Source organism: Cryobacterium sp. M23 (assembly GCF_002929655.1).
Classification (GTDB): domain Bacteria; phylum Actinomycetota; class Actinomycetes; order Actinomycetales; family Microbacteriaceae; genus Cryobacterium; species Cryobacterium sandaracinum.
In genome coordinates this window covers 1-56,292 of record NZ_PJJV01000080.1, presented here as the reverse complement: position 1 = coordinate 56,292, position 56,292 = coordinate 1, and the positions used below count along the sequence as shown (strand labels likewise).

The 56,292-nt window shown below is 63.2% G+C and carries 53 protein-coding genes and 4 pseudogenes (1 of these 57 only partly in view); 37 read left to right on the top strand and 20 right to left on the bottom strand.

Annotated features, from left to right (window positions below; translation table 11 throughout):
• Both CXY82_RS14145 and CXY82_RS14140 read right to left on the bottom strand, forming a co-directional pair.
• A protein-coding gene (locus CXY82_RS14145; RefSeq protein WP_104171486.1) for a PTS glucose transporter subunit IIA crosses the window boundary here: on the bottom strand, positions 1-73 show its 5' end (the start). 428 nt of this gene lie to the left of the window's left edge; only the first 73 of its 501 coding nucleotides appear in the window; the start codon lies at positions 71-73; its stop codon lies off the left edge, out of view.
• A complete protein-coding gene (locus CXY82_RS14140; RefSeq protein WP_255408595.1) occupies positions 70-342 on the bottom strand; it encodes a glucose PTS transporter subunit EIIB in 273 nt (90 codons plus the stop codon). The genes CXY82_RS14145 and CXY82_RS14140 overlap by 4 nt, the downstream gene beginning before the upstream one ends.
• 170 nt (positions 343-512) lie before the next feature.
• Between CXY82_RS14140 and CXY82_RS18395 the strand changes: the two genes are divergently transcribed.
• The 5 genes from CXY82_RS18395 to CXY82_RS14115 all read left to right on the top strand — a co-directional run bounded on the left by CXY82_RS18395 (position 513) and on the right by CXY82_RS14115 (position 4,998).
• Positions 513-1,262, top strand: coding sequence for a GntR family transcriptional regulator (locus tag CXY82_RS18395; RefSeq protein ID WP_104171485.1), 750 nt, complete (start codon positions 513-515; stop codon positions 1,260-1,262).
• 57 nt (positions 1,263-1,319) lie between these two features.
• Positions 1,320-2,564 carry a PTS transporter subunit EIIC gene (locus CXY82_RS14130; RefSeq protein ID WP_104171484.1) on the top strand — a complete coding sequence of 415 codons (1,245 nt, stop codon included), beginning with the start codon at positions 1,320-1,322 and terminating at the stop codon, positions 2,562-2,564.
• A gap of 31 nt (positions 2,565-2,595) precedes the next feature.
• Positions 2,596-3,381 carry a glucosamine-6-phosphate deaminase gene (locus CXY82_RS14125; RefSeq protein WP_104171483.1) on the top strand — a complete coding sequence of 262 codons (786 nt, stop codon included), beginning with the start codon at positions 2,596-2,598 and terminating at the stop codon, positions 3,379-3,381.
• A gap of 66 nt (positions 3,382-3,447) precedes the next feature.
• Complete coding sequence (gene nagA, locus CXY82_RS14120; RefSeq protein WP_233199355.1) at positions 3,448-4,602, top strand: N-acetylglucosamine-6-phosphate deacetylase; 1,155 nt, start codon at positions 3,448-3,450, stop codon at positions 4,600-4,602.
• Between the two features lie 132 nt (positions 4,603-4,734).
• The gene (locus CXY82_RS14115) at positions 4,735-4,998 is read left to right on the top strand and encodes a hypothetical protein (RefSeq protein ID WP_104171482.1); all 264 of its coding nucleotides are present in this window, start codon (positions 4,735-4,737) and stop codon (positions 4,996-4,998) included.
• A 79-nt stretch (positions 4,999-5,077) separates the two neighbouring features.
• Here CXY82_RS14115 and CXY82_RS14110 read toward each other — a convergent pair whose 3' ends face one another.
• Positions 5,078-6,091, bottom strand: a complete 1,014-nt coding sequence (locus CXY82_RS14110) for an NYN domain-containing protein (RefSeq protein WP_104171481.1) — start codon at positions 6,089-6,091, stop codon at positions 5,078-5,080.
• A 249-nt stretch (positions 6,092-6,340) separates the two neighbouring features.
• Here CXY82_RS14110 and CXY82_RS14105 point away from each other — a divergent pair, with 249 nt between their 5' ends.
• On the top strand, positions 6,341-7,642 hold the full coding sequence (locus CXY82_RS14105) for an HNH endonuclease signature motif containing protein (protein ID WP_158252200.1): 1,302 nt from the start codon (positions 6,341-6,343) through the stop codon (positions 7,640-7,642).
• A 231-nt stretch (positions 7,643-7,873) separates the two neighbouring features.
• Here the strand turns inward: CXY82_RS14105 and CXY82_RS18115 are convergent.
• Positions 7,874-8,658: pseudogene (locus CXY82_RS18115) on the bottom strand (N-formylglutamate amidohydrolase).
• A 224-nt stretch (positions 8,659-8,882) separates the two neighbouring features.
• Between CXY82_RS18115 and CXY82_RS14090 the strand changes: the two are divergent.
• The 3 genes from CXY82_RS14090 to CXY82_RS17405 all read left to right on the top strand — a co-directional run bounded on the left by CXY82_RS14090 (position 8,883) and on the right by CXY82_RS17405 (position 10,876).
• A complete protein-coding gene (locus tag CXY82_RS14090; protein ID WP_104171477.1) occupies positions 8,883-9,536 on the top strand; it encodes a hypothetical protein in 654 nt (217 codons plus the stop codon).
• Between the two features lie 369 nt (positions 9,537-9,905).
• Complete coding sequence (locus CXY82_RS14085) at positions 9,906-10,358, top strand: hypothetical protein (RefSeq protein ID WP_104099486.1); 453 nt, start codon at positions 9,906-9,908, stop codon at positions 10,356-10,358.
• Between the two features lie 377 nt (positions 10,359-10,735).
• The gene (locus tag CXY82_RS17405; protein ID WP_158252199.1) at positions 10,736-10,876 is read left to right on the top strand and encodes a hypothetical protein; all 141 of its coding nucleotides are present in this window, start codon (positions 10,736-10,738) and stop codon (positions 10,874-10,876) included.
• Positions 10,877-10,925: 49 nt separating this feature from the next.
• Here the strand turns inward: CXY82_RS17405 and cycA are convergent, their stop codons facing one another.
• Positions 10,926-12,392, bottom strand: coding sequence for a D-serine/D-alanine/glycine transporter (gene cycA / locus CXY82_RS14080; protein WP_104171476.1), 1,467 nt, complete (start codon positions 12,390-12,392; stop codon positions 10,926-10,928).
• A gap of 127 nt (positions 12,393-12,519) precedes the next feature.
• The gene (gene ald / locus CXY82_RS14075) at positions 12,520-13,656 is read right to left on the bottom strand and encodes an alanine dehydrogenase (RefSeq protein ID WP_104171475.1); all 1,137 of its coding nucleotides are present in this window, start codon (positions 13,654-13,656) and stop codon (positions 12,520-12,522) included.
• Between the two features lie 295 nt (positions 13,657-13,951).
• Between ald and CXY82_RS14070 the strand changes: the two genes are divergently transcribed.
• The gene (locus tag CXY82_RS14070) at positions 13,952-15,160 is read left to right on the top strand and encodes a CdaR family transcriptional regulator (RefSeq protein WP_104171474.1); all 1,209 of its coding nucleotides are present in this window, start codon (positions 13,952-13,954) and stop codon (positions 15,158-15,160) included.
• A 20-nt stretch (positions 15,161-15,180) separates the two neighbouring features.
• On the opposite strand, the gene alr is transcribed toward CXY82_RS14070, so the two are convergent.
• Complete coding sequence (gene alr, locus CXY82_RS14065) at positions 15,181-16,347, bottom strand: alanine racemase (RefSeq protein ID WP_233199354.1); 1,167 nt, start codon at positions 16,345-16,347, stop codon at positions 15,181-15,183.
• 40 nt (positions 16,348-16,387) lie between these two features.
• Here alr and CXY82_RS18690 point away from each other — a divergent pair, with 40 nt between their 5' ends.
• Positions 16,388-16,471, top strand: coding sequence for a topoisomerase DNA-binding C4 zinc finger domain-containing protein (locus CXY82_RS18690; protein WP_104171472.1), 84 nt, complete (start codon positions 16,388-16,390; stop codon positions 16,469-16,471).
• Between the two features lie 127 nt (positions 16,472-16,598).
• On the top strand, positions 16,599-17,102 hold the full coding sequence (locus tag CXY82_RS14055; RefSeq protein WP_104171471.1) for a cupin domain-containing protein: 504 nt from the start codon (positions 16,599-16,601) through the stop codon (positions 17,100-17,102).
• A 93-nt stretch (positions 17,103-17,195) separates the two neighbouring features.
• On the opposite strand, the gene CXY82_RS14050 is transcribed toward CXY82_RS14055, so the two are convergent.
• The gene (locus tag CXY82_RS14050) at positions 17,196-17,822 is read right to left on the bottom strand and encodes an NUDIX domain-containing protein (protein ID WP_104171470.1); all 627 of its coding nucleotides are present in this window, start codon (positions 17,820-17,822) and stop codon (positions 17,196-17,198) included.
• 79 nt (positions 17,823-17,901) lie between these two features.
• Here CXY82_RS14050 and CXY82_RS14045 point away from each other — a divergent pair, with 79 nt between their 5' ends.
• The 6 genes from CXY82_RS14045 to CXY82_RS14025 all read left to right on the top strand — a co-directional run bounded on the left by CXY82_RS14045 (position 17,902) and on the right by CXY82_RS14025 (position 20,662).
• Positions 17,902-18,117: a hypothetical protein gene (locus CXY82_RS14045; RefSeq protein ID WP_104171469.1), complete on the top strand. Its 216-nt coding sequence runs from the start codon at positions 17,902-17,904 to the stop codon at positions 18,115-18,117.
• Positions 18,114-18,611: a dual specificity protein phosphatase family protein gene (locus CXY82_RS14040; RefSeq protein WP_146069142.1), complete on the top strand. Its 498-nt coding sequence runs from the start codon at positions 18,114-18,116 to the stop codon at positions 18,609-18,611. Before CXY82_RS14045 ends, CXY82_RS14040 begins: the two co-directional genes overlap by 4 nt.
• 82 nt (positions 18,612-18,693) lie before the next feature.
• Positions 18,694-19,479, top strand: a complete 786-nt coding sequence (locus CXY82_RS14035; protein ID WP_104171468.1) for a hypothetical protein — start codon at positions 18,694-18,696, stop codon at positions 19,477-19,479.
• Between the two features lie 26 nt (positions 19,480-19,505).
• Positions 19,506-19,763, top strand: coding sequence for a hypothetical protein (locus CXY82_RS17665; RefSeq protein ID WP_199180977.1), 258 nt, complete (start codon positions 19,506-19,508; stop codon positions 19,761-19,763).
• 9 nt (positions 19,764-19,772) lie between these two features.
• Positions 19,773-20,045, top strand: a complete 273-nt coding sequence (locus tag CXY82_RS17660; protein ID WP_304481775.1) for a hypothetical protein — start codon at positions 19,773-19,775, stop codon at positions 20,043-20,045.
• 65 nt (positions 20,046-20,110) lie between these two features.
• A complete protein-coding gene (locus tag CXY82_RS14025) occupies positions 20,111-20,662 on the top strand; it encodes a hypothetical protein (RefSeq protein WP_104171467.1) in 552 nt (183 codons plus the stop codon).
• A 104-nt stretch (positions 20,663-20,766) separates the two neighbouring features.
• On the opposite strand, the gene CXY82_RS14020 is transcribed toward CXY82_RS14025, so the two are convergent.
• Positions 20,767-22,332 (bottom strand): SIR2 family protein, encoded by a 1,566-nt coding sequence (locus tag CXY82_RS14020; RefSeq protein WP_146069141.1) that lies wholly within the window; start codon positions 22,330-22,332, stop codon positions 20,767-20,769.
• A gap of 189 nt (positions 22,333-22,521) precedes the next feature.
• Between CXY82_RS14020 and CXY82_RS14015 the strand changes: the two genes are divergently transcribed.
• Positions 22,522-23,463, top strand: coding sequence for a GIY-YIG nuclease family protein (locus CXY82_RS14015; protein WP_104171465.1), 942 nt, complete (start codon positions 22,522-22,524; stop codon positions 23,461-23,463).
• 428 nt (positions 23,464-23,891) lie between these two features.
• On the opposite strand, the gene CXY82_RS14010 is transcribed toward CXY82_RS14015, so the two are convergent.
• Entirely contained in the window at positions 23,892-24,302 is a 411-nt protein-coding gene (locus CXY82_RS14010; protein ID WP_104171464.1) for a very short patch repair endonuclease, read from the bottom strand.
• Positions 24,303-24,418: 116 nt separating this feature from the next.
• Here CXY82_RS14010 and CXY82_RS14005 point away from each other — a divergent pair, with 116 nt between their 5' ends.
• The 5 genes from CXY82_RS14005 to drmB all read left to right on the top strand — a co-directional run bounded on the left by CXY82_RS14005 (position 24,419) and on the right by drmB (position 36,701).
• Positions 24,419-25,504: an HNH endonuclease gene (locus CXY82_RS14005; protein ID WP_104171463.1), complete on the top strand. Its 1,086-nt coding sequence runs from the start codon at positions 24,419-24,421 to the stop codon at positions 25,502-25,504.
• Positions 25,501-30,183, top strand: coding sequence for a DEAD/DEAH box helicase (locus CXY82_RS14000; RefSeq protein ID WP_104171462.1), 4,683 nt, complete (start codon positions 25,501-25,503; stop codon positions 30,181-30,183). The genes CXY82_RS14005 and CXY82_RS14000 overlap by 4 nt, the downstream gene beginning before the upstream one ends.
• 2 nt (positions 30,184-30,185) lie before the next feature.
• A complete protein-coding gene (locus CXY82_RS13995; RefSeq protein ID WP_158252198.1) occupies positions 30,186-31,763 on the top strand; it encodes an NERD domain-containing protein in 1,578 nt (525 codons plus the stop codon).
• A 172-nt stretch (positions 31,764-31,935) separates the two neighbouring features.
• Positions 31,936-34,893 (top strand): helicase-related protein, encoded by a 2,958-nt coding sequence (locus tag CXY82_RS13990; protein ID WP_146069140.1) that lies wholly within the window; start codon positions 31,936-31,938, stop codon positions 34,891-34,893.
• Complete coding sequence (gene drmB, locus CXY82_RS13985; protein ID WP_104171459.1) at positions 34,890-36,701, top strand: DUF1998 domain-containing protein; 1,812 nt, start codon at positions 34,890-34,892, stop codon at positions 36,699-36,701. Before CXY82_RS13990 ends, drmB begins: the two co-directional genes overlap by 4 nt.
• Before the next feature lie 80 nt (positions 36,702-36,781).
• On the opposite strand, the gene CXY82_RS13980 is transcribed toward drmB, so the two are convergent.
• The gene (locus CXY82_RS13980; RefSeq protein ID WP_104171458.1) at positions 36,782-37,852 is read right to left on the bottom strand and encodes a DNA cytosine methyltransferase; all 1,071 of its coding nucleotides are present in this window, start codon (positions 37,850-37,852) and stop codon (positions 36,782-36,784) included.
• Between the two features lie 492 nt (positions 37,853-38,344).
• Between CXY82_RS13980 and CXY82_RS13975 the strand changes: the two are divergent.
• Positions 38,345-39,380: pseudogene (locus tag CXY82_RS13975) on the top strand (NADPH:quinone reductase).
• A 52-nt stretch (positions 39,381-39,432) separates the two neighbouring features.
• Here the strand turns inward: CXY82_RS13975 and deoC (CXY82_RS13970) are convergent.
• From deoC (CXY82_RS13970) to deoD, 3 genes are read right to left on the bottom strand one after another with little or no spacing between them, the layout of a single operon-like run.
• Positions 39,433-40,137, bottom strand: coding sequence for a deoxyribose-phosphate aldolase (gene deoC, locus CXY82_RS13970; RefSeq protein WP_104171457.1), 705 nt, complete (start codon positions 40,135-40,137; stop codon positions 39,433-39,435).
• Positions 40,138-40,146: 9 nt separating this feature from the next.
• Positions 40,147-41,553 (bottom strand): MFS transporter, encoded by a 1,407-nt coding sequence (locus tag CXY82_RS13965; RefSeq protein WP_104171456.1) that lies wholly within the window; start codon positions 41,551-41,553, stop codon positions 40,147-40,149.
• The gene (gene deoD / locus CXY82_RS13960; RefSeq protein WP_104171455.1) at positions 41,553-42,257 is read right to left on the bottom strand and encodes a purine-nucleoside phosphorylase; all 705 of its coding nucleotides are present in this window, start codon (positions 42,255-42,257) and stop codon (positions 41,553-41,555) included. The genes CXY82_RS13965 and deoD overlap by 1 nt, the downstream gene beginning before the upstream one ends.
• Positions 42,258-42,403: 146 nt before the next feature.
• Here deoD and CXY82_RS13955 point away from each other — a divergent pair, with 146 nt between their 5' ends.
• Positions 42,404-43,195: a GntR family transcriptional regulator gene (locus tag CXY82_RS13955; protein ID WP_104171454.1), complete on the top strand. Its 792-nt coding sequence runs from the start codon at positions 42,404-42,406 to the stop codon at positions 43,193-43,195.
• 164 nt (positions 43,196-43,359) lie between these two features.
• Here CXY82_RS13955 and deoC (CXY82_RS13950) read toward each other — a convergent pair whose 3' ends face one another.
• Both deoC (CXY82_RS13950) and CXY82_RS13945 read right to left on the bottom strand, forming a co-directional pair.
• The gene (gene deoC / locus CXY82_RS13950; RefSeq protein ID WP_104171547.1) at positions 43,360-43,899 is read right to left on the bottom strand and encodes a deoxyribose-phosphate aldolase; all 540 of its coding nucleotides are present in this window, start codon (positions 43,897-43,899) and stop codon (positions 43,360-43,362) included.
• 409 nt (positions 43,900-44,308) lie between these two features.
• Entirely contained in the window at positions 44,309-44,905 is a 597-nt protein-coding gene (locus tag CXY82_RS13945) for a hypothetical protein (protein ID WP_146069139.1), read from the bottom strand.
• Positions 44,906-45,086: 181 nt separating this feature from the next.
• Here CXY82_RS13945 and CXY82_RS13940 point away from each other — a divergent pair.
• Positions 45,087-45,308 (top strand): annotated as a pseudogene (locus CXY82_RS13940) (IS1380 family transposase); the annotation flags it as partial.
• Positions 45,309-45,589: 281 nt separating this feature from the next.
• Here CXY82_RS13940 and CXY82_RS13935 read toward each other — a convergent pair.
• Positions 45,590-46,021 (bottom strand): Lrp/AsnC family transcriptional regulator, encoded by a 432-nt coding sequence (locus CXY82_RS13935; RefSeq protein ID WP_104171452.1) that lies wholly within the window; start codon positions 46,019-46,021, stop codon positions 45,590-45,592.
• Positions 46,022-46,159: 138 nt separating this feature from the next.
• Here CXY82_RS13935 and CXY82_RS17125 point away from each other — a divergent pair, with 138 nt between their 5' ends.
• From CXY82_RS17125 to arcC, 6 genes are all read left to right on the top strand, one after another.
• Positions 46,160-46,306 (top strand): hypothetical protein, encoded by a 147-nt coding sequence (locus tag CXY82_RS17125; protein ID WP_146069138.1) that lies wholly within the window; start codon positions 46,160-46,162, stop codon positions 46,304-46,306.
• A gap of 45 nt (positions 46,307-46,351) precedes the next feature.
• A complete protein-coding gene (locus CXY82_RS17400) occupies positions 46,352-46,489 on the top strand; it encodes a hypothetical protein (protein WP_158252196.1) in 138 nt (45 codons plus the stop codon).
• A 252-nt stretch (positions 46,490-46,741) separates the two neighbouring features.
• On the top strand, positions 46,742-48,160 hold the full coding sequence (locus CXY82_RS13930; RefSeq protein ID WP_104171451.1) for an amino acid permease: 1,419 nt from the start codon (positions 46,742-46,744) through the stop codon (positions 48,158-48,160).
• A gap of 33 nt (positions 48,161-48,193) precedes the next feature.
• Positions 48,194-49,423 carry an arginine deiminase gene (locus tag CXY82_RS13925; RefSeq protein WP_104171450.1) on the top strand — a complete coding sequence of 410 codons (1,230 nt, stop codon included), beginning with the start codon at positions 48,194-48,196 and terminating at the stop codon, positions 49,421-49,423.
• The gene (gene argF, locus CXY82_RS13920) at positions 49,420-50,421 is read left to right on the top strand and encodes an ornithine carbamoyltransferase (RefSeq protein ID WP_104171449.1); all 1,002 of its coding nucleotides are present in this window, start codon (positions 49,420-49,422) and stop codon (positions 50,419-50,421) included. The genes CXY82_RS13925 and argF overlap by 4 nt, the downstream gene beginning before the upstream one ends.
• The gene (gene arcC, locus CXY82_RS13915) at positions 50,421-51,353 is read left to right on the top strand and encodes a carbamate kinase (RefSeq protein ID WP_104171448.1); all 933 of its coding nucleotides are present in this window, start codon (positions 50,421-50,423) and stop codon (positions 51,351-51,353) included. Before argF ends, arcC begins: the two co-directional genes overlap by 1 nt.
• 208 nt (positions 51,354-51,561) lie before the next feature.
• Here the strand turns inward: arcC and CXY82_RS13910 are convergent, their stop codons facing one another.
• Positions 51,562-51,789, bottom strand: coding sequence for an antibiotic biosynthesis monooxygenase (locus CXY82_RS13910; protein ID WP_104171447.1), 228 nt, complete (start codon positions 51,787-51,789; stop codon positions 51,562-51,564).
• Positions 51,790-51,911: 122 nt separating this feature from the next.
• On the opposite strand from CXY82_RS13910, the pseudogene CXY82_RS13905 reads away from it, so the two are divergent.
• The 4 genes and pseudogenes from CXY82_RS13905 to CXY82_RS13885 form a co-directional block, all read left to right on the top strand.
• Positions 51,912-52,385: pseudogene (locus CXY82_RS13905) on the top strand (transposase); the annotation flags it as partial.
• Between the two features lie 863 nt (positions 52,386-53,248).
• The gene (locus CXY82_RS13895; protein WP_104171445.1) at positions 53,249-53,470 is read left to right on the top strand and encodes a DUF6290 family protein; all 222 of its coding nucleotides are present in this window, start codon (positions 53,249-53,251) and stop codon (positions 53,468-53,470) included.
• Complete coding sequence (locus CXY82_RS13890) at positions 53,467-53,805, top strand: type II toxin-antitoxin system RelE/ParE family toxin (RefSeq protein WP_104171444.1); 339 nt, start codon at positions 53,467-53,469, stop codon at positions 53,803-53,805. Before CXY82_RS13895 ends, CXY82_RS13890 begins: the two co-directional genes overlap by 4 nt.
• A gap of 6 nt (positions 53,806-53,811) precedes the next feature.
• Positions 53,812-54,606 (top strand): ABC transporter ATP-binding protein, encoded by a 795-nt coding sequence (locus tag CXY82_RS13885; protein WP_370443710.1) that lies wholly within the window; start codon positions 53,812-53,814, stop codon positions 54,604-54,606.
• On the opposite strand, the gene CXY82_RS18335 is transcribed toward CXY82_RS13885, so the two are convergent.
• Both CXY82_RS18335 and CXY82_RS13880 read right to left on the bottom strand, forming a co-directional pair.
• Positions 54,603-54,734, bottom strand: a complete 132-nt coding sequence (locus tag CXY82_RS18335; RefSeq protein WP_255408594.1) for a hypothetical protein — start codon at positions 54,732-54,734, stop codon at positions 54,603-54,605. The genes CXY82_RS13885 and CXY82_RS18335 overlap by 4 nt on opposite strands.
• 463 nt (positions 54,735-55,197) lie before the next feature.
• On the bottom strand, positions 55,198-56,076 hold the full coding sequence (locus tag CXY82_RS13880; RefSeq protein ID WP_158252195.1) for an alpha/beta fold hydrolase: 879 nt from the start codon (positions 56,074-56,076) through the stop codon (positions 55,198-55,200).
• Positions 56,077-56,292 lie beyond the last annotated feature (216 nt).

Below are 56,292 nucleotides of genomic sequence, written 5' to 3'. Positions count from 1 at the left end.
CGCGGCCGGGCACAGGGGAAAGGACGATCACGGGGGCGACCACGGAGGCGCTCACGGGTGCGGCCGGGCTCATAGCAGGTCCTCGATGTCCTCGGCCAGGTTGTCGGCTTCGGGGCCCACGACGACCTGCACAATGGTGCCGGAACGGAAGACACCGTGCGCTCCGGCGGCCTTGAGCGCCGCCTCGTTCACGGCCGCGGGGTCGGTCACCTCGGTGCGCAGGCGAGTGATGCACGCCTCGATTTCGACGATGTTGGTTTTTCCGCCGAGGGCGGCCAGGATCTGCGCGGCTTTGCTAGTCATCTTCTGTTCCTTCTGTGGTGGGCACTGCGACGGGCTCATCGACTGCGATTCGATCGAAGACCCGGGCCGCACTCGGTGTTGACAAGTGGGGTCCCTGCCTTCATGATCTAACTATTGGATCGTACCAGTACGGACCACTCAGCGGAAGTGGTACTACACCACTCGGGCTCGACGCCGACCGAACCGATCAACAAGTGAAAGGCAACGCCATGAGCCAGACCCAGGAGGAGAGCTCAATGCTCGCAGCCGGGCCGGTGTCCAAGCAAACGCAGCTGCGCTCGATCCTGCAGGATCTGGTCGAGGAGACCCTGGCTCCACACGCCGCGATTCCGCCCGAGCGCAAGCTGATGGCGAAATACGGCGTCAGCCGGTCGACCGTGCGGGAGGCCATCCGTCAGCTGGTCGAGGAGGGTCTGCTCTACCGCATCCAGGGCAAGGGCACCTTCGTGGCGGGCGAGCGCGTGCAGAGCGATCTGCATCTGGCCTCCTTCACCGAGGACATGCGCCGCCGCGGTCTTGTTCCGGCAACACTCCTACTGGCCACCGCGCTGATCGAGGCACCGCTCGATGTGCGGGCGGCACTCGGTCTGGGCGCGGGCGCCCGGGTGCAGGTCGTCGAACGGCTCCGGCTGGCCGGCGGCACCCCGATGGCCCTCGAACGCGGCTACTATCCGGCGGAGCTGCTGCCGAATCTTGGCGAGCAAGACCTCACCCGCTCCCTGTACGCGACGTTCGCGACCGAATACGGCCTGCGCATCGACAACGCCGAGCAGGCGGTCTGGGCGGATGCCGCCGGTCCCCGACTCGCGGAGACGCTGGGCGTCACCGCGGGGGCGCCGCTCATCGTCTTCCGTCGCACCTCGTCGGCGGGGTCAGCCGCCATCGAGTACGTCACGTCCTGGTACCGCGGTGATCGCTACCAGATTCACATGACCCTGAATCTCCGGCACCAGCTCTGATCTCCGGCCCGGCATGAGGCCGGGCCCCACACACCACACCCATCACAGGAGGAATTCATGTCCAGCATCACCGAAGACGCCGGGACGCGACGAAAAATACCGGGCCTGGGCCAGGCTCAGCGAGTCGGCCGCAGCCTTATGTTGCCCATCGCGGCGTTGCCTGCCGCCGGGCTGCTTCTCCGCATCGGTCAGCCTGACCTGCTCGGCGCCATTCCGGGCTTCGAAACGGGCGGAGCCGTCATCGCGTCGGCGGGCGGGGCGCTGTTCGGGGCCCTCCCGTTGCTCTTCGCGGTCGGCGTCGCGATCGGCTTCGCGAAGAAGTCCGACGGCTCGACCGCCCTCGCGGCCGTGGTCGGCTATCTCGTCTTCTCCAAGGTCGGTGAGGCGATGTCGCCTCTCGTACTGGGGCTGCCGGCCAAGGGTGACCCCCAGGTGCTCGTCGATTACAGCGTGCTCGGCGGCATCCTGATGGGTATCGTCTCTGCGGTGCTCTGGCAGAAATATCACCGCATCTCCTTGCCCAGCTACCTCGCCTTCTTCGGTGGCCGACGCTTCGTCCCGATCATCACCGCCGTGGTGGCGCTCGCACTCGGTGTTCTGCTCAGCTTCGTCTACCCGGCCTTCGCCGGCGGATTGACTGCCTTCGGCGATGTCGTCACCTCCAACGACATCTGGGGCGGCTTCCTGTACGGCACCACCAACCGGCTGCTCATCCCCGTGGGGCTGCACCACATCCTCAATTCCGTGGTGTGGTTTGTGATCGGCGACTACAACGGCGCCAGCGGCGACATCGCGCGGTTCTTCGCCGGCGACCCCACCGCCGGAACCTTCATGACCGGGTTCTTCCCGATCATGATGTTCGCCCTGCCCGCTGGAGCCCTGGCCATCTGGCATGAGGCGAAGCCGTCCCAAAAGAAGATCGTCGGCGGCATCATGCTCTCCGGTGCCCTCACCGCCATGCTCACCGGCGTCACCGAGCCCCTCGAGTTCTCGTTCATGTTCGTGGCGTTCCCCCTCTTCGTCATCCACGCGTTCCTCACCGGAACGTCGATGGCCCTGGTGAACGCACTGGGCATCCGCGACGGTTTCAGCTTCAGCGCGGGTCTGTTCGATTACGTGCTCAACTTCGGCCTCGCCGAGAAACCGCTCCTGCTCATCCCGATCGGGCTAGCGTATGGCGCGATCTATTACTTCCTGTTCCGCTTCGTGATCCGCAAGTGGAATCTGAAGACCCCCGGCCGCGGCGACGACGAGGTGCCCGACGCCAGTGCGCCGGACTCCGCCTCCTCGACGTCGGTCTAGTCCACACAATCCGGAATCTGGAGTACGAAAAATGGCTGAAGTAGTTTTTGTTGACAGTAAGGCAGCGGCGGGAACGCTCGCGGCGGCATCCATTCGCGCACTGATCACCCAGAAGCCCGACGCGGTGCTGGGTCTGGCCACCGGCTCGACCCCGCTCTCGGTCTATGCGGCGCTCGCCGCCTCCCTGGCGGAGAACCCGATGGACGTCTCCCGGGTGCGCGGCTTCGCACTGGACGAATACGTCGGCCTGCCCGCCGACCACCCGGAAAGCTACCGCTCCGTGATCACCCGCGACGCCGTCGTGCCGATCGGCCTCACGCCCGGGAACATCCAGGTGCCGAACGGCGACCTGGCCACGATCGAGACCGCGGGCGTCGACTACGAGGCAGCCATTCGCGCCGCCGGCGGCATCGACGTGCAGATTCTCGGCATCGGCCGCACCGGGCACGTCGGGTTCAACGAGCCGGGGTCGTCGTTCGCGTCGATCACGCGCATCAAGACCCTCGCCGAGAAGACCCGCGTCGACAACGCGCGGTTCTTCGCATCCCCCGACGACGTGCCGATCCACTGCATGACGCAGGGTCTGGGCACCATTCTGCGGGCCCGGCACCTCATTCTGCTGGCCTTCGGCGAGGAGAAAGCGGATGCCATCGCCGCCGCCGTCGAGGGACCGATCACGTCGAGCAAGCCGGGATCCGTCATCCAGCTGCACCCGCATGTGACGGTCATCGTCGACGAGGCCGCCGCCTCCCGGCTGGAGAACCTCGCCTACTACAAGTACGCCTGGGCCAATAAGCACGCCTGGCAGGGGATCTGACGCAGCACTCCCTGACTCGACCCTGACCCCCGTTCCTGCAACTCGCTGACTCCTGGAGACACCCTCATGACCCCGCCCGCACCCACCCCGGTCGACTCGATGCTCCTCGCTGCCCGGGCCGTGATCGCACCCGATGCGGTGCACACGCCGGGGTGGGTGGACATCCGTGCGGGGCTGATCGTGGCCTGCGGCGCGGGGGAGCCGCCCCGCCCTCCTGACCACGTCTTCGAGCAGAGCACCCTGGCGCCCGGCTACGTCGACATCCACACGCACGGCGGCGGCGGCAGCAGCTTCAACGACGCCGACACCGACGCAGCCGTGGCGCGGATCACCGCGACCCACCGGGCCCACGGCACGACCACGATGATGGCCAGTCTCGTCACCGGTCCCCTCGACGAAGTCGAGCGCACCGTGGCAGCCCTGGCCGGGCTGGTCGAACGGGGAGTGCTGGCCGGAATCCATCTGGAGGGCCCGTGGCTGAGTCCGGCTCACCGCGGGGCCCACGACGAGAGCTTGTTGCGCGAGCCTGATACTGAGACCGTCGACCGGTTGATGCGGGCGGGGCGAGGCACCGTGCGCATGGTCACCATCGCGCCTGAACTGGAAGGCGGGCTAGCGGCCGTGACGCAGATCGCGGGCCACGGGGCCGTGGCCGCGATCGGGCACACCGACGCGAACTACGACCTGACGCGGCAGGCGATCGCGGCGGGGGCCACGGCAGGAACGCACGTATTCAACGCGATGCGGCAGATTCACCAGCGTGAGCCCGGCCCGGCTCTCGCCTTGCTTGAAGACCCGAACGTCTTCGCCGAGCTCATCGCCGACGGCGTGCACCTGCACCCGGCCGTCGTGCGGTTCATCATCGAAAGCCCGTCGCGGCCCGTCTTCGTCACGGATGCCATGGCCGCCGCCGGCGCGGACGAAGGCGCCTACAAGCTCGGCGGCCTCGACGTGAGCGTCGCTGACGGCGTGGCGCGCCTGGCCGACGGCACGATCGCCGGCAGCGTGCTCACCCTGAGCGAAGCCGTGGGCTACGCCGTGCACACCGCCGGAGTGCCATTGGCCGTCGCGGTGCGGGCGGCCACCCAGAACCCGGCCGACATGATCGGCCTCCCGGACCGCGGTCGGCTCGCCGCCGGCCTCCGCGCCGACCTGATCGTGCTCGACGCGGGCCTGTGTGTCACGGCGACGATGCAGGCCGGGGTGTGGTGCGCGGAGTAGCACCCGCTCCCCGCTAGTGCCCCGCCCGCTCCCGCCCGCTCCCTCCCGTCCGGTCCCGCCCGCCCCCGTCCGCTCCCGCTGCCGTTCCTTCGCCAAGCCCCGAACGAATTCGACGGAGATTCTCATGAAAAAGTGCCTGGGAGGCCCATTTTCGGGCGTTTCAGGCAAAATCTCCGTCGAATTGGTTCGCGCAGGCTGTCCGAGAACCGAGCGGGATTCGAGGGCATCGAGCTCATCGCCGCGTTCGACCGGGACTCCAGCACGGCGGAACGCGACGAGGTGCTCCGCCTGGCCGGACTTCGCTGCCCGGTCTCGGACAACCTGGGCAACGCAACGCCCGTCATCGTGCGGCTCGCTGCCCCGGCCGAGCTGGCGGCAACGTTCGCCCCCGTGTAGCGACGGATGCTGTGGGCTGGGCGGGTAGGCATCCGTTTCAGCCTGCTCGACCGGCGGGCCACCCTAGATCAGCCGGCCGCTACCGCACCTTCAGCAGGATCGGGGCGGTGGGGCTCGCCTGCTGGAACTCGACCGTCTGATGCCTGGACTTGAGGAAGTCCGAGAACTGATTGAAGCCCAGCGCGCGTTCCTGAAACGTCGGGTCCAACCGTCGCATCGTGCTCTTCAGCGTGGCGGCATGCTGCCACTCCAGGTGGTTCGCGGCGAGGTGTTCCATCGCCCGCAGCAGCAGCGCCGTCGCCGCTTTCTTGGCCCTGGGGCTGAGATCGAGATCGACTGGCGGCACAGCGGGGCCGGCGGATGGCGCGGTCTGCCGAGGCGTCGCATCCGTCAGCGTCTGAGCCTTGCTCGTGGCGACGATCTTGGCGACCGGGGGCTTCTTCGGCGCCGTTTTCTGGGTTGCGGGTTGGGATTGGGCGACGGATGCCGTCACCACCGACGGCACCGGAGTGACGGGCGTCACGCGCATGACCCCGGGCAGCGAATCGTAGTCCGCGAACGTGTCGCAGGCCGCGGCCAGCGCGCTGCTCGTTGAGCCGGACACCCCGATGCCGATCACGACCCGGCCCAGCTGCTTGCAGCGCTGCACGAGCGGGATGTAGTCGGAGTCGCCGGCGACGATCACGATGTGGGTGAGATCGTCCAGGCGGAACAGGTGTTCCATCACGTCGATGGTCAGAGCGATGTCGGCACCGTTCTTCAGCGTCGACACGGCCGGGAACAGTTGGGTGAGGTTGACGGCACGATCGACCAGTTGCCTCCGGTAGCGCGCATTGACCGGCGCCGACCAATCGGCGTAGGCGCGGCTGACCGCGATCGGCCCGATGGCCGCCGCGTAGTCCAGGATCGCCCCGACGTCGACCAGGGCCTGCTGGATGTGCGTGGCGACCTCGGTCGCGGGCTGAATCGACACGCGGTTGCGCACCTTGTCCCGGCCGAAGGCGCCGTCGCCGTGCAACTGGTTGTACCGCGAGATGACGATGTTGTCGAAGTCGAGATAGACGCCGACTCGCGGATGCGATTGCTCAGACATGCGGATGCTCCTCCAGGGTTGATCTCCAAGACGAGCGTCGTGCAAGTCCCCCGGTTACAGCATCGCGGATGGGGGAGCGGGCCAGTGACTTCCGGTGCCGCACAGGACCCCCAGAACGGGAGGTCGGGCTGCCCCTCGGCCCTCACCGCACACCCCCGACCACTCCTCCACAAAACCACTTTGACCAGCTTATTCACACTCCCGTGCCACGGCCGTTGAATGTCAGTGGCACCCCGTAACGTGACTGCTATGACCACCTCAGTCAGCACCTCGCAGGCCCAGCTCGGCTCGCGTTTCGACGCGATAGCCGCCGTCGACCGCAGCCTCGCGCGGGGCTTCGCACAGCGGGCCGACCTGATCGATGACGCCCGCAGGTTCAGCGAAGCCACGGCCGCGAGCGCTCCCCGCAACACGAGCTCCCGGTGGGAACCCGACGAGATCGCCCGGTGCGAATTCTCGAGCGAACTGGCTTGCACCCTGCGTATTCCTGCACCCACTGCCGAGGGTCTGATCGCCGAGTCCCGGGCCCTGGCCGAAAACCTCCCCGGCACCCGGGCGGCGCTGCAAGCCGGCGAGATCAGCTACCGGCACGCCCAGGTGATCATCGGGCAGGCCGTCTCGGTGCCCGCCGCGGCGCTGCCCGATTTCGAGGAGGCGCTGCTGCCGGCCGCGCGCGCTCTGACGGCGGCCAAGCTCAAGCACAAGGCCCGCGTGCTCCGCGAGCGCCTGCACCCGGAGTCCATCACCGCCCGGCGGGAGAAGTCCTTCGCGGAACGCACCTCCTGGGTGCAGGCGGAACCCGACGGAATGGCGACGCTGAGCCTGACCACGAGCGCCGACGTCGTGCACGCCATCTTCGCCCGGGCGAACGACGCCGCGCGCAGCCTGCAGGGGCCGGGGGAGCCGCGTTCCCTCACCCAGGTGCGCACCGACGTGATGACCGATCTGCTGATCGACGGGGTGACTCCGTCGGGAATCGGCAAGGGCATCCGTGCCACGGTCCAGATCACGGTCCCGGTGATGACCCTCCTCGGCCACAGCGAAGAACCCGGCTACCTCGAGGGCTACGGGCCGATTGACCCCGACACGGCCCGCGACCTGGCCTCGCGAGCACCGAGCTTCACGCGCATCCTGGTTCATCCCGAAACCGGGGTCGTGCTCTCGGTCGGCCGCACACGCTACAAGGTGACGAAAGAGCTCCGGCGGTTCCTCCGCCTGCGCGACGAAACCTGCCGCTTCGCCGGTTGCAACCAGCCCGCGCGCGGCGCCGACCTCGACCATACCCATGAATGGCAAGACCTCGGCCACACCGCCCACGACAACCTTGCCCATCTCTGTCCGGGCTGCCATGCGTTGAAGACGGAGACCGGGTGGACGGTGAAACAAGAGCCAGGCGGCATCCTCACCTGGCACTCACCGACCGGACGCCCATTCGTGACGGAACCGGCCACCCCGATCGCCACTCCGGGTGCACCCTCGGGTGCGTCTCGGGCCGGCGCCGGGCCGCCGAGACCCGCCCGGCCGCCGCTGCCCGATGAGGCCCCGTTCTAACCAGCGCCGTTCTGACCGGCCCCGTTTCGATGCGAACGGATGCCCGACCGCCGCTACCAGGTGTCTGGACTACCGCTACCATCAAGCGCTATCAAGCGCTATCAAGTGCTATCAAGCGCTACTCGCCACAGGGCTTGCCCGGGATTGACAAAGGTGCGTCGTGGCAACTCGATGGTTTGCGCGCGACCGTGGGAGAGCGCGTACGTTCCGGTAGTGATCGTCCGCGTCGTTTTAGCCGTAACGAACCTGATCAATCAGCCGCTGCAATGACCTCTGAAGTGACGCGAACCCCTCCGGTTTCCGAGTCACCGTGGCCTCGTCCATGTAGACGTCCCGGCGAATCTCGAGCATCACCGAACTCACGCGTGCATCACTGCGGTAGTGCTTGAGCGGCACGTACGAGCCCGCGAACGGCGCATTGGCGTGCGCGTCGAGGTCAGGGAAGCATCCGCCAACCGTGGCCAGAAGGTCGACGGATGCGTGGAACGGCTCCGACCCGACGCAGAGCGGTGCCCGGTAGCCGCCGCCGTGCAGCTCATACGACAGCTCGGCCTCCGGGTAGGAATGAACGTCGAAGATCACGGCTCGCCCGTGCACGGCCAGTGTCGCGTCCACGCGCTCGGTGAACCGGGCCGAGTAGGTGGTGAAGTAGTCCATCAGGAGCTTCTCGTCGGCGGCGGACACCCGCCGGATCTCCTGTCGCCGTGGGTGTAGAGCACGCCCATGCCGACCGCGTTCATCTCCTCGGTTTCGTCGGGGAACCGCTCCACGTCGACCGCGAACCGGGAGAGCCCGTTGATGACCGCGCTCGCGCCCGTGATGGCGGCGACGAGTTCGTCGGTGAAGTGGTCGGTCATGACGTCTTTCTCGGCCTCCAACTCGGCCGGTGAGATGACATAGGAGTGCAGGTGCTTCGCCGGAATGGCACGCCCGCCGTGCGGTGCGTGCAGGATCACGGGTGACGTCGCCGAGTTGTCGATCGGGCGGAATAGCGCGGTTTCGGTGTGGGTGGTCATCGGGTGCCTCCAGGCCGTGACGGTCCCGGTCGGAAGGAGTTCAGGGTCTCAGGGGCCACCGACATTCGGTCACTGATGCTCCGTGGCCCCAGCTCTGGGGTGAAAGGAATGCACCACAGGAGACGTTCCGAGCAGAGACAAACTCCTGTTCTGGGCCTACCTTGGCGCGCAAGCGGGGTCATCTCGGGCTGCGACTGGAGCAACAAACAGAACGAGGGGGCCGCATGACTCGTGCGAAATGGCAACTGGAATCAGCCGATGAGTTCCGGAACGGACCCCAGGCCAAGGTGGTCGACTTCTGGCGTTTCGGGATGGGAGATGCGCGAACGAACAATCTGCGCGGCTACCTGGCCGAGTACGTGGTTGGCCTCGCCGTAGACGCAATTCCCGCGAGTCGAGTCGAGTTGGACGCGTACGACGTGCTGGCGCTCAGCGGCACCCGCATCGAGGTCAAGACCTCAGGCCTTGTTCAGGCCTGGAATGAGTCTGATCCGCGTTCTCAAACAAAACCGCGTTGGAAAGTGCGAAAGGGAAACGCCCACACTGACATTGGTGGGAAGCCGAAGCGACTTCACGCCGATGTGTATGTCTTTGCCTTGGTTACGTCGACCTGTTTGGCCGATTACGACCCGCTCGACCTCGATAAGTGGGAGTTCCGGGTGGCGAGCCGCTGGCAGATCGACGAGTTTGATCGGTCCACATTCACGCCGAGCAATTTGACCGTCGATGGAATTCAACCGGTTCGTTGGGCCGGACTCAAGGATGCCATAGCCGCGGCTTGGCCCCAGTCCGTGACCGACGAGATGTCGCTATTCGTTGCCATCAAGTTGGCCAAGGAGCGCCTCGGAGAGCGTAGCCAGGCTGGAATTGGGTCTTAGCACATGGAATCAAAGCATTTCTGGCAACCGCGCGCGCTTCTGAAGGAGTTGGAATCAGCAGGAGATTGGCCGCGTCTTGCGACAGTTTTCCTGACGCTCGAGTAGTCATCGATTCTGCAAGGGCGGCCCGCCCGTTCTGGGGCTGTAGTCAGCGTTCCCCGCCCGCTAGATTCGGCCCAGGGAATCGGGGGATCCATGAGTATTGAGGCGCCATCGATGAGGCAGCCTTCCACGCTCTTCCGATTAAACAGTGACGTAAAGGCGCCGTGGCATTCAGGACGACGGGTTGTTGAGACCGCTCTCGTTTTGTGCCTGATCCTCCCTCTTTCGGCGTGCTCAGGTTCGCGTCCGAATATACGAGAGGAGGCAATGTTTGAGGCCAGGATCACCATAGAGAAGGTCTCCGCCCTAGCCATCGAAAGCGCCATTGGCCACAACCTCGACAGCTACTTGGATGCGGTGTCCACAGGAGACGTCTGGCCCAAGCCGGCGTTCGCCACAATCCGCGAAGACACAGATGAACAGACGCCCGGTTGGGCTCGCGGAGCGGCGTTCGGCGCGGTAGTCGATCGATCAATGTCCTACCCGAAGGTGCTGGTTAGCTACGCCGCATCGGGGCAAAGCTCCACCGGAAGTGGATTCAATTCGAGGGTTGCCAACGTGTTGGTCTGCGTCAGCATCGAGGTCGAGTTCGTGGGCGACCGGGTTGATGTCTATATGCCCCCTTCTATCGCTGCCGTGGAATGTCCCGCCGACGTACAAAAATACTTCGGCGGGAACGAATTGGTCACGCTTGACGAGGTGTTTGCCGCATCTCCATGACGTTAGCGGCGGCCCAAAGTCACCGACTTTCGATAGCGCCAACCGCCACGGTGGCTGAAGACGGCTGTGAGGGGTCGCAAATCGACCTTCCTGAGTCGATTGAAGGTCGATTTCTGACCCCTCACGGCTTCGGCAGGGCGAATCAGGAGCCTCCGAATCGGTGTGGAGTCTGTTCCAGACCTGCCGCAGGCATCCATATTCACTGCCGCGACACCCCCACTGGGGACAAAAAAGCAGGCCAAAGCCCTCTTTCGCGGCGCGCCCCCACCTAGGCTTGAACTTTGCAGTAAAGCCAATCAGTTGGGGGACTGAAGCGTGAGTTCGGATAATGTGTTGCTCGCAACGGGGCGCTGGTCGTGGCGCACTGCGGGATCCTGATGGGCACGGTTTCCCTCTACCTGGTCGCGGTCTCCACTGTGCTGGCGCTGATCGGGTTCGTGCTGCGAACGGTGAGGCTCCTCCGGGACGCCCGGCGGGAGGCGGACAGGCTGCAGTACATGCAGATGTCTCCCCTGTGACGCCGGCTGAGCACCGCGCTGCCTCGGACTGACCGGCTCGTCTCGACCCTCAGTCGCGGAAGGTGAGCGCCAAAGCCCGATCGGCCTCGACACTCGCCCGGTGAAGTTCTTGATTAGCGGCCATTTCGGGGCGACGGCGGATGATGAGCCAGACGATGCCGAGCCCGATGAACCACACCGGCGTCACGACCAACGCCTGCAGCGTATCCGTCTTCTGGGTGAGCGCCCAGATCAGGAATACGAAGAACGCGAGCAGGACATAACTCATGTACACGCCGCCGGGCATTTTGAACTTGGATGCTGCGTGCAGCGCCGGGCGGCGCTTGCGATACACGATGTAGCTCACCACGATGATGGTCCACACGAAGATGAACAGCACCGACGCCATTGTTGTCACCACGGTGAACACGGCCATGATCGATGAACTCGAATACAGTAGCACAGCCGATATGAGCAGGAACATGCACGAGAACAGCAGGGCGTTGGCCGGCACCTTGTGGCGGGTCAGACGTTGGAACCGCCCCGATGCCGTGCCCTCGACCGACAGCCCGAAAAGCATTCTGGATGTTGAATACAGACCGGAGTTCGCTGAGGATGTCGCGCTCGTGAGCACGACGAAGTTGATCACGGCCGCGGCCCCGCCGAGCCCTGCGAGGGCGAACATCGCCACGAACGGGCTCACATCGGCGCGGACCTCACGCCACGGCGTGACCGTCATGATCATGATCAAGGCGAGAACGTAGAACAGCATGATGCGAATGGGAATGGAGTTGATTGCCTTGGGAAGGTTCTTCTCCGGGTGCTGCGCTTCGGCGGCCGTGGTGCCCACGAGCTCGACCCCGAGGAACGCGAACACGGAGAGCTGGAAACCGGCGATGAACCCCATCGGGCCGGTCGGGAACATCCCGCCGTCGTTCCACAGGTTGGTGAAACTCGCCGGGGTGCCGTTGGGGGACTGGAACTGAGTGAACACCATCACGAGGCCCACGACGATAAGCGTGACAATTGCCACGATTTTGATCAGCGCGAACCAGAACTCGGTCTCGCCGAACGCCTTGACGCTCGTGAGGTTGAAGCCGAGCAGAATCGTTACCGCCACGAGCGCCGGAATCCATAGCGGCAGATCGGGCCACCAGAAGCTCGTATACAGCGCGATCGCGATCAGCTCGGCGATGGCGGTGACGATCCAGCACACCCAGTACGTCCAGCTCGTGAAGAAGGCGGCCCACGGCCCGAGCAGGTCACCGGCGAAGTCGCTGAACGACTTGTATTCGAGGTTGGAGAGCAGCAACTCGCCCATGGCCCGCATGACGAAGAACAACATGAAGCCGATGATCATATAGACGAAGATCACGGACGGCCCCGCGAGGGAGATCGTCTTCCCCGAGCCCATGAACAGGCCCGTTCCGATCGCACCGCCGATGGCGATGAGCTGGATATGACGGTTCGAGAGCGATCGTGCCAGGTGTGGTTGCGCGTTCGGCGCTGGATGCGTGCTGGTTTTCACTTGCGACATCGGAGATACTTCCTTGTAGTCCAGGCAATGGGCACAGTGTCGGGGTCACCGATCTCTGCAGAAATTGTGGGTCGCGGATGCCGGGGCCGACCGATCAGGCCGTACCCGGCATCCGCGACCAGTGCTGCTAGACCAGCGCGAGCTCGACCTCTGAGACGAGGTCGGTCCAATCCGTGAGCGGTAGGTCGAGGGCGACGCTGACCGAGCGGTTCGCGACCCTTCCGGCGGCGATGTTCAGGCCACCGGCAAGGGCGGCGTCCCGCTCGAATGCTGCACGCACGCCACGGTCGGCAATCGACAAAGCGTAGGGCAGAGTCACGTTCGTCAGCGCGAGGGTCGACGTCTGCGGAACGGCGCCGGGCATGTTGGCGACGCAGTAGAAAATCGAACCGTGCACGGGGAAGGTGGGGTTCTCGTGCGTTGTGGCGTGTGTGCCTTCGAAGCAGCCGCCCTGGTCGACCGCGATGTCCACGAGCACGGAGCCCCGCTTCATGCGCGACACGAGCTCGTTGGTGACGAGCTTGGGGGCCTTGGCGCCGGGGATCAGCACGGAGCCGATCACGAGGTCGGCCTCGGTGACGGAACGGTTGATCTCGTAGGCGTTCGAGGCGATGGTCTTCAGACGTCCGGCGTACTGGGCGTCGAGTTCGCGCAGGCGGTCGATGTTGATGTCCAGGATGGTGACGTCAGCGCCCATCCCGATGGCCATGGCGGCGGCGTTGGAGCCAGCGACGCCGGCACCGATCACAGTCACCTTGGCGGCCCGCACCCCGGGCACCCCGCCCATCAGCATGCCCGGGCCACCACCCGGTCGGGTCATCGACGCGGCGCCGACCTGAACGGCGAGGCGTCCGGCAACCTCGCTCATCGGGGCAAGCAGCGGCAGTGAACGGTCAGCCTTCTGCACGGTCTCGTAAGCGATCGCGGTCACGCCGGACTCGAGCAGGGCGCTGGCGAGGGCGGGCTCGGCGGCGAGATGCAGGTAGGTGAAGAGGATCAAGCCCTCACGAAAGTACGAGTACTCGGCCGCGATCGGCTCTTTCACCTTGAGGATCATGTCGGCGCCGGCCCACACCTCGAAGGCGGTCTTGACGATGGTTGCACCGGCGGCTTCGTAGTCGGTGTCAGCGAAGCCGGAGGCGATTCCCGCGCCGGCCTGTACCAGCACGGTGTGGCCGTGAATCTTGGCTTCGTGCACTCCGGCGGCGGTGATGGCCACGCGGAACTCGTTGTTCTTGACTTCGGTTGGAACGCCAATGATCATGGGGAACTCCTGCTTCTTGTAGACGCCTGCTGATCGACTTTGGTCAGCTTTAAAACGATAAACCCGGATTTAAAGGCCGCCCGGCTCCGCCATGGGGACAACGGAGGCCGAGGGCAACTCCGTCGCGCGGTGCACAAGGCAGAAAATTGCCGTTTACACAGGTATTTGTCTTTCCTGAGGCCGGTGGTCAGGGGCGGATTCATCGTGCAGACACCCCGCAGTCGGCTCGACATCTGTAGCGCCCAGGTGCGTCGATCGTCTCCTGACGTCCACGCTGCTCCGTTAGATTGAATCTATGAAAACGGCCGATATTGACCAAGCAGTGGTCAACATCGCCGCGCGAATTGACCGGGCTCTCTCGCTTGAAGACCTCGACGGCGGGCTGCTCGCGTATAGCGCGCATCAACCCACGGCCGACCGAGTACGCACGAACTTTCTGCTGAGCAAGGTTGTTCCGCCCGATGTCAGCGCCTGGCAGCTCAGCCACGGTATCGCCTCGGCAGTGAAGCCGGTTCCCGTGCCGGCCAACGCCGACCTCGGAATGTTGGGCCGCGTGTGCGTGCCGCTGCTGGCACGTGGATTCCGGGTGGGGTATCTGTGGGTCCTCCAGCTCGACGACGAGCAAACGCCCGAGGTGATTCTGCGTGAGCTGCGGCTCATCCGCCCGGAGATGGACGCCCTCGCAGAGATGCTGCTCAACCGTTCCAGCGCCGATTCTAAAGCGCGGCGCACCGACGAGGCCCAATTCCTCGCCGCGTGCTTGGGGGACCGCAATGCCGGCGTGGCGGTGGACGGTTGGCCTGGTGTGCACGGGCGCGGACCCTGGCGGCTCGCCGCGCTGCTCGAGCGCGGTGACAACGCGCAGCGCGACCCCGCCAAGAGCAGCCTGCTGCACCGTCTCGCCGCACTCTATGCCACGCTTGGCATCAATACCGTGCTGTTCTCGGCCGGCACCGAAACGCATGCCGTTCTGCTGCTCCGAGACGAGATTGACGGCTTCGACCTGTCCGAGGTTCGAATGCGCTTTGAGTTCGAGGTGTCCCGCCGCGGTGGGCAGGTGGCTGCACCCGCCCTGATCGGGCTGAGCGAGCCCTTCACCGACCTGCGACGGCTGCCCGGTGCCTACTCCGAGGCGAGGAGCGCCGTGCAAGCGGCCAGGGTTGATACCCAGCTCGGCACGCTCGTATCGTTTCGCGCTACCGGGGTCTACCAATTCCTGGCCGTCGCAAGTCGAGACGTGTTGCCGTCCGAGTCAGCGCTCTTCTCCGAACTCCGGGCACTCGACCGAAACGGGGAACTGCTGCCCGTGCTCGAGATGCTCTACGACAAGAACGGGTCCGTGGCCGAGGTCGCAGAGCACCTGCATTTGCACCGAACCAGTATTTACAACCGGCTGGGACGCATCCGTTCCGCATTGGGCGTCGACCCGCTCGGCGGGCAGGCGCGCCTTGAGCTGCACCTGGCCCTCAAGGCCGACCGCTGGGCTGGCCGTCCGCGCCTCTGACGGGCCTGCCCGGATTGGTCTCAGACGTTTCGGTAGACGCGGGGAACGCGGGGACTGATGCGGGTGACCACTTCGTAATTGATGGTGCCGGCGGCCGCCGCCCACTCGTCAACGGATGCGTCGTCGTCGCCGGGGCCGAACAGCACCGCTTCGGCACCGATCACCGACGAGCCGGAGGCCACGAGTGCGGCCTCACCGAGGTCGATGACCATCTGGTCCATGGCGATGCGCCCGACCACGGGATAGGTCACGCCGTTGACTCGCACCGGGCCTCCCGTGGCGATGCGCGGAATGCCGTCGGCGTAGCCCAATGGAATCAGGGCGAGCGTCGTCGGGGCCGTGGTGCGGTAGTTGAGCCCGTAGGAGACGCCCTGTCCGGCGGGAACGTCTTTGCACACCGATACGAGCGTGCGCAAGGTCATCGCCGGGCGCAATCCGAGGTCGTTCGAGGTCTGGTTGGCGAACGGCGACAGGCCGTAGATGGCCAGCCCCGCCCGCACCAGATCGAAGTGCGTGTCGGGGCGGGACAGCGTGCCGGCGCTGTTGGCGAGGTGCCGCATTATCGGGCTCAGCCCCGCCTCCTGCGCCACAGCAACGGCCGTCGTGAATGCCGCAACCTGTTCGTCGGTCTCGACGCGGTCGGGTTCATCGGCCACCGCGAGGTGCGAGAAGATGCCCACGACGGTCACAGATCCGCTGGCTTCCGCCTGTCGGGCGCGGGCCACGAGGTCGGCCCACTCCGTGGGGGTGCTGCCGTTGCGGCCCAGACCGGTGTCAATCTTGAGATGAATGCGTGCGGTTTTTTGCTGCTGCTGCGCGGCCAGGGCGATGAGCGGCAACTCCCAGCCGGAGCATCCGAGATCAATGTCCGCGGCGATTGCCGCGGCGAAGTCGCTGTCTGTGGTGTTCAGCCAGGCCAGTACCGGCACCCGGATGGCCGCAGCGCGGAGTGCCAGTGCCTCCGATATGTGTGCCACGCCGAGCCACTCCGCTCCCGCCTCGAGCGCCGCGCGAGCGACGGGGAGAACCCCGTGACCGTAGGCGTCCGCTTTGACGACCGCCATCAGCCGGGCTGGGGCGGCGAGCGCAACGAGGTGGCGAACGTTGTGTCTGATCGCGTCGAGGTCGATCACGGCTGCGCGCTCCGGCAGCCGTTCGGTGGCGGTGGGCACGGCTGCTGATATCACACGTTGCAGCCTAACCCTCGGGTGGTGCGGCCCTGCGTTCATGGCTGAGCGCACCGGCGAGCGCGGGCCGTTCCTGGGATGCCGCAGGTATCCGCGGTGCAAGAGCACGCTTGCGCTGACCTGAGCGCGCCCGTGACGGGTCGTAAATGACCTCAACCGGGGCGCCATCCCGGTATCCAATCGGCTGGGGGCGGCCTAGCGTTCGCACTGTACGCGTCAACCCCGCTGTCCCCGCACTAGGAGGAGGAATCATGAACGTGAACCGAGCCGGGTCGGCCGGCATCCGTGTGAAGACTGCCCGCGACATCGAGTCGACCGGAGACGCCAGCGCTCTGGACCGGTACCTCATTGACAGTGCTGACTCGGGTGGAGCTATCGCGGTCGTGGAACACCTGCTGGCGCCGCGCACCCTCGCGGCACCGATCCACCGGCACAGCCGGGAAGACGAGTACAGTCTCGTGCTTGCCGGGCGGCTCGGAGTCTTCGAGGACGGCGACGAAGTCGTTGCCTCGCCGGGCGACCTGGTCTTCAAGCCGAGGGGTCGCTGGCACACCTTCTGGAATGCCGGCGAAGAGCCTCTGCGGGTGCTCGAGCTGATCGTGCCTGGCGGAATCGAACAGCTCTTCCGCCAGCTGGCCGAACCGGGGGGCGAGTACGACCCGGCAACGCTTCCGCCGCTGGCGGCTGAGTATGGCTGCGATGTGGACTTTGAGGCCACCATGCTCCTGGTGCAGCGGCACGGGCTCGTGTTCTGAGGCACCGACAACCCCTCACAGCGCCCGTGAGCATCCCCGACGCGGGCGATTGAAGGTCGATTGGTTGCCTCTCACGGGGTCAGCGTGGCCGACTCACCCCAGCGCGTGCCGAAACACCTTCGCCGGCTTGCCGACCACGCCCTGCTGGTAGGCAGCCGTCTCCACCAGCTGCCCCAGCATGTGGCGGCGGAACGTGTCCTTCCCGAGCGGCTCGCCCGCGATCGCCGAGTGCAGCCGCAGCAGCTCGAGCAGCGTGAACTCCGGCCCGAGCAGCCGCTCGGGGTCGGCGAACGCGCGATACGAGGCACGCAGGGTGCCCACCGCCATCTCGATGATCTTCTCGTGGTCGTAGACCGTGCCGTGCACCTCGGCCACGGGCGTCAGGTCGACCTGGGCGACGGATGCCTCCGGCACCACCACGAGATGCGCCACCGACAGCACCCAGCCCCGGTTGTCCCGGTCGGGGTCGTCGAAAACGCGCAACTGGCGCGGGCGCAACCCCTCGATCCGGGCCTTGTCGCGCAGGGACCGGAGCACGGCCTCGGCCAGCGTCTCGCGCTCGTGCACGAACGTTCCGGGCAGGCGCCAGCCGGTCTTGTTCTGCACGAGCGCCACACACAGGGCGCCGTCCTTCACCGTGAGCACCGCCGTGTCCACCGCCACCGACGGGCGCGGATAGTCGGTCAGGAGCTTGTCTGAACTGTCTCGAATTGCGGTCACCAGGTAATTATCGCAGGTTTGATCTATGTTGGTAATAGATCAAGTCTGATCGAATATGAACCCGAATTAAGGGGACCAGATGAACCACACACTTCACGTTGCACACGGCACCAGCTTCGGCGCCGTCGACCCGGTGCCCCTCGAACACGGCGGAGACGCCCACGGGGTCGCGCCGATACTGTCGAGGAGGGGGAAGTTGAGTCTGAGCGGCATCCGTCACCGTGATCGTCTGGTGCACGCCCCGGTGTTCGACACCATGCACCCGCAGATGGAATACGCCGGGGGGCACGCATGACTCTCACACGTCCGGAACGCTTCGACTACGCCTACCTCGGTGACGTCTCCACCCTGATCCGCCACCCCCACGACGACAACATTTGGCTCGGCGCGGCCGGGGCGCTCGACGCTCTGCCGGCCGAGATCGACGCGGTGGTCTCGCTCTGCCGGGTGGGTAGCAGGCAGGTGCCGGCGCGCATCCGTCATCACCTGCAGGTGCGCCTGATCGACCGGGATGACCCCGCGCAGAACCCGAACCTCGACTTCGTGCTCCTCGACACCATGAACGCCATCGCCGCGCTGCGCGCGGAGGGGCACACGGTGCTGGTGCACTGCGCGCAGGCGCAGAGCCGCACCCCGTCGGTCGCGGCGCTTTATGCAGCCCTGCACCGGGGCGTGCCGATCGAGAGGGCGCTCGCCGAGGTCGTGTCGGCGCTGCCCGTGGCGGCGCCGAAGCGGTTCCTGCGCGAGGCCATTGTTCGGCTGAGTGCGACCGATGGTCGAGCTTGTTGAGACCCCGGCGCTGGTTTCGACAAGCTCAACCACCGACGGATGCCACCCCACAACTGAACACGACCCCCAAGGAGACACCAGCATGAGCGACGCGGCATCGAACGATTCCGGCAACAATTTCGTGACCAACGATGACGACGGCGAAGGTGGGGGTGACGGCTTCGAGGAGTACAACCCGCCGGCCGACCGGTTCCTGACCGCGCAGGTGTGGTGGATCGCGAGCGAACTGGTGCGGCGGCATCCGCACCTGCGAATCTCGGGTCACGAGGTCCCCGGCGACGGCCGCCTGGTGATCGTGCATGACGAGCAGGACGGCATGAGCATCCAGTGGGATCTCGTCGGCGGCTGCAAGTTCCTGGTCAACGGGGTCGTGAACAGCATCAGCTGGATCGAGATGATGGCGGCCATCAGCCCGCACGAGACCGTCAAGCGCATCGAGGTGGCGACCGGCCTCGGCGTCCCGAAGGCCACGCCGGTCACGACGCCGCGGTCGCTGACCTACCGGGTGATGGCCAGCGCGCTGGCCACCGCGGTCGACGACCGGCACGAGTGGTACGCAGTGCCGGCCCCGATGATGCCGACTGACGACACCGACTGCCCGTACTTCAACTCGTTCCCGACCGCGATTGAGGCCCGCGACGACTACGCCCGGGCGGCGCTCCAGCAGCTCGTGACGACCGGACGCGGCATCCACTTCTTCCAGCCGTTCTGGGCGCTGCTGCGCAACCTCGAGCCGATCGCCATCTTCGATGCGGCCGGCGTGATCCACACGGTGATGGGCGCGACCGAGCTGATGCCGGCCTACGAGTACATCGACCGCAAGCTCGCCCTCACCACGGCCCGCGTTCTGGGCCCGTACTTCCCCTGATGACACCTGAACCAAGGAGCACCGCCATGACGCACCACGAACAGCCCGCACCCAAGAAGATCCTCTACGTCGACCTCGACAACACCCTCGTCGACTTCCCGAGCGGCATCTCGCGGCTGAGCGCGCGGGACCAGATCGAGTACGAGGGTCACTACGACGATGCTCCCGGAATCTTCGCCCTGATGGCCCCGTTGCCGCACGCCCTGGAGGCCTACCGAGAGCTGGCCCAGCACTTCGACACCTACATTCTGTCCACGGCGCCGTGGCACAATGCCTCCGCCTGACACGACAAGGTGCTGTGGGTGCAGAAGCACCTGGGCCTGACGAGTGAGAGCGTCGCCTACAAGCGGCTAATCCTCTCGCACCACAAGAACCTCAACCGCGGCGACTTCCTGGTCGACGACCGTTCGGCCAATGGTGCGGGCGAGTTCGAGGGGGAGTGGCTGCAGTACGGGCCGGATGCTGCGTTCCCGAGCTGGGCATCCGTCACCGACTACCTGCTGGCGCGGGCTCAGCCCTCGATGGCGGATGCAACGACTGACCTCGGCAGGGCGCGTCAGCTGTAAGGGGCAGCTGACTGGCCGGGGATCGTGGGCGTGGAAAAACGTCTCGAGGACTTAGGTTGGACACTATGATTCGGGACGAGTTCCACCCATCGGATTTCAGTTCACATGACCTTCTGCGGCAATACGCGGGCATTCTCAGTGAGCTTCGAGCCCGAGGGGTCATCCGTACTCTCAACGCCCCTTCAGGCGACCTGGCGGAGACTCTTACCGAACGCGCCTACCGGGGTGCATTGGCACCGAACAGCGAAAAGAGCTGGGATGTCAGGGCCGCTGACGGCGGTCTTCTGCAGGTGAAATCCCGGGTGATCGCCGCGAGTGCGCGTTCCAAACCAGTGCAATTCTCCGTCTTCCGATCGTGGGACTTCGACGCTGCAGTGTTCGTTGTGCTTGCGGCGGAAACCTATGAGGTTCTCGGTGCATTTGAAGTGGAATCCACCGTCGTGCAGGCGCGGGCCAGGGCGGCCGCTTGGGTCGGTGGCGAGATCATCACGCTGTCGCTGGTGGGTCTCGCCGCCTTGCCTGACTACATCGACGTGACTGCTCGACTCCAAGCGGCTCTCGAGTCGTTGGACCTGCCGATGGCTGAGAACGACCTTCCCGCGGCCCAGGAGCACTGAACCGCAGGGCAGACTCCGGACCGCAGGGATTCCCGTCTCCCACATCCGGTCCGCCTACCTCGACAACACGCTCGTTGGTTTCTTGAACGGTATTCGGGAATCGACTAGCCGTCCTCTCCAAGTCCGAGGTCTCGGAAGGCCTGTGCGATGACCTTCCAAGCTGGCGTATGTACTCCGTTTGATTTTCCTTCCCGGTAGAAGTTCATCAGACCCTCTCGAAGCACCTTTTCCGCGGGATTGAGCGCATCCTCGTACCCCTCTGACAGAAGATATGAATGGCTATCCGTTGAGAAGGCCAACAGTGCGTCGAGAAAGATCTCGAGTATGCGGGCGGATTCTGCGACGCTCTCGTCGCCTTCCCACTTACCCATGCTGATGAGGTCGAGCTTCTTGTTCCAGAGCATGTCATTCAGGGGATTGGCGTGCAGGGTCAGGGCCGTCGCTATCGGTTGCGTGCTGTCTGCATCTTGCGGCAGCGCTCGCCGGACGTCATGGATGATTTCGTGGAAGTGATCATCTTTGAGGCCAAATCCGACGAACAGTAGATGGTGGGTGATCAAGGTTGCCTTGACCACGGCCGACAGTGCGTCACGGGTGGTGTTGAACCCGAGGTAATCATCCCTGGTCAGAACAATGCTCTCCGGATTCGTTACGGACCCATGCAGCTTCAGCAGCCATTTCTTCCCATTAACCTTGCTGTCAGGAATGACAGTCCGATTTTCGCCGATGTCGGCTGAGGCCAGCTCAAAGAGAGAGTCGTAATTTAGGGTGATTGCTTGCTCGGTGCGCAGGCCGGCCAGAAGCGCCGGCGCCAGACCGTACCGGGTGAGTGCGACGTGCCGAGCGATTTCCTCGTTGAAGCTGGCACGCGGTTCGCTGGTAGTCGTGACACCGTTTTCGTAGCGTGCACGCAGGTAACCTGCCTGGTCGAGTGCAGACATCCCCGGCTCCAAGAGGCTTGACGTCTCCGCCTCAGTGAGCTTCGCGTCGGCCGCGAGGGCTTCGATCAGCCCTTTCCAGGAAGGGGCGCCCGCGCTCACGCTCGTTCCTGCTCCCATGAACGGCACAAGGCGACCGGACTGCGCCAACAATGCGAGTTCTTTTGCCTTGTCGAGCAATTTGACGTGTTCAAGCTCCGCCCAGTAATCGGGTGAGTCCTGCCGGATGACCTGAGCGAGCGCGAACATTCGCTCGTCGCGGAGCACGAGCACGATGTCAACGCCATGTTCGCCAGCAGAGGTCCGGGCTTGCTCGAGGATCACCCGCAATATGTCGCCTTTGCGCAGGTGCCCGCCGCCGCCCGCTGTGCCGAACGACGGCATCGCCAGCAAAGGATTCCGGCGAGCGCCATTCACCTTCGTGGCTGCGGCGATTCGCTCCTTGGCGGCGACAGCTCCGACCCGGATGAACTCAGCGATCCTCGGACGGAGTTCCGCGGCATCGGTGAATCCTGTGAGCGGGACCGCGGTCAGGATCGGAAGTGGTGAGGCGGCATCCCAATCCTGCAGAGGAAGGCTGAACAAGGACCCTGACGAATACCTTTTGTTCCGAGTCTTGGTAACCGATTCCGAAAGCCCGTCAACAGTCGTCGTCCAATGGTCTCGAACGTCGTATCGGGAGTCGCTTGGCAGCATCCACGCATCGCATCTCAGGTGGGTGATATCGCCCATGATTACGTATACGTGTGATTGCGTCATGCCTGATTCTTACATTTCTGCATTACGACTCAGCCCATCGAACGCGGTGCGGTTGATCCGGTTGTTACGGGCGCTGCCCCCTTGCGTTCGGGGCCGTAGGCTTTCGTCTGTATAGCTAGCCGATCAGGCCTTTGGTCGACTGAATTCCAAGGGGAGCACACAATGAGTGTTGGCAAGTCGGTTCGACTCTTTCTGGCCGAGGGAACACCTGGTGGGTTGTTGACGGCCGAGATCATGAACTGGACTGGCCACGTTGTTGCTGCTCCGCGCTCCGACCTCGCCGGCCTCCTCAAACGCCCGGAAACAAGTCGCACGGGCGTTTACATCCTGATCGGTGACGATCCTGACAGCCTCGGTGGTTCGCTGGCCTACATCGGCGAAGGCGATGACATCAGCAAACGGCTCTACATGCATGCTCGACCCGAAGCGCAAAACGGCAAGGATTTCTGGGACCGCGCAATAGTCCTCACCAGCAAAGACAGCAACCTCACTAAGGCTCACGCACGATACTTGGAAAGTCGTTTCATAACGCTCGCCCAGCAGGCCAACCGTGCGAAGCTGATCAACGCCACCGCGCCATTACCCCTGACCCTCCCTGAAGCGGATGTCTCCGACATGGAGTACTTCATCGCTCAGGCAAAGATCGTCCTCCCGGTGCTCGGTGTTAACATCTTCCGATCAGCGGCCACGATCGAAACACTCCCGAGTGCGGTCAACTCCCCGACAGTCTCCCGGCGCTCGCCAGTCTTCGAACTTCGACTCGTCAGGGAATCCTTGAAGGCAACCTCCGTGGAAGTTGACGGCGAGTTCACCGTCTTCACCGGCTCAGGGGCGCGGGTCGTGCGCAACCATTCCGATCACGGATACCTGCGCTTGCGGAGGAAGCTGGAGCAAGACGGCACGATCGTTCCGTCTGAGAACGGTTCGGCAATGCGCTTTGAACGCGATCAGGTTTTCGCGAGCCCGAGTGCCGCGGCCGCGGTTTGTCTCGGGCGAAGCAGCGCCAACGGTCGAACGGAATGGAGGGTAGTTGGAACCGGGATCAGTTATGGCAATTGGCAGAACCAGAGCGTCGAACGACCTGCCGGCCCCCTCGAGGCGTAACTAAACTAACGACGCCCCTGCAGGTCAGCGATCCCGCACCGTGGGACTCGAATCCAACTTCGCGAGCTGCCCCTGGCTGACGCTCGTCGACGCTAACACGAACGGCCAGAATGGGCTGTTCAAGGCGACGAGCTGCGACGTTCTATTGTCGCGGGTCGATACCGGAGCCGGTAGAGGCAGCAGTTGGGACAGGGGTCGCACTCCAATGGCATTCACGTCCGTCGGAAGCCTCGGGGCAGGAGTGCGTCCGCGATGGAAGCACCTAGGAAGCGCACGTGCGTGCGAGTCGAGCGGGCAAGCCTGCCCGATTGGGTAGAGTTCAATCAAGTCGCTGTGAAGCGGCGGGGGAAGTAGAGCATGGATTCGAGGGGGAATTCGGCAACATGGCACTACTGTCAAACGTATTGACGGGCACCAACCGGGCTGAGCTAGCCATCAAGGTATGCGCGCAGCGCGCGCGCGAGGGTCTCGCTGTCGTGCAACTCGCATTCCCAAACTGTCAAAACACTCCAACCCTGGGTTTCCAGATCGGTCTTGTTACGCGCATCGCGGGCCACGGTATTGGATCTCTTCGTCGCCCAGAAAACCATGTTGCTCGCAGGAGTCGACTGCCCCGAGCGGCACGAGTGGGAGTGCCAGAAACAGCCGTTGACGAACACAACCTTGTGGCGCTTTGTGAACACGATGTCTGGTTTCCCCGGAAGCCCTCTGACGTGCAGCCGGTACCGGTAGCCCAGCGCGTGCAGAAGTCGTCTGACAATCCATTCGGGTTTCGTGTCTACGGAACGAATACGCGACATGGTTCTGCTTCGCTGCGCGGGGCTCATGACGTCAGGCATGACACAAACGCTACGCCTGCCCGATTGACGTGTGGTAAAAGAGTCTCTTCCTCCGTTCATCCACTGGAATGTCAGCGCGGGTTAGGGCTGTTCTCGGTTGACGTCGACAGAACGCTATGAATGAGCTCGATGATTATCTAGGCCTCACCCGCCCGTCTGCGATCGAGCAGTGGGCTGCGATCCTGAACCGTGGCGACCTCAAGGTGGGCCGGAGGCAGGAGTCGTATGCCCCGGTCGAAACGCTTCTATCTTTTGGGCTGGCATTCGTGGTGAATCGAGCAAGCTATGGAACCGCAAATCTCAGCAAAGTGCCAGAGCCCCTCCCCACGATCGCCCATTTGTTCAAACGGTCAGTATCGAGCGTGCTCGCGAAGATGGGCAACCTTGACGGTTCGAGAACAAATGGCGCCCGCAACGAGATCGAACTCGCAAGCGTGCTCGGTCGCGACTTATCCTCGTACTTCCTTTTGTACGCGGTGATTATTAGCGCTGCTCGGTCAGTTGGCCTGGATTCGCAAGCACTTCCCGACTTTCTAGGGCTCGATTCGATGCAGGGCGTGTTGGGCGCGGACAAAGTGACAGAAGAGGAGCTGGCTACTCACGTTGAACCCCAAGCAGAGAGGTGGCGACGTGAGCGCCCTGAGATCGAGCTCGTCACCACACAAAGACTGCTGATGGGGTCTGCGCGGATCGGGCAGGCACGATTCGCACGGGCCGTGCTTGCCAATTGGAATCAACGGTGTGCATTTTGCGGCCTCACGCTCGCCGGCACGAGTCTGCCGCCTGGTCGGATGCTAATCGCGAGTCACATAAAACCCTGGCGCCATAGCTCCAACAGGGAGCGACTTGACCACCGCAATGGCCTAGCGCTCTGTCCAACTCACGATGCGGCTTTCGACACCTTCTTGATCTCGGTGCAGCCTGATATGACTCTGCGGCTTGCACCGGCGCTCGAAATAGCGATTCGTCGTGACCCTGTTGTTGCCCGAAACTTTGGAACGGGCGTTCTCACGGGGCAGCTCCAAATTGACGAGGGGGTAGTCGCTCCGCGCGAGTCCTATCTCGAATGGCATTTGCAGCGGCTTTTGGGGGAGCAACCGGTGGTTCGCGGTCGAAATCCCCTATCCGGGGCAGATAGCACGGCGAAGTTTAGGCGAAGCAGTTCTGCTCGTCTCAGCACTCAAGAAGGAAACCAACCATGAGCACAACGCGCAATTGGCAGAGTCCCACCCCCGCCCTTCTCGCCGAAGTGAACGAACATCGCTCAGCGGCGTTGGATGTATATCGGAGAAACCCGAACCTGATTCAGGAACACCTTAATCAGGAAGATAGCTATCGAACGGGCGGTTATGCCGAGCGTCAACTTTTCGAGCTTGTCCAGAATGCAGCGGACGCAAACGTCCGCGGGTCGAAACCAGGGCGCGTTGAGCTGCGATTGAGCGGAGGGAACCTGTACTGCGCGAACGAAGGCGAGGCGTTCACGAGCAGCGGTCTCCGAGCCGTCACCCACGCGTTTCTAAGTGGAAAGCGCGGCGACGAGATTGGGCGGTTCGGCCTGGGATTCAAGTCAGTTCTCAGCGTCACTGACAATGCTCAGATCCTGAGCCATACAGTTTCCCTCGAGTTCAATTCGCCCGATGCCCGAGCGGCGTTGAGCGCGCTTGCACCCGATCAAAAGCAACTGCCACAGCTCAGAGTTCCGACAGTCCTCGACCCAGAAACAGTCTTTGCTGACGATGCTGTGGCAGCCGAGCTCGCGACCTGGGCGACAACGATCATTCGCCTACCGAACGTCGATCATGCCGATCGCTTGAAGACGCAACTGGCAACATTCCAAACAGAATTCCTCCTCTTTGCCTCGGCCGTTTCCACACTGAGACTCGTCATCGACGAGGGCGGTGAAGATGACATGGATCTGGAGCACACTTGCGTCATCGTGGCCCCAGGCAGAGTCGAAATCAGCGCCCCAGATGGGTCGAAAACCGAGTGGCTAATCAATGAACGGATGCACGAGCCGTCCTCCCGTGCGCGCGCTGAAGTTGGGGAAGCGGTTGCCCGCAAAGCGGTAAAGATCACCTACGCAGCGCCACTGCAGTCGCTCAGGGCCCTGGGACAGTTTTGGGCGTACTTTCCGCTTCGGGACGAGACGACGGCACGTGGCTTGTTCAACGCACCATGGAGAGTCAACGACGACCGGACATCTCTCCTGCCGGGGCTCTACAACAAGGAAATTTACGAACAGTTCGCACAGATGTTTGTGGAAGTCCTCCCGCTTCTGTCTTCTCTCGACGACCCGGCCCGGCATTTCGACTACATGCCCGGCCGCGGCAAAGAAATCCGTAGTGATGGCGACCAATACTTCACCCAGAGAATCCCAGTGCTCGCAGCGGCGGCGGATCTAGTTCCAGACGCCACCGGCACTTTGTGCTCCGGGAGCGAGCTGAGGCTCTTATCGCTCGAATACGCGATGGAGCTCGGAGTGATGGAACTCTGGCAGACTGCGCCTGCCTCGCCAGATGAGTTCGCACATTTCAGGTGCTTCTCAACGGCGGATCGGCGAAAAAGACTAGAAAACCTTGTTCGCAATGATTCCCGCGCCGATCCGGAGTTTCGCCGGGAACTCGGTTTTGCTGAATGGCTGACCGTCCTCTCGCATGGTTTGGATTTCCAGAGCCTTCAGATCGCTCTGCGAATTCTGCATTTCCAGAAGGACCGCACCACGCGAGCCCTTGGCACAGAAGCACGCATCGTTCCATCGGCATCCGGCAAATTGTTCAAGGCCAATGCAACGTTTGAACTGTACCTGCGAGGCGAGAGCGTCGGTCGGATATCCGATCTCGAATTGGTCGACCCGCGCTTCCTGGCGCTTCCCAAGGTCGAAGAGATCCTGAAGGCGCTGGATTTCCACAACCTCACGCCATCACAGGAATTCCGGTCGTTGCTTCGGACCGTGAACGAAGACTGGAGTGACGCCCAGTGGGAAGAGCTGTGGAACGTCATGGACGACGTGCCAAACCCGGAAGCCCGACAGCTTCTCTCCATGCATCAACGCGATGACGGTTGTATGAAACTGCGCGCTCAGGACGGATCTTGGCGCGATTCACGCTCGTTGATGCTGGCAACTGGTACTAACTTCGCACCGGCCGATCCCCGGTTCCGCTTGGACACAACGTTTCACGGTGCAAATGTTGAGGTTTTGAAAGCGATGGGAGTCGTGTGCGGCGTCGACGCCCGGTTCCCGATACGCTACGAGCCGCTGTATCAGGAGTATCGAGCCTGGGCCAACGAGAAGTATCAACAGCGTCTCTCGAGAGACTTCAGTGCGACGACCGGGGAAGCCACGTTCGTTGAAGAGGAGGGTCCCGGTCCAATTCAGCTCCTGCAGCGCCTCCACGCCGATGGCGACACCGAAGCGCAGGCAGATTGGTCTGCCGCGCTCCTTCGAGCTGACGCGGATCGAACATGGTCAATGATGCGAGTGGGGGATGCTCGCGCGACCCCAATGGACTTCATCGCACCGCATTTATGGGCGATCAAGAAATACGGGCTTGTCGCTACGACCTGGGGCCCCATCGAAGCAAGGTTCGCGCTGGACCCAGCTCTCATTCAGTACCGTGACTACCTACCCGTTGCTCAGACTGGGCAGGCAACCAAATTGGGGCTCGCAAAGGACCTGAAAGATGTCCCGCCGCCGGTCTGGGAAAAATTCCTTGAGACAGTGCCACAAACGGTCAACCCGCAGAACTTGGGCACGCTGGTTCTCGCTGCAGCCCGCAGGCTTCCTCCATCGTTCCCTATAGGACGCGTGCCTGCGATTGTCGGTGCCGGCGTTTCCCTCGTTGACGCCGCGGACGTGCAGGTCGCGACGACGGGGCAGGAAATTTCATTCTTGCTCGCAAAAGCCACTCCCTTTCTGCATATCGCCGAAGAAGACGCTGCGGAGTACCTCGTCGAGCGTTTGGGCGCGCTGCGGGCCAGTGAGCAGGTGGCCTTCAGCGTCGTGACCGAGGGTGTCTCTGAAGCGGCACTCCTTTGGGACCGCTACAGAGGGTTCAAGCGTCTTCCCGGCGGTGTGCTCAGGGACGTTCAACTCGTCGCCTGTGATCGAATTGCGAAGCGCGTGACGGCGGCTGGAGGTGTCGAGGACGAGCCAATCATGCATTATCGCCAGGGATCGACGATCTATTACCAGCGAGATGTGCTTGCCGATGACCTGATGGTATCGATCAATCGAGAATTCACTCTCGGACTGAGCGTGCCTGAGCTTTCCAACCTGCTCAACGTCTCTATCGAGCTCGACATGAAGCTTCTAATGGAGCAGTGCCAGCTTGAAGACGACGAAGTCCACAGACTCTTGATGCTCTTCACCTCGGGTGAGCTCGAAGCGGTCTTGCCTGTTGGACTCTTGAAATCCGTTCGCAAGCTCGGTGCGTCGACCCGACCTCTGGACGTTTCCCGGCTCTTCCTGAACGTCTATGGATTTGATTCTCTGAATGTCTTGAAAAACGAGTTCATTCGCAAGGGGTTCCCCTGCCCGGATCGCTGGGCTGGATCCCTCGATGCGCTCAAATTTGTCAGAGATCTTGGATTCAAACCCGCTTACGCTCAGGAGAAGGGGGCCCCCCTCGCTGCGTCGGTCCAGGTGCTGGGTCGACCGGGATTGCCAGCGCTTCACGGGTATCAAGTCGAACTTGCGAACCAGATTCGAGAGGTGCTCCGGGCCAAAGGCGGAGTCGAAACGAAAGCGATGCTCTTTCTGCCAACTGGAGCGGGGAAAACCCGTGTCACCGTTGAGGCGGTCGTACAGGCCTTCCTTGAGGATGGCCTCGTCGGACCCGTACTTTGGATTGCCCAATCGGAAGAGTTGTGCGAGCAGGCTGTTCAGACATGGAGTGCAGTGTGGCGGGAGCTCGCGGATACCCGAACCCTGACGATCGGCCGGCTCTGGGGCTCGAATACTGTGAGCGATTTCGAAAGTGACTTGAGCATCATTGTCGCGACTGACGCGAAGCTAGAGAAGCTCGTCGATAAGTTTGAGTACAAGTGGTTGGCAGACGCAACCGCTGTCATCGTGGACGAGGCTCACGTGGCAGGTGACTCTTCGCGTTACACGCGAATCTTCCGTTGGCTCGGTGTGGATGGGCGATCAGCGGACAAACCGCTCCTGGGTTTGAGCGCCACGACGTTCAAGAATCGAAGCGAGGGTCGAACAAAAAGCTTGGTTGCGCGTTTCGGGCACAAGCGGTTGAACGTCCTTGGGGACGATCCGTACGGAACGCTTCAGGGGATGGGAGTGTTGGCCCGGGTTCGCTACGACGAACTGCAAGGCGCGGAAGTCAGACTGAGCCCGCAAGAGTTGGAAGATGCGGCGAGCTGGTCCCGACTCTCTCCAACGGTTATGGATCGCGTGGGTAATGATGAAGACCGAGCTATTCGAATTGTTGAACACATTAAGGAACTCGACCCGAAGTGGCCGGTCCTTGTGTTCACCTCGTCCGTGTTCTCAGCACAGGTACTTGCCGCGCTTTTGCAGGCGCAAGGGATCTCCGCAGCGTCAGTGAGCGGGAAGACGCGTCGGCAGGAGCGACGTCGAGTAATTCAGGAATTCAAGGACGGCAAGATTCGGGTGCTGGCCAACTGCGACGTGCTCACGCAGGGCTTCGACGCCCCCGGTGTGCGCGCCCTGTACATCGCCCGGCCAACGCTGAGCCCAAATGCGTATATCCAGATGGTCGGCAGAGGGCTACGCGGGCCCCTTAACGGCGGCGAGGCCGAGTGCCTCATTGTGAACCTCAAGGACACTTTCTCAAACTTCTCTGGAAACCTTGATTTCACAGAGTTTGATGGCCTCTGGGAGAGCACCGAGGCAGCGACGAAATGAGAATGCTGCCGCCCGAGAGTTCCTTCACAGACGTCAAGAGCAAGGCCGAGATCCGCGTCGCTAACTTGATATCGCAGATTGCCTATGAGGAGCCTGCGGCCTGCTTCTACTCCGTCCACCTCACTGAACACGAATACAAGCGGATGTCCGAGGTCGACTTTGTCGTCGTTTGGGATGACTGCGTCCTCGCCATAGAGGTGAAGGGTGGGCGCGTTGCGCGCAGCGGCGGGTCCTGGAGCTTCACCAATCGACATGGAGAACAGAATTTTAAGGCTGAGGGACCGTTTGATCAAGCTCGGTCGGGGATGTTCGCGCTCAAGGAGCGTCTCGAGAAGGCGGATCGTGCTCTGGACGTGTCGTTCGCGTTCCTCGTCATTACACCCGATCAGGCCTTACCTGCGGATGCTGAATGGGACCCGTGGGAACATGCCGGGCCAATGTCGATGACCATAAACGGTTTGAAGAAGGTGCTCGATAGTGCTCGATCACACGCGCGCAGAGCCAACACTCGAGTACCTCGGGGGAAGGCATATAGCCAGTTGAACCAGATTCTTCGCCCGGACTTCGATCGTGTGCCGCGGTTGAGCATCCAGGCGGAGGCTCTCGAGCGGGAATATGTAGCGCTCGTGGAAGCCCAGTACACGGTGCTGCTAGCGGCAGAGGATAACGAGCGAATTCTCTGTGAGGGAGGGGCGGGAACCGGCAAGACGCTTCTTGCTGCAGAAACAGCGCGACGTGCATCTGCGGCTGGTAAAGACGTGCTCTTTGTTTGCCGGTCAAGGGCTGTCGTCGATTACGTCGCCGCCCTTTTATCTGAAACTGCGGTTAGATGTGTCGCATTCTCGGAGCTTCCGACTCAGAGAATTTGTGAGGTGCTCGTCGTGGACGAGGCGCAGGACATCATGAACGAGTTGGACATATTGCTTCTCGATGCGGCTGTCGTGGGTGGAATTGGCGGTGGACAGTGGCGTCTCTTCTGCGACACGAATAACCAAGCACACATCGATGGTCGTTTTTCGGAGGCAACCCACAATGAGATTCGAAGTCTGGCGAGTCGCAGTCGGTTGGCACTGAACTGCCGCAATACCGCACCTGTGATTATCCAGACTCAGATGCTGACCGGCGCGGATCTTGGCACTCCAAGAGTCGGTGCTGGACCGAAAGTTGTATCGCTCGCGGTCGGGAACGACTTAATTGCGGGAGCTGCCCTCGACGCGAGATTGGCGATGCTCGTTGACGACGGCGTCGATTTGGAGGATGTGGCGATCGTGTCGTTGCGGCCCAATGGTGTAGCGAGCGCCGCCGTGAGCAGCGCGGCATATCGCCGGAAACAAATTGTCCTTTCCGCCGAAGGCCGTCGCAATGGCTCAGCGACGCTCTACCGCCCGGAAGAAATTAAGGGCCTGGAGGCACCACACGTGTGCGTGGTCGACGTGGACGACCTGGATGCCGAAGCGGCCCTGTCGAAACTCTATGTCGCCATGACCCGTCCTCGTGTGAGCCTTTGGGTCGCATATTCAGATCTCGCGTGGAAGCAACTCCACACCCGCGGGCCAGCCCTCGCCGGGAAAGGAATCTAGACCTGTGGATGCCAAGACAGCACGCCGACAACAGTACGTCGACTACCTGAGGTCTCAGTACCTAGGCCCATCCGGCGGGAACGAAGAGCTACTCGCAAGCAGACCCGACAAGACGTACCTCGTCGGCACGCTCTTTCCCCGCGGTAGGGCTGCAACGGATCCGGACGCACAGGTGAATGACGGCGATGTCGGGAGCGAAGACGGCGATGAAGCGATTGAGGCTGCCAACGACTGGCACCCGTCCTCCGCCGCGTTGTCGTTCATCCATGACGGAGATTCTCTTGATTGCAAGGCCGCGTTCGCAATTTATGCAAAGGAAGACAATGAGGGCCCTGGATCAAGCTGGCGAAGGTCTCCGGTCTCTTTGCCGGCTTTTTCGCTGAGCCCCAGTGAGACCTACTTTGTCCCGGAGGTGCCAGGTGCTCGCGTGCGCGTTACCTCAAGGTGGAGGCGCGTCCTCGACCAGTGGATGGTCACGGTTGCGATTGAGAATCTCATTGAGCGCAGCGACCCTGAGGACAAGATCGAAACTCAGGACTGCATCTTTCAAACTCAGCTGTCGTGCGTGCCGATCGGCGGCGAGGTCTTGCCGTACCGCACCACGGCTTCGGTCAATATGGACCCCGAGGAATGTGAGTTGGCACTCCGGTATCGGGATGCGCGTGTGTACGCGGTTGGGCACGGAACCTCCGCAGCCTGGGACGCTCAGGATGGATCCGTGCGCTCGGTAGCGATCGATTTTCTGCCAACAGTGACTGTGCCCGCTATTGCAGCTGTGGCCGGCGCCAGCGGAGGGAACACGCTGCGACTGTCCTTCCTGAGTGATGCATCCGTGCCGCCAGAAACACTCGCTGAACACCTCAACGAGTTCGTTACTGACTATGAGAGATGGGTGGATGTACGGGAGGAAGAATCGCATGGCCTTCCAGCTGCGCATTCAGAGGCATCTGTGCGTCTCATCGAGCGAATGCGTCGGGCAGTTCGTCGCATGCGCGGCAGCATCACGGTTCTAAAGGCCGACCCAATCGTCTTGCGGTCATTTCGGTTGGCGATGGTCGCAATGCGGGAACAGATGCTGCAATCCGGTCACGCTCGCATGAATCCAGGAAAGCGCGGCCGTCCGCTCATCGCTCGACCCGCTGGTCTCAAGGAACCCGAATGGTTCCCATTCCAATTGGGCTTCCTGCTCGTCTCCTTGGAATCGACCGCCTATGAGGGCCATGAAGATCGCTCAGTCGTGGACCTGATTTGGTTCCCGACCGGTGGCGGCAAGACGGAAGCTTACCTGGCGCTCGCTGCATTCGAAATGGTGCGGCGTCGGCTAACTCGAGGTGTTGATGGTGGCGGTACGGCGGTGATCACCAGATACACCCTGCGGCTACTCACCACTCAGCAGTTTCAACGGGCGGCAACACTCATCTGTGCGCTTGAGCGCCTGCAGGAGCAGGATCAGGAGCTTAAGCGGTTGCCCGCCTTCACGATCGGCTTGTGGCTGGGTGACGCAACCACCCCGAACAAGCTCATCGACGCGCTCAGCCGGCTTGATGAGACCTATAAGGCTCTCAAGCCAGAGAATCCCTTCCAGTTGGAGGCCTGCCCATGGTGTGGCACCAGTATCATTCCCGACACGCGCGTTGACGACCGGAGTGCGTACGGCGCGAATGCCACTAAGAACGATTTCTATCTGTACTGCCCACACAAAGAATGCGCCTTCTCGACCCGCTTGCCAATCGACGTCGTTGACGAGCAGATGTATCGGACTCCTCCGACGATGCTCATGGGCACCGTAGATAAGTTCGCACGCCTACCGCTTTCTGAAGCGGCAGGCTCGTTGCTTGGGCGGGGATCATCCCCGTTTGATGCGCCGTCGCTCGTCATTCAGGATGAGTTGCACCTTCTTTCGGGCCCGTTGGGGACGACTGTCGCTGTTTATGAGGCTGCAATCCAGAGTGTGCTGAGTTGGGGCGGGTCGCGGCCAAAGATCGTTGCCTCCACGGCGACAATCCGAGCGGCGTCGGAACAGGTCAAGGGCTTGTTTGCGGCTGAGGTCGAGTTGCACCCGGCGAGTGGTATTTCGGCTGAGGATAGCTTCTTTGCCAGGGTCGATCGAGATGCTCCGGGGCGACTTTACATTGGACTGATGCCCCAAGCGTTTACGCAGTCGTCATCGGTTGTTCGCAGTCTGACCGGACTATTGGAAGCACCTCTCTCGCTTCCGGATGCAACGGACGAGGACCTTGACGCATACTGGACCGTCGTGGCTTATCACAACAGCCTCAGAGAGCTTGGTCGGACTGTCACCATTGCTCGGGACGACGTTGAGAGCCTGCTGCGTACACGCGGAGTTGGCGGCGTGAAAGTTCGAAGCATTCGCGGGGACGGCGTGGAGGAACTCACAAGCCATGTTCAGGCAGACCAGCTTCCAAAAATACTTGCACGGCTCGAACGCCGATACGCGTCTGGCGACGCCGTCGATGTGGCTGCAACGACGAACATGCTCTCGGTCGGGATCGACGTTAGCCGGCTCGGCGTCATGTTGATGAACGGCCAGCCCAAAACGACGTCCGAGTACATCCAGGCAACTAGTCGAGTTGGACGAGGGCGTGACGTCCCCGGGATCGTGGTCACCCTCTTCCGTGCTACGAAGCCGCGGGATAGGTCCCACTACGAGACCTTTCGGGGTTACCACGAGGCGCTCTATCGCTATGTCGAGCCAACGAGTGTGACGCCCTGGTCGGTTCAGTCCCGGCATCGAGCACTGGCTGCCGCTCTTGTGTTGCTTGTGCGTCACGGTGCTGGACTGCGGACGAATACTGCGTGTGGCGACTTCGACGCGTCCAGCGTGCAAGTGCGCCATGCCATCACAGCGCTGAAGACCCTGATCAAGCATGTTGATCCGGATGAAGCAGACGATGCATTCGAGCAGCTCGACGCCCTCATCACCCACTGGGCGGCGAGGGTGGCAGACGCGGCTGCAGAAGGCGAAACGCTCCAATACGAAGCTAAGAAGGGGACATCCTTGCTCAAGAACTTTGGTGACGCGGGAGAAGCCTGGCCCGTCATGAACTCAATGCGGTCAGTTGACCGCGCCGTGCGTGTAATCGTGCGCGGCGAGAAGGCACCCGCATGACTCAGGTCGGGTTGAGGACCCTGCGCCTCAGCGAGACAATTGCACCATTCGGGGTAGGGGCAATTGTCGATATTGCGGGCGACTCTCTTATGGCGACAGACATTAGCTGGTGGCCCAAAAGCTCACCTCGTTTGTCTTGCAATCGTCTTGAGCGGGAGCTGCACGGAAGAACACTCAAATCTCCGCCCAGCGTGCCGTCCTACCCCTCCAAGAAGACACCCGGGCTTACGTTTCAGCGCTTCCCCTCATGGCTGTTCTGCCAGAACTGCCGGGCGCTCCGTCAACTGAATTCGAGCGAGGAGACAGGGAAATCCCCGCGATGCGCGAAATGCGCTGGTCCGCGGGTTCCCATGCGCTTTATCGCACTCTGCGACAAGGGCAGTCATGTTCAGGATATTTCCTGGAGATGGTGGGCCCACCGTGCCGCAACGGTTCTAGCGCAGCAGAAGTGCGTCGACGGTGAAAACTTGTTTTTTCGGACGTCCGAGAGCGGTAATGAAGGACTCTCCGGTCTGAGCGTTCAATGCAAATCCTGCGGTGTTCGACGCAACTTTGGAGAGTTGTCTGCGAAGGGTGCATTGAAAGGCGATGGCGTCAAGTGCAGCGGCAAACAGCCGTGGCAGTCAAAGCTTGAAGCCGTTGACTGCGATGCAACTGTTCAGGTCGTTCAGCGAGGGGCAACCAACGTACATATGGCGGACGTCATCTCAGCCATAGACATCCCAGAGGCCCAGCCTCTGAGCCTTGTCCACGCCGAGAAAATCCGAAACCATGGCTCGTTCGGTGCGCTGAGCTCCGACCCTGACGGCCCGATTTCGGACTATCTGAGAGAACTGATCGCAAGGGAGCTTGGGCTAACGGCGGAAACTGTCCAGGCGGTTGCACTGTCTAATGACTCGATTACGGACGGAAACCTTGCCGCGGCCAGGTCTGGCCTTCTCGACGGAGAATGGGCAGCATTTCAGACGCCCTTGACGGAAGGATCCGCGGCCAGCCCCGACTTCATAATTGAGAAAGCAGATTTTGTTCGTCGTACAGACGCGCCAGTTCTCCACAACCTCGGAGCCCTAATTTCCTCCGTTGTGCTCGTGCGGCGATTGCGGGAGGTTCGGGCTATGACCGGATTCCGGCGATATTCGCCCGACTCGAGCGTCATACCGGTCAGCTTCGCGCCGAAGGGGGCGGAGCAGTGGTACCCAGCGATGGAATCGTTTGGAGAAGGGATCTTCTTCTCGCTGACCGAGGCCGCAGTTTCGGAGTGGGAATCTGCGCAGCCAGTCCAGGAACGCACAGCCGCCCTCGAGCGCCGGAGGCTGGATTCACACATTGCGTCTCGGCACGGTGAGGTTACGCCAAGATCGGTCATGCTTCACACGCTTGCGCACCTCATCATGCGTCGGCTGGCCTTCAACAGCGGCTACGCGTCGGCGGCTCTGCGGGAAAGGGTCTATTCGAGTGTTGAAGGTGCGGATCGCCAGGCCGGGATTCTTATCTACACGGCATCCGGTGACAGTGAAGGCACATTGGGAGGGCTTGTGCGTCAGGGGGAACCCCCGCGCCTAGCCCGCATGCTGTTGGCGGCAATTGAGGACAGCGATTGGTGCTCCAACGATCCGGTCTGCCGCGAGAGTAAAGGGCAGGGCATGAATGCTCTCAACCTGGCTGCATGCCACGGTTGCGCCCTTGCTCCTGAGACATCGTGCGAGTCCTCGAACCTGTTCCTGGACCGCAGTCTCGTCGTAGGCGAGGACGGAGCGGGGAACGGATTCTTCGATTCGGTATTGGCCGCGGGGCGATCGGCGAGCTAAGGAGACCCGAGCTTCACGGTGCGAGCGCACCTCGTTCCTGAGACCTCAACAGGTAGTCGCTTTCTGCCGGAGGAATCTTCTCAGAGACGTGCCTCAAGGGTGCGCGCAATCGCCGCGCCCAGAGGTATTGGGACTGCATTGCCAATTTGCCGAGCAATCGCAGTCTTCGACCCAACGAATTTATGCCCAGGCGGGAAGCCCTGAAGGACGGCTGCCTCGTAGTGAGTGATCGCACGCCTGGCCGTTGGGTGTAGGTATCGGCCCTTCTCAGGTTTGAAAAACTCCGTCCGAATGGTCACTGACGGCTTGTCCCAGTGCAACCGCCCCATTACGTCGCCCGAACCGGTCGTGTGTTTTTTCCAGCATGGCGACTTGAGATCTTCAGGGAGATCAAACCTGTTGCCGCCTGGAGGTATCGCATCGAACCGATCGAGAGAGAGCTGCCTGTAATTCCGACCAAAATGGAGCTCACTCGCGATGAAAGCGCCGCTCAATGTCTCGCCGTCGAAACGGATCTTACGACTCTTAGGAAGGTCGAACACAGGGGCGCCGAAGTCGATGCCCTCAAACGCCTTGCGAACCGTTCGGTGATTGCCGGCGTGCGTAGTTCGGGGGAGACCGGAGGGCTCAACGTCGTTACGGTAACCGATCAGCACCGCCCGCTTCCGGGCTTGAAAGGCGCCAAAGTCGGCCGCGTTGAGCACGTCATCCTCGAACGTGTAATTCTCGAGGAGGCCCCCTCTCTTGGTCGCATCTACGAAGTCTTGGTACTGGTGGGACTTTCGAAATGCTGCAACGTTTTCGACCACGAAGTACTTCGGCATGGCGCGAATAATGGTCTCTGCGTACTGCTCCCAAAGAGAATTGCGCGTGTCCTCTATGTCCTGCTTGCCAAGAGTGGAGAACCCCTGGCAGGGGGGTCCGCCAATGATGACGTCAACCTGCGGAACTGTCTCGTTCGCTAGCCAATCTTGAATCGAACCCGGGTAGACGATGCCCTTGCCGAATGTCGCCTCGTAAGAAGCCGCTGCGGCACGATCCATTTCAACCGCCCGAACGGTCGTGAAGCGTGAAGACGCCGAGTGAAAGCCGGCCGTTAGCCCGCCCGCCCCTGCAAATAGGTCTAGGACTTTGATCTCGCGTGCACTCATACTTTTTCGATCTTAGCGGTCCACTGTAAGGCCGCCCGCCGCGCGCGCCGCAGCCTCAGTTTGACCCTCGCTTGGGCTAATCTCCAGCTAATCTCTCGGGCCATGGGACGGAGCGACTCGCGACTGACTGGCCTTGCTGTTACTTGAGCAAACGCTGAATCAGCCCAGCTCGTCACGACCGTGGGTTGCAAACAGAACACCCGATCAAGTAGCGCTGGATCGATGAATCGAGGCTTTCGCGGCAGGACGGCAAAGAAATCACCTCCCCTTTGTGGCGCTTGGAATTCTCCGTCTTTCCTGAGCCAAGGAGATCCGATTCCCGAGGGGCGGTCCAGCCCAACCACTGCAGCGCGGAACCGCGGCAAAGGGCTGCGCGATGCGCATTTGTCTCGCGCGCGCCTGCGGAAACCATGAAGTCGTCTCGAGCGCCCTCGTCAGGGTGGCGAAGGCGCATAAGGGAAACATTTTACCCCCGCCAGCGTTGCCCCTGACATGAAGTCAATTGTCTACAGCCAGACCGGTGACCCGTCCGTGCTTCAGCTCGTCGATCGGCCGGTGAGCGAACCCGGAGCCGACGAGGTGCGGGTGCGGATCGTGGTCAGCGGCGTGAACCCCACCGACTGGAAGTCACGCCGCGGGTCGGCACCGGGCCAGGCACTGGCGTTCGACGACGTCGTGCCCGGGCAAGATGGTGCCGGCATCGTGGAAGCGGTCGGCGCCGGGGTGCAGCACGTCAGCGTGGGCGACCGGGTGTGGCTGGCGCTCGCCGCGTACCAGCGCGCGAACAGCGGCACGGCCCAGGAGTACGCCGTGCTTCCCGCAGAGCGCGTCTTCCTTTCTGCCGGTGAACGCGAGTTTCGATCAGGGCGCGAGCCTTGGAGTGCCGGCGATCACGGCGTATCGCGCGCTGACGGTGGCCGAAGACGGTCCGCGGCGGCTGCACCCGGGTGCCCTCGCCGGGAAGGTGGTGCTCGTGGCTGGCGGAGCTGGTGCGGTCGGGCACGCGGCGATCCAGCTGGCCCGATGGGCTGGGGCATCCGTTGTCACGACCGTGAGCGGTCCGGCGAAGGCGGCGCTGGCCACGGCCGCCGGCGCGCAGCATGTGCTTACCTACACCGACCCGGACGTCATCGCCCAGATCCGGGCGATCGCACCGGAGGGGGTGGACCTGATCGTGGAGGTCGCACCGGCTCAAAATGCGCGGCTCGACCTGGCCGTCATCCGTAATCGTGGGTTGATTGCGGTCTATGCCAACAACGGCGGCAACCAGGTGACGCTCGACGTGCGCGAGCACTTCAGCCTCAATGTGCGTTACCAGTTCGTGCTGCTCTACACGGTGGGGGCCGACGTGATTCGGGCGGCGGCCGAGGACATCACCGCCGCCCTCGTCGACGGCGCGCTGACTGTGGGGGAGGAGTCGGGGCTGCCCCTGCACCGCACCGATCTTGCGCACACGGCGGATGCCCATGCTCTGGTCGAGAGCGGGGTTGTCGGGAAAGTGCTAATCGACGTCTCGGTGGGTCAGTAGGAACATTCGCGCTGGGCTCGCACACGGTGCAATGTGCGAGCCCAGCCGACGGTTAGTAGCTGCCGGCAGGTTCGGTCGAAGACGCGCCGGAGAGCAGCGCGGCGCTGCCGGAGACGCCGAGGCGGGTTGCGCCGGCTTCGATCATGGCCAGGGCATCGTCGAAGCTGCGCACACCGCCCGAGGCCTTCACCTGGGCACGGTCGCCGACGGTCTGCTTCATCAGGCGCACCGCGTGCACGGTCGCTCCGCCGGCGGGGTGGAAGCCGGTGGAGGTCTTGACGAAGTCTGCTCCCGCGGCGACGGATGCCTGGCAGGCGCCGACGATCTCGGCGTCCGTCAGCGCAGCGGATTCGATGATCACCTTGAGCACCGTCGGTGCCGGGACGCTGGCCCGCACGGCCGCAATGTCGGCCTGCACCTCGGCGAACCGACCGGCCTTGACGGCACCGATGTCGATGACCATGTCGACCTCGTCGGCTCCTTGCTCGATGGCGAGGGCGGCCTCGGCGGCCTTGATGGCGCTGTGGTGCTTGCCGCTGGGGAAGCCGCACACGACCGCGATCTTGAGGTCGGCACCGGCGGGGATGCGAAGCGGCAGCATCGACGGGGAGACGCAGATCGAGTAGGTGCCGAGCTCAATGGCCTCGGCGATGAGTGCGGTCACGTCTGCTGCGGTGGCCTCGGGCTTCAGGAGGGTGTGGTCGATGTGCTGGGCGACCATGGCGGCGCTGAGGGGGACGGTGGGGGTCGAAATCATGGTGTGTCCTTAGTTGGTGACGGGTGCGGGTTCGGGTTCGCCTTGGCGCTCCAGGACCACGACGAAGGCGCGGTAGAGCACCAGGCCGAGGGCGGCGACCGCCGCGAGAATCAGTAACACCGTTCCGTAAGAGGCCGCCTGGTCGGTGCCGGCGATGCCCCCGAGCAGGTTGGGCTTCAGGTCCATCAGGGTTGCGGTGTAGGCGATGCCGATCGGCACTGCCATGTTGATGGTGAGGTTGTAGAAGCCGATGGCGATACCGGATTTCTCGACCGGCACCCGCCCAATGGCGGTCGATACGAGTGGGCCGTACATCAACGCGAAGCCCATGCCGAACAAGACCATCGAGATCACGAAGATCCCGATCCACTTGTCCACCACCAGAGCCGGGATCAGCATCGAGGCGGTGATCACGATCAACGCCGCGGTGATGGCCTGCTTGGATGTGAGGAACCGGGCGATTTTGCCGGTGGCCGAGCCGACGATCACAGCGGCGATGTAGCCGGGGATCAGCAGCAGGGAGACCTCACCCAGGTTGTAGCCGTAGATGTCGGATACCAGGAATGGGAAGAGGAACGTGTAGCCGAGCTGGACCGAGTAGATGACGAATACCACGATGATCATCAGCGAGTATTGAGCGTTGGCGAAGAACGCGATGGTGATCACGGCGTTGTCGTTGGTTCGGATGTGCCAGATGAACAGGATCAGCCCCGCGACGACTGGCACCAGGTACCAGGGGTTGAAGTTCTGCATGAACAGGATGATGCCGGTGGCGAACACCGCGATCAGGAAAAGCCCGAGCACGTCCACGTGGCTGTCGTTCGTTTCCTCCGCAGCAACCGTGCGGAGCACGAGCGGGATGGTCAGCAGGGAAAGCAACGTGACCAGGAAGAAGGTCGCCCAGCCGATGTAGGTGGCGATGAAGCCGCTGCCGACGGTGCCGATCAGTAGCGACAGTTGGAAGGCTGCGGTGCTGAAGCCCAGATACTTCTTCTGCTCGTCGCCCCTGAAGTGCTTGGTGACGTAGATCACGTAGAGGGTCTCGGCGGCCGCCAGACCGGCGGTCTGGATCAGCCGGCCGACCAGGACCAGCCAGAAGTTGGCCTGGAAGATGAAGCCGACGATCGACCCGATCGTCATCACGAGGATCGCGAAAATGATGAGTTTCCGGATGCTGATCGAGTCGGCCAGCGCGGCGTACACCACGGCGCCGATACCGATCAGGATGCCGGTCAGCGTGGCTTGCAGGCTGACAGTGTTGACGGGCAGGTTGAGATCCAGCGCCAGCGCCGGCGACATGAACTTGAAGCCATTGTCCAGCACCAGCGAAAACACGAAGAGGAACAGCAGGATGGGGACGGCCCGGGTCGGGTTGAAGACCGGAGTTGGACGCGTGGCGCGAGTCGCGGTGCTCATCAGATCAGTTCCAGCGCGATCTCGATCATTCCGGTGAAGGCGGTCTGCCGTTCCTCGGGGGTGGTCCTGGCGTTGGTGACGAGTTGGTCGCTAACAGTGAAGATGCCCAGCGCATCGACGCCCCCGGCCGCGGCGTTGGCGAACAGACCTGCCGACTCCATCTCGGCGGCCAAGATGCCCATCTTCATCCACTTCCCCATGGCGTCCGGATCGGCGCCGTAGAACAGGTCGGACGAGAGCACATTGCCCACGTGGGTGCGTTGACCGCGCTCGTCGGCGATCCGTTTGGCGTGCTCGAGCAGCCTGTACGACGACAGCGGCGCCCATGAACCGGGCAGGTTGAACTGGTGCAGGTAGTTGGAGTCGGTCGACGCGCCCTGGGCGATAACTACGTCGTAGAGCTCCATGTTCTTCTGCATGGCGCCGCAGGTGCCCACCCGGATCAGGTTCTTGACCCCGAAAAAGTGGATCAGCTCATAGCTATAGAGCGAGATGGAAGGGATGCCCATACCCGTGCCCATTACGGACACGGGACGCCCCCGGTAAGTGCCCGTAAAACCCAACATGTTACGAACCTCGTTGAAGCATCGGATGTCGTCGAAGTAGGTCTCGGCGATGAATTTCGCTCGCAGCGGGTCCCCCGGAAGGAGGATCGTCTCGGCGATGTCCACCCCTTTCGGATCAATGTGCGGCGTGCTGCTCATGGGGGGATACAGACCCTTCATCGTTGACCGTGATCCGACCCTCGTGGTGGTTGAACTCATGTTGACCCCTTCGTCTGAATAGTATGAAGTTATACCTCTCAGGTAGCATATCAAATGTGATACGTTCAGGGTGACAAGGAGGTCTCGTGACGACCCGTTTGGAACCGCACCCGTTCTTTCACCAGCAGCTCTACCTCACCGTCGGCCAGCCGATTCGAGTCGCCGTCTACACGCGGCTCGCAGATGGAATCCGCTCTGGTGTGTTCCGGCTCGGCGAAATGCTGCCGAGGGAAACAGAGCTCTCGGCAATGCTCGGCGTCAGCCGCACACCCGTACGCGAGGCGCTGATGCTCCTCGAAGAAGACGGGTTACTGGTCACCCGTCGCGGAGTTGGACGATTCGTAACGGACTTCATCCCGCACGGCGGACTGGAGCAGCTGCGGCCATTTGAGGTCGCCCTAGCCGACCCGAATATGACGTTGACTGTCCAGCCGGTGCGCTTCGAGTTGGAAGGGGTTACAGACTTCGTGTCCCACCGGCTCTCGCTCGACCCGGCTGCCAACGCCTGGATCCGCGAGAGCGTCTTGCTGCAGGATGGCGTTCCCGTGGCCACTGTTCAAGAGCATCTCCCCGCTGGGCGCTACCTCAGTGATGTGAGCGCGCGAATCGCATCCGAACTCTCGGAGATCGCCGCCGAACCACGGACACTTCTCGCATCCATGCAGGCCAACGGCCACGTCTTCACAAACAGCGTGTGCCAGATCGTCGCATCCGACGCTGGCCCCACGCGAGCGAAACTGCTGAACATAGGGCCGTCAGCGGCGGTCCTCATCCTCACCCAGACAGCGGAGCACGGCGGAGTTCCGATCTACGCCGCAAAATGTGTCGTCGCGCCCGGCCACGGGTCACTGTCGGTGAGGCAACATAACCCGAACTAGGGGTGCTTTTCGGCGGGGGTCAGGCTGAATGTGGGCGACCCGGTCGGCGGCCACGTCGGCCCGTTGTCGAGCGCATGCAGTGCGGACGCGCGCGGAACGATGCGACGGTTTTAGGCGAGCAGACCTGTCCGCCCAATCGAGTTCGGCGAGGCCGGCACGGACGCCTAGTAGGTGCTGGTCGGGACGGCGCGCGTGCTGCCGCTGAGCAGTGCGGCGCCGCCGGAGACGCCGAGGCGACTCGCGCCCGCAGCGATCATGGCGCGGGCATCGTCGAAGCTGCGCACGCCGCCCGACGCCTTCACCTGGGCTCGGTCGCCCACGGTCTGCTTCATCAGGCGCACGGCGTGCTCGGTCGCCCCGCCGGCGGGGTGGAAGCCGGTGGAGGTCTTCACGAAGTCGGCGCCCGCGGCCACGGCAGCCTGGCACACGGCGACGATCTCGGCATCCGTCAACGCTGCAGATTCGATGATGACCTTGAGCACCTTCGGCGCCGGGATGCTCGCGCGCACGGCGGCGATGTCGGCCTGCACGTCGTCGAAGCGGCCGGCCTCGGCCGAACCGATGTCGATGACCATGTCGATCTCGTCGGCGCCCTGCTCGATGGCGAGCGCGGCCTTGGCGGCTTTGGCGGTGGCCTCGGGCGTGAGCAGGGTGTGGTCGATCTGGCGGGCGACGCTTCTGGCGTCGGGGGCGAGAATGGTCATGAGGTGCATCTTTCGTTGGTGAGGGGTTTGGAGGTGCCCGGCGGCGTGCCGGGGTGGCCGGCGAGGGTGGCGTGCGCAGCGTTGATGACCGCGTGAGGTGGATGCCGCGGCGACGCAGCACCTCGGGGCCGCTACCCGACTCGCCGAATTCCTCGATCGACACCACGTGTCCGTCCAGTCCGACCCAGCGGTACCTGGCGTCGCCGCGGCCCGCCTCGACGGCCACGCGATCGCTGGAAGCCGAGTGTTAGCTGCGATCGCCCGGTGGCAGGATAGGACCACCAAACTTATCGATTGCCGATTCTGGATGCTGAACCGCGCTGTGCCGCGTCGGGTTCCGTTCTACCTCGACGACGTCGAGAGTCGCGACGAGCCTCGCCAACGCGGAAAGGGTCGGTGCCGGTCCTTGTTACTTCTGGTCCTTCAGAACGGCCACGCCGAGGTCATGAACGCTCTGGTCCGTCGCGGCGGCCCAGGACTGGAGCGTTCCAGCGATCGCGAGGATGCTGCCCTCCAAGATCGTCAATCCGTCGTACCGGCCGTGCAGTGCGGCAACCGCTTCCAATGCTCGCCCTTTTCGCGCCAGCGCGACTATGTCTGTCCCCGCGACACGGGAACGGCTCGACCAGTCAGGGATCCGCGTACGAGCAAGCAGCTTGGTGAGGCTGGCATCACGATGCCACGAATCGAGCAGGCCGAGGCTCACCCCGGTGACAGGAGCGACCGATGGTTCGCCAGTCTCCTTCGGCTCCGGGGCGATGCCACGAATCACGGCCTCAGTACTCTGCACGTCGCCCGAGCTGATTGCTTCCGACGCCGACAGGAGCACGGTCAACGTATTCGACCTGGTCACGCCGATCGGCGTGAATCGTTCCAGGTTTGTTCGCTCAACCGCGCGTGCGAGTGCCGCGTTCAAGGCAGCCATGTCGAAACTCGACGGATCATTGACATCTATGCCATCTTCCGCCAAGAGCGGTGCCATCTCCTGAAGAGGGTCATTGGCCATGCCTGGCCGGTGGACCATGCCGGCTGCGCCGAATGCGCTTCGGAAGTTGAGGTCGTCTAAGCCTGAATCCACCGATCGGACTTGGGATCTAGCGGCGCGTTAAACGGAGAATGCCCTTCTTATCAGGGAAAATTGTACTTACCACAGAACAATTCAACTGATCCAGAAGGACATCTCTTAGATGCAAGTTTCGCACACCACCCGCGCCGTGTCGCACGTCTTCGATGACTCCAACCTCGTGTCTTCTGCGGGTTTGGTCCCAGAGATGAAACTGGCCGAGAAAGCGGGCCTGCGACGGCTGGCCGACAAATGGTTGAGCGTCCCCACGGACAAGGGCGCGAACGCCGGCCTGAAGATCGCGTCCCTGGTTGCCGGGATGGTGGCCGGTGCGGATGCCATTGACTGATCAACATCCCCGCGAGGATCGCCGCGTCAGCCCGGCGCATCACACTGCACCTGCCCGAGAACTGGCCCTGGGAAACCGGCTGGGCCCACCTCTTCGACCACGCCTTCGCACCACCGAGCCCAACCCCGACCTGACCCGCCCGCCCCGACCCGGCACGACCTGGAAGCCAAGTGGAACAACGCGAGCAGCGAGGCTCAGCGCACAACCACGCCCCAGCACGCCGCCGCAACTCAAATCAGAAAACGACTCCCAACCTCAGCCGGTCGGTGGAATGAGGCTTAGGACAGCGTCGAACTGAGCAGCAGACTCGTTTCGCTGTTAACGACGCCCTCGACGGAGCGAATCTGGCCGAGTAGCCGGTCGAAGTTGCTCAGCGTGTCGGTCCGGATCTCGGCCACCAGGTCCCAGCCGCCGTTCGTGGTGTGTAGCGCCCGGACTTCGGGAAAGCCGCGAAGTTGGCTGATCGCCCGATCTGTTGAGCGCCCCTCGACCTCGATGAGCGCGATCGCCCGGATCGAGTCGGGATCCCGCTCTTCGCGAACCCGGACGGAGAATCCGAGGACGGTGCCCGTGTCCAGCAGCCGCTGCAGCCGGATGTTCACCGTTGCCCTCGTGACTCCGAGGTCATGGGCGAGCGTGGTGACGGGGGTTCGCCCGTCCGCCCGCAGCGCGCCGATTAGGCGGCGATCGAGGTCGTCGAGCGTATGCATGATTCACACTGTACAGCCAGGGTAACCATCTTGAAAGATTAATGGAACATATTGGCTCGTTCTGCTCGTTACGCGTGCACATTGCCCGGTCATAGGCTGATTACAGAAAACAAAAAGAAGGTTGTCGTGGTGCGTTTTATGAACGTAAAGAACATCACCGCCCGGCCGTTCGGCTTCGACATCGTCGTGGTAGCGAGCGTACGGGACGCGGTGGCGGGCGCCGACATCATCACGACCGCCACTACTGATAAGACCCAGGCGGCGGGGCGCACGCACTACGACTAGATCGCCATCTTCGACTCGGTCGATTTTGCCATCGAAGACTTTTCGGTGCTGCGCTACCTGCGCGATTCGGTTGCCGGCGCCTCATTCTTCGTCGAACTCGATCTGATCGCCGGTCCCTTCGATTCCAAGAACCTCTTCGGTCTGGTCGCTGACGTTATTGTCTCGATTTCTGCTCGGCCGTAAGCGCTGGCTCTTTGGGGCGGTGATCGGCGTGCCGTCAATGTTAAGTTCAACCACTGCGTTTCTTAAAACCTGATCAGGCATTGCCCTGCGTCGGTTTCTGACACGCTCCACCGAAATGCACGGCAGATTTCAAGAACATCCGTTTCAAGAACATCCGTGAACTCGCCACTTAGTTCCCTCGGCCGCTAAGCCCGGAAACCTTTCGACCTGACGATCGGATGTCAAATATCCGTATCAACGCCGGAGGTCATCATGGTCCAACCAAGGTCCGAGGTCGGGTCTGTCCCGACCGAGCCCGAGGGGCGCACAACCGAGCGCGCCCTGTCCCTGCCTCAGTCGACTGCACTGATTATGGGCAGTATCATCGGTGTCGGCATCTTCTCGCTGCCCTACGCATTAGCGTCGTATGGCCCGATCAGCCTGGTCGCCATGGGCCTCGCCACCGTCGGGGCGGTCGCGCTTGCGCTGATGTTCGCGGTGATGTCGCGACGCCTGCCGGCTGCCGGCGGACCGTATGCCTATGCACGCTCAGGGTTCGGCAACGCGGCCGGGTTCGTTAACGCCTGGTCCTACTGGATCACGGCATGGGCGGGCAATGCGGCGATCGTCGTCGGCTGGGTGTACTACGTCGAGCACTTCCTAAACAAGGACGGCGCGGTCGGCTGGTCCATCCTGATCGCCCTCGTCGGGTTGTGGATCCCGGCCGTGATCAACCTGACTGGCGTGCGCGTGATGGGTTCGGTCCAAGTCTGGACGACGGTGCTGAAGTTCATCCCGCTGGCCATCATGTCGACCGTCGGGTTGTTCTTCATCAAGGCGGGGAACTTCACGCCGTGGAACCTCAGCGGTGACAGCAGCCTGTCGGCGATCGGTGGAGCGATGGCGATCGCACTGTTTAGCTATTTGGGCGTCGAGACCGCGGCCGTTGCCGCGGCGAAGGTCCGCGATCCCGAACGGAATGTCCCGAAGGCGACCATCTACGGCACGCTCGCTAGCGCCATCGTCTACCTGCTGTCGATGGTTGCCGTGTTCGGCATCGTGCCCGCCTCGCAGTTGGCTATGGACGTGAACAAGGCGTCCTACTCCGTCGCGGCCAACTCGATCGTCGGCGGCGGTTCCTGGGCCGGGGACTTGGTGGCGTTGGCCGTCATCGTCTCCGGTATCGGCGCGCTGAACGGCTGGACAATGATCTGCGCGGAGATGCCGTTGGCTGCCGCGAAGGACGGGCTGTTCCCGGCGCGGTTCGGGAGCCTGTCGCGGCGCCGGGTTCCGGCCTTCGGGATCATCGCGTCCACCGCGCTGGCGTCGGTCGCCGTGGTGATCAGCTATCTGGGAACCAGCGGCTCAACGGTGTTTACCACCCTGGTCCTGATGACCGGGATCACGGCGGCCGTGCCCTACGCATTCTCCGCCTTGGTCCAGATCAAGTGGCGTTGGCGGGACAGCCACCCAGTCCACACGTCGAGGTTCGCTTTCGATGTGTCGGTGGCGGTCGTGGCGCTGATCTTCTCGGTCGCCTTCATCTACTACTCCAGGAACACCAGCGACTTGTGGTACGTCGTCTGGGGCCCGTTCCTGATGGCCGGCGGCGCGTTCGTCGTCGGGATCCCGGTCTACCTTGCGCAGCGGCACCGGATGACTAAGCCGGCCCCCGTGCCCGAGTACCGCTGAGCATTTACACCATCAATATAGTAAGGAATAGCCATGCCATTTCGTGTTGAATCCGAGGTAGGAGTGCTGCGCCAGGTGATCGTCCACCGGCCGGGTCTCGAGCTCAGCCGGCTGACCCCGGACAACGTCGACGACCTGCTCTTCGACGACGTCATGTGGGCCGATCGGGCTAGGGAAGAGCACGACGCGTTCGTCGGCCAGCTCAGAGAGCGCAACGTGACGGTGCACTACTTCCGCGAACTGCTCGCCGCGGCGCTGGACGCGCCGGGTGCCCGGGAGTTCCTGCAGAAGTGTCTGACCACGGCCATCCGGTTCGGGCCCGCGCTGGACAAGCCGCTGGAGCGGATCGTCGACCAAACGTCGTCGGAGGTGCTTTCCGAGCTCCTGATCGGGGGCGTGCTCAAGAGTGACGTCATGCCGATGCTGCACACGCCCAGCCTTCTGATGGAGTCCCTCGGCATCGACGACTTCCTGCTGCGGCCCCTGCCGAACCACCTGTTCCAGCGCGATAACTCGTCCTGGATCTACGGCGCCCTGAGCATCAACCCGATGGCCAAGCAGGCCCGCAAACGCGAGACCATCAACTCCCGCCTGATCTACAAGTTCCACCCGATGTTCCGCGACGCCGGGCTGGAGATCGTCTACGGCGACGATTTCCTGCCCCACGAGCCCGCTACCGTCGAGGGCGGCGACGTGCTCGTGATCGGTAATGGGGTGCTGATGATCGGGATGGGCGAGCGGACCTCGCCCCAGGGGGTCGAGACACTGGCCCGACTGCTCTTCCAAGGCGGCCATGTCCGCCAGGTGATCGTCGTCGAGCTGCCGAAGGAGCGGGCGTTCATGCACCTGGACACCGCCATGACAATGGTCGACAGCGACGCGTTCTCCGTTTATCCGTACCTGCCCGAGACGCTGCGCGCGTTCATGCTCACCCCGGTGGGGTCCGGCGGCGACTACGACATTACGGAGCACACTGACCTGTTTCCTCTCGTGGCCGAGGCCCTCGGCGTCGACAAGGTCCGGGTCCTGCGCACCCCAATCGATCGCGCGGGTGCGCAGCGAGAGCAGTGGAACGATGGGAACAACTTCCTCGCCGTTTCCCCCGGCGTCGTGCTGGGTTATGAGCGGAACACGACCGCCAATCGATACCTCGCCGACGAGGGCATCGAAGTCGTACCCGTCGTGGGATCCGAGCTCGGCCGCGGGCGCGGCGGTCCGCGATGTCTGTCCTGTCCAATCGAAAGAGATGCGGTGATCCTGTGAGCTTTAACCTGCACAACCGGAGTTTCCTTAAGGAAGTCGACTTCACCCCGAAGGAGTGGAAGTTCCTCCTCGGGCTGGCCGCGGACCTCAAGGCAGCCAAATACGCCGGCACTGAGCTGCCGCGGCTAACCGGGAAGAACATCGCCCTCATCTTCGAGAAGACCTCCACCCGGACCCGCTGCGCCATGGAGGTCGCCGCGCACGACCAGGGCGCCCACGTGACCTACCTCGATCCGAGCGGGTCACAGATGGGGCACAAGGAGTCCGTTAAGGACACCGCGCGGGTGCTGGGCGGGATGTTCGACGCCATCGAGTATCGCGGCTCGGCGCAGACCAACGTCGAGACGCTGGCCGCGTCGTCGGGTGTGCCGGTGTGGAACGGGTTGACGGACGAGTGGCATCCCACCCAGGCGCTGTGCGACATGCTCACGATGCGCGAGCACTCCACCAAGAACGACCACGAGATCGCCTTCGCGTACCTCGGAGACGCGCACAACAACGTCGCGAACTCGCTGCTGGTGGCAGGGGCGCTGATGGGCATGGACGTGCGCATCGTGGCCCCCCGCCAGCTGTGGAACACCGACGATGTGATCGCGGCCGCCCAGACGATCGCCGAGAGCACGGGCGCGCGGCTGACCCACACTGAGGACGTCGCCGAGGGCGTGGCCGGGGTCGACTTCATCTACACCGACATCTGGGTCTCCATGGGCGAGCCCAAGGAAACTTGGGACGAACGCATCGCCGCCCTGCTTCCCTACCAGGTCACCGCGGACGTCTTGGCTAAGACCAGCAACCCCGACGTCAAGTTCATGCACTGCCTGCCGGCGTTCCACGACCGGAACACGGCCGTCGGGGAACAGTTGTTCAAGCAGACCGGCCTCGGCGAGCTTGAGGTCACGGACGAGGTGTTCGAGTCGTCCAGCTCCATCGTGTTCGCTCAGGCCGAGAACCGGATGCACTCGATCAAGGCGATCATGGTCGCCACCCTGGGTTCCTGATGCGCCTCGTGGTCGCTCTCGGCGGCAACGCGCTCCAGGAGCGCGGCGCCCCGATGACGGTGCAAAACCAACGTGCCAACGTCGCCAAGGCGTGCGCCGCACTGGCGCCAATCGCCCAGGAGCATCAGCTGGTGATCTCCCACGGCAACGGGCCGCAGGTCGGGCTGCTCGCGCTCCAGGCGGCCGCCTACGACCACACGTCCGAGTACCCTTTCGACGTCCTGGGCGCCCAGACCGAGGGAATGATCGGGTACATGATCGAACAAGAACTCGGCAACCGACTCCCGTTCGAAAAGTCGATCGCGACGATCCTGACAATGACCGAGGTGGACCCGGCAGACCCGGCGTTCACGGACCCGACGAAGTTTGTCGGGCCGGTGTACGACGCCGACGAGGCGCGTCGCCTGGCGGTGCTGCGGGGGTGGGTTATCAAACCCGACGGCGACCACTGGCGTCGGGTGGTGCCCTCGCCCATGCCGCAGCGGATCTTCGAGCTGAGCACGATCAAAACGCTGGTGGCGGCCGACACGGTGGTGATCTGCGCCGGCGGCGGTGGCATACCCACCATGTACCAGCCCGGCTCCCGCAAACTCATCGGCGTCGACGCCGTGATCGACAAGGACCGGGCCAGCGCGGTGCTGGCCCGGGACCTCAAGGCCGACTCCCTAGTGATCGCCACCGACGCGGACGCCGTCTACACCGGCTGGGGGACGCCAGAACAGCGCGCCATCATGCTCGTCCACCCGGACACGCTCGCGGGCTTCGACTTCCCGGCGGGCTCGATGGGACCCAAGGTTGAGGCGGCGATCGACTTCGCCCGCAACACCGGTCGCGACGCCTTCATCGGATCCCTGACAGAGTTGCCGGCGCTCCTGGACGGAACCGCGGGTACCCGGGTTTCCGTGACAGCCAACGGCGTGGCCTACCGCTGACCCCGCCGCGGTCCCACGACGCCGGTCCACGGCGGCTGACGGGGACGACAGAAACCTGCCCGGGCCGACTCAACGGTCCGGGCAGGTGCGCGTATACGGCAGGTTGGGCAGCGCGGCCTTCTCTCGCAACCAGGTCATGACAGGAGGAACGACCTCGACAATAAAGTTGGCGATCGGAGTCAAAACGCGAATCAGTTCGCCGATTTTCTCAACCAGCAACGTGCGTGGCCCGACGCTGAAGTCCTCGCGTGTGAGCTTTCACGGAATCCCAATCCGCAAGAAGAACATATAAGTTCGGCGATCCCATTGATCTTGACAAGAATAAGGAACGAAACCCGGGGTGGCCGCCAATCAGAGGGCGCGCTTGCTTGAACGCGACCTCGAACTCGACCTTGGAACTGGCCAGCACCGGAAAAAATGCATGCTCAAGGATCATGCCCTCGGCCTCTCAGACCTGCTCCGGAGCCAAATCGGCGGGAGGTCAGTGGGTCCCGCTTAGCCTCAATACCGTTCAGTTAAGCATTCTCGTGTTACGTTGTGGAAAAGACGAACCTTCGTCCGAGGCATCAGGAGACCCTCGCTGACGGGTCCTGGCTGGCGACGATCATCCCGACCTCCGGCCCTGGGCGGCAATCGACACCACCGTTGACCGTGCGGGTCGTGGACTACACGATCGACGATGGACGCGACAACCCTGACGCCTACCGGCTGCTGACCACGATCCTTGATCCGGCCGAGGCCTCAGCGGAAGAACTCGCGACCGTGTACTCCGAACGGTGGGAGATCGAGTCCGTGTACGACGAGCTGAAAACTCACCAACGCGGGCCGCGCATGGTGATGCGGTCTAAATCTCCTGACTTGGTCAAGCAGGAAATCTGGGGCCACCTCTGTTGCCACTACGCGATCCGCACCCTCATGGTTGGGGCCGCCCAACACGCTCGCCGCGACCCCGACCGGGTCTCTTTCGTTGCCGCACTCCGCATCGCCCGCCGTTCCGTGGCCCAGGGCGCTTTTTCCCCCTCCGCAGCCTGATCACGCCAAAGTGGTCTGGCGCCACGCCATCCTCGCCCTCGTCCGGCGCCTGAACCCGGCGCGACGACGGCGATCACACCCTCGAGTCATCAAACGCAAGGTCTCGAAGTGGCCCGCCAAACGCTTCCACCACACGCACTGGCCACAACCCCTCCACGAGCCAGAAATCACCACTCAAACGCTTAAATGAACGGTATTGAGGCTAAGGGGGTAGACATGCTCCAAGCCTAAGCGCGGTTCTTTGCGTCGGGAAGCAAGGCGGGCATCCGCCCGGATCACGCTGCAAACTTGCAATGACAACTCGCTTTTCTCGACTACGTCGACTACCACTGAACCAAGATGACCACAATGCACAACCCTCCGCACCCGAGCTTGCTCCTGGGAACGCGCGCGGAGCTCTGGCTGGGAATTCAGACTGCGTTCGATTTGTGGAATGAAAAGCAGAAGCCGCGGCCGGAAGTTCTTCCGCTTACGGGTTAGGCGCGTGGCGAGCCGGCACGCGACCGTCCAAGGGCCTGAAGCCAGCCCTTTGGCCGATCCGTTGGCATCGATGTCGTTGAAAAGTTGACAAATGCGCAATCGGCTAGGCCATGCTTTCGCTATTGGAAACTGAAAACCGCAGGCACACCACCGAGCTGTTCGTCGCCGAGCCACTAACTCCGCTCAGGCCTACCGTGAGAACTGCGGGCGACGGTCAGAGTGCGCCAGGGCAACGCCGGGGGCGATGACGATGTACGGCGCCTGACGTACGTAACGCGGCAACGCCACTGTAACCACGCACCATCGCGGACAATCACACGTGCTGAACCGTCGAGACGGGCGTATCCTTTGCGTAAACATGTCTTACTTTGGAAGGTGGCAGTGTGACGATCTCAATCCGTCTCACCCCCGAGGAAGAGGAGCGGCTGGAGGAGCTGTCCAGACGCACGGGGCGTTCGAAGAGCTTCTACGTTCGAGCTGCCCTCCGCGAGCATCTGACCGATCTGGAGGACGCTTTTGCGGCCGACGAATCGCTGAACGCTTTTGAAGCCGCAGGCCGCCGCTCCCGGCCGCTCTCGGCGCTGAAAGCCGAGTCTGAGCTGTGATCGCCCGGTGGCGCGTTGAGACCACCGAGCAGTTCGATTGCCAATTCAGGAAGCTGGACCGCGCTGTGCAGCGACGAGTCCTGTTATACCTCGAGGACGTCGAACGTCTCGACGATCCTCGCCAACGCGGGAAGGGTCTGACCGCGATGTCTGGCTCCGGAACACCGAAGACTCAGGCCGATCTCAAGCAGCTATTGCAACTTACCTCCGCCATCACGAATCCCACGGCTGAAGTGACAAACCTGCGGGACACGACGGCGTCTGCATTGATCGAGGATTACCAATCGGCCTCCCTGGCCGCGGCAATAGTGGCGTTCGATGAGACCCTCTGCTGACCAGACGTGCTTGGTCTGCTGAACGTCGACCAGGGGCTGTTCCCCAGCATGAGCGTGTGGGAGAACATCGCGTTCGGCCTGCGGGTGCGAAAGACCAGGAAGGCCGAAACGGCGCTGCTCGTCGACGAGATCGCCGCGCAGGTCGAGCTCACCGAGGAGCAGCTCGCGAAGAACGTGTCCGAACTCTCCGGTGGCCAGCAGCAGCGGGTCGCCATCGCCCGGGCCCTCGTGCTCAAGCCGCGCATCCTGCTGCTCGACGAGCCCCTCTCCAATCTCGACGCCAAGCTGCGCGTGCAGCTGCGCGAACAGCTGAAAAACCTGCAGCGGGAACTCGGCATCACCACGGTGTACGTCACGCACGAACAGGAAGAAGCCCTCACCATGAGCGACCGGATCGCCGTGTTCAACCACGGCGTGGTCGAGCAGGTAGGCACCCCGGAGGAGATCTACAACCGCTCCGGCACCGAGTTCGTGTGCACCTTCGTCGGTGCGATGAACAAGCTCTCGGGCGACGTCGTGCACCAGCTGCGCCAGCGCGGCGGCACCGATCTCGCACCAGCGAAAACGTCGTACCTGCGCCTGGAGAAGGTGTCGTTGCAGGCGCCCCCGGGCAACACGGATGCGATCCGGCTCGACGGCGTCGTCGCCGGCCGTTCCTACCACGGCTCGCACAGCACCTACACAATCGACAGTCGTGGCAGCAGCATTCGTGCACTGGTGCCCGAGGGCGGCGGATCTGCGCTCGAACCGGGTTCTGCGGCGCAGCTGTATATCGACCCGTCGTCGATCCTGCAGTACTAGAGGGGGGCATCCGTGCGCACTTCGTCGTGGGCTCCAATGTTCCGATCCCCGTTCGTCGTCATCATCACCCTGGTGACGCTGTGGTTCGTGGCGACGTTTTTGGTCTTCCCGAACGCCAACCTGCTCATCAGAACCTTCTTTCCGGAGGGTCAGTTCAGCTTTCGGGCCGTCGAGAAACTGGTCAGCTCCGAACGCGCTCGACTATGTCTATGCGGCGACCGGCCAGACCCGTGCGTTCCTCTCCCGCGCCCGGCCCACGGACTTCCGCTCCGGTACCAAAGCCCCGATCGTGATCATCCCCGGGGTGTATGAATCCTGGCAGTTCATGCGACCGTTGATTGAGATACTGCACGGCCACGGGCATCCGGTGCACGTGGTGGCGAAGCTCGGCCGCAACCGGCGTTCTCTGGCGGATGCCGCCGCGACCGTGGCCGCCTACCTCGAGCGGGAGAACCTGACCGGCGTCGTCATCGTGGCGCACAGCAAGGGCGGCCTGATCGGCAAACTGCTCATGACGACGGATGACCCGGGCCGCCGGGTGAGCGGAATGACCGCGATCAGTGCTCCCTTCGGCGGTTCCCGCTATGCGCGCTACTGGGTCGTGCCGAGCATTCGTGCCTTCGCTCCCGCCAACGTGGCCCTGCACGATGCCGGGTGCGCGACCGACGGAAGCCGCAGGGCGTGCCCCTCGATGATGGCGGCGGTTTGCACGGCGGCACTGTGGTGCACCAGGTGGCGGTGCCCCGCGACCTCGAACACATGCCCGTCCGGCGCGGCGGCGGCCAGCGATGCACACCAAATGCTGCCCGAGACGGGGTCGTTGGTGCCTCGGATCACGAGGATGGGGGAGCGCACCTCGCCAAGGGCCAGGTCGGTGCGGTAGCCGAGCATGGGGACGAGCTCGGTGGAGAACCAGCGCGGGCCGCACTCGAGGTAGTCACGGAACACGATCAGATTGCCCGACGGCGACTCCTTGGCCACATCCCGGGTCAGGCCCAGCGCCTGTTGCACGGCTGTCGACCGGCGGGGATCGGTGACAGGGCCGATCAGAACCAGGTGGGAGACGGCATCGGGGCGTTGCCGGGCCACCTCGGTGACGAATTGGGCGCCCATCGAATGGCCGACCAGGACCGCCCGCGGCACCTCGAGCCGATCAAGTAGCCGGCCGAGCAGGGCGCCGTATTCTTCGACAGCGAGCGGCCGAACGGGCCGGCGGGTGCCGCCGAATCCGGGCAGATCGAGCGAATGGGTATGCCCGATGGCCGCCAGGCTCCTCTGTACCCGGCGGTAGTAGCGGTGCGACGCCCCGATGCCGTGGACCAGCAGGTAGGTCGGCGCGTCCGGCGAAGGCGAGGTGCTCTTCAGGGAGTGCACGGTGAATTGATGCCCATCAACCTCGATGCTGCGGCTACGGGCAGGAACAGCGGCTGCGCGCCGTCGTTCGACACGCGCTCGGTCGGTGCTCGTCACGGGGTTTCCTTCGGGTTCAGGTGCAAAAATCCTAGCCTCCGGCAGTGCCGGGTGGCCTGGGCGCTCACGGGGGCTGAGACATCCGTCACTGATAAGACGGATGCGGGCCGAATTCGTCACGCCCGCGGCACCGATCGGTCGGGCGCGCCCCGCCTGGCGGCCTGCCCGGCGCCCTGCCCGGCGGCCTGCCCGGCGGCCTGCCCGGCGCCCTGCCCG

Coding starts and splice junctions, on each gene's coding strand:
- CXY82_RS14130 (WP_104171484.1), top strand. CDS start 1,320: ATGTCCAGCATCACCGAAGACGCCGGGACGCGACGAAAAATACCGGGC.
- CXY82_RS14025 (WP_104171467.1), top strand. CDS start 20,111: ATGATTCGGGACGAGTTCCACCCATCGGATTTCAGTTCACATGACCTT.
- CXY82_RS14020 (WP_146069141.1), bottom strand. CDS start 22,332: ATGGGCGATATCACCCACCTGAGATGCGATGCGTGGATGCTGCCAAGC.
- CXY82_RS14040 (WP_146069142.1), top strand. CDS start 18,114: ATGACTCTCACACGTCCGGAACGCTTCGACTACGCCTACCTCGGTGAC.
- CXY82_RS14070 (WP_104171474.1), top strand. CDS start 13,952: ATGAAAACGGCCGATATTGACCAAGCAGTGGTCAACATCGCCGCGCGA.
- CXY82_RS14090 (WP_104171477.1), top strand. CDS start 8,883: ATGACTCGTGCGAAATGGCAACTGGAATCAGCCGATGAGTTCCGGAAC.
- CXY82_RS13945 (WP_146069139.1), bottom strand. CDS start 44,905: ATGGCCAATGACCCTCTTCAGGAGATGGCACCGCTCTTGGCGGAAGAT.
- CXY82_RS17665 (WP_199180977.1), top strand. CDS start 19,506: ATGACGCACCACGAACAGCCCGCACCCAAGAAGATCCTCTACGTCGAC.
- deoC (WP_104171457.1), bottom strand. CDS start 40,137: ATGATTTCGACCCCCACCGTCCCCCTCAGCGCCGCCATGGTCGCCCAG.
- cycA (WP_104171476.1), bottom strand. CDS start 12,392: ATGTCGCAAGTGAAAACCAGCACGCATCCAGCGCCGAACGCGCAACCA.
- arcC (WP_104171448.1), top strand. CDS start 50,421: ATGCGCCTCGTGGTCGCTCTCGGCGGCAACGCGCTCCAGGAGCGCGGC.
- CXY82_RS13965 (WP_104171456.1), bottom strand. CDS start 41,553: ATGAGCACCGCGACTCGCGCCACGCGTCCAACTCCGGTCTTCAACCCG.
- CXY82_RS18335 (WP_255408594.1), bottom strand. CDS start 54,734: ATGAGCAGGTTGGCGTTCGGGAAGACCAAAAACGTCGCCACGAACCAC.
- CXY82_RS13935 (WP_104171452.1), bottom strand. CDS start 46,021: ATGCATACGCTCGACGACCTCGATCGCCGCCTAATCGGCGCGCTGCGG.
- CXY82_RS14085 (WP_104099486.1), top strand. CDS start 9,906: ATGTTTGAGGCCAGGATCACCATAGAGAAGGTCTCCGCCCTAGCCATC.
- ald (WP_104171475.1), bottom strand. CDS start 13,656: ATGATCATTGGCGTTCCAACCGAAGTCAAGAACAACGAGTTCCGCGTG.
- CXY82_RS14010 (WP_104171464.1), bottom strand. CDS start 24,302: ATGCCTGACGTCATGAGCCCCGCGCAGCGAAGCAGAACCATGTCGCGT.
- CXY82_RS14105 (WP_158252200.1), top strand. CDS start 6,341: ATGACCACCTCAGTCAGCACCTCGCAGGCCCAGCTCGGCTCGCGTTTC.
- CXY82_RS13925 (WP_104171450.1), top strand. CDS start 48,194: ATGCCATTTCGTGTTGAATCCGAGGTAGGAGTGCTGCGCCAGGTGATC.
- CXY82_RS14000 (WP_104171462.1), top strand. CDS start 25,501: ATGAGCACAACGCGCAATTGGCAGAGTCCCACCCCCGCCCTTCTCGCC.
- CXY82_RS18395 (WP_104171485.1), top strand. CDS start 513: ATGAGCCAGACCCAGGAGGAGAGCTCAATGCTCGCAGCCGGGCCGGTG.
- drmB (WP_104171459.1), top strand. CDS start 34,890: ATGACTCAGGTCGGGTTGAGGACCCTGCGCCTCAGCGAGACAATTGCA.
- nagA (WP_233199355.1), top strand. CDS start 3,448: ATGACCCCGCCCGCACCCACCCCGGTCGACTCGATGCTCCTCGCTGCC.
- deoC (WP_104171547.1), bottom strand. CDS start 43,899: ATGACCATTCTCGCCCCCGACGCCAGAAGCGTCGCCCGCCAGATCGAC.
- CXY82_RS13980 (WP_104171458.1), bottom strand. CDS start 37,852: ATGAGTGCACGCGAGATCAAAGTCCTAGACCTATTTGCAGGGGCGGGC.
- CXY82_RS14005 (WP_104171463.1), top strand. CDS start 24,419: ATGAATGAGCTCGATGATTATCTAGGCCTCACCCGCCCGTCTGCGATC.
- CXY82_RS17405 (WP_158252199.1), top strand. CDS start 10,736: ATGGGCACGGTTTCCCTCTACCTGGTCGCGGTCTCCACTGTGCTGGCG.
- CXY82_RS13910 (WP_104171447.1), bottom strand. CDS start 51,789: ATGATCCTTGAGCATGCATTTTTTCCGGTGCTGGCCAGTTCCAAGGTC.
- deoD (WP_104171455.1), bottom strand. CDS start 42,257: ATGAGCAGCACGCCGCACATTGATCCGAAAGGGGTGGACATCGCCGAG.
- CXY82_RS14125 (WP_104171483.1), top strand. CDS start 2,596: ATGGCTGAAGTAGTTTTTGTTGACAGTAAGGCAGCGGCGGGAACGCTC.
- CXY82_RS14015 (WP_104171465.1), top strand. CDS start 22,522: ATGAGTGTTGGCAAGTCGGTTCGACTCTTTCTGGCCGAGGGAACACCT.
- CXY82_RS13930 (WP_104171451.1), top strand. CDS start 46,742: ATGGTCCAACCAAGGTCCGAGGTCGGGTCTGTCCCGACCGAGCCCGAG.
- CXY82_RS14035 (WP_104171468.1), top strand. CDS start 18,694: ATGAGCGACGCGGCATCGAACGATTCCGGCAACAATTTCGTGACCAAC.
- CXY82_RS14055 (WP_104171471.1), top strand. CDS start 16,599: ATGAACGTGAACCGAGCCGGGTCGGCCGGCATCCGTGTGAAGACTGCC.
- CXY82_RS17125 (WP_146069138.1), top strand. CDS start 46,160: ATGAACGTAAAGAACATCACCGCCCGGCCGTTCGGCTTCGACATCGTC.
- CXY82_RS14045 (WP_104171469.1), top strand. CDS start 17,902: ATGAACCACACACTTCACGTTGCACACGGCACCAGCTTCGGCGCCGTC.
- CXY82_RS18690 (WP_104171472.1), top strand. CDS start 16,388: ATGGCTGAGCGCACCGGCGAGCGCGGGCCGTTCCTGGGATGCCGCAGG.
- CXY82_RS14110 (WP_104171481.1), bottom strand. CDS start 6,091: ATGTCTGAGCAATCGCATCCGCGAGTCGGCGTCTATCTCGACTTCGAC.
- CXY82_RS14140 (WP_255408595.1), bottom strand. CDS start 342: ATGAGCCCGTCGCAGTGCCCACCACAGAAGGAACAGAAGATGACTAGC.
- CXY82_RS13995 (WP_158252198.1), top strand. CDS start 30,186: ATGCTGCCGCCCGAGAGTTCCTTCACAGACGTCAAGAGCAAGGCCGAG.